This window comes from Rhodococcus sp. SBT000017 (assembly GCF_003688915.1).
In the GTDB taxonomy this organism is placed as follows: Bacteria; Actinomycetota; Actinomycetes; order Mycobacteriales; family Mycobacteriaceae; genus Rhodococcoides.
The window spans coordinates 4,112,938-4,169,430 of the sequence record NZ_REFU01000001.1 but is presented as its reverse complement, the minus strand read 5'-3'; the positions used below and the strand labels follow the sequence as shown (position 1 = coordinate 4,169,430).

Below are 56,493 nucleotides of genomic sequence, written 5' to 3'. Positions count from 1 at the left end.
GCGCCACCGCGAGCGCCGACCACCGCGATCACTCCACCGTCTCCCGACGGTGCCGACGCAGGTTCGCCGAGTATGCGCACGAGTGCGTCCTCGTCCCACGGCAGGGAGATCACATGCTCGGCACCGAGCGATGTGGCGATTCGCCAGTCGTCGAGTGTCGGCGGTGCATCCGTGACCAGAATGACGCCCGAGCGTCGCTGAAATCCAGTCGACAGGGCCGTCTCTGCGGACGCAAAATCGAGCAGAATAGTTCCGGCGCGGTCCCACATCGAACGTGTCGAACCGATACCGACCAGTAAGTTCTGCTCTTCCACAACACAATCCGCGGCTGCGGCGATTCGATAGACGTCCTCGCGGAGACCGCGAAGTTCGATCGACATCGTCACTGCCGGGTGCGCGATTCGCTGCCGCGAGTCCGTTTCCATGCGCCAAGCGTGCGTGAGAATCTGCTCGAGATGAGCGCGACTTGGGGAAATGTGGATAGATTCGGGCCTGTGGATGAATAACGGTACTTCTGTACCAGTTTTCGACCTACCCCGGAAAAGAGGACGACCCTCGCCAGGGGGGGAGGAGGCGAGGGTCGTCTGGTTCAGCCCCGGGGGGTCGGGCTGAACACCGCCCGGAATGAACCGGGCTCGTAGAAAATACTACACCCGTGGACGTCCTTGTTTGCAAGTTCAACCGTCGGTTTTTCTCGACCGCGTCGGACCGAGTCCGCCAGTGTCACCGCGCAACATCCACCGGTCACCACCGGCCACTATGGTGACAAACGTGACCCAGAGCGCGAGCACCGACGACGCCCCGGCCGGCCGACGCGCAGCGCGCGTCGCGGCATTCTTCGACCTCGACAAGACGATCATCGCCAAGTCCAGCACGTTGGCATTCAGCAAGCCCTTCTTCGACCAAGGACTCATCAACCGGCGCGCCGTTCTCAAGAGCAGTTACGCGCAGTTCCTGTTCCTGCTCTCCGGAGCCGATCACGACCAGATGGAGCGCATGCGCGCGCACATAGCGAGCATGACCGCAGGCTGGGACGTCGAACAGGTGCGAGCGGTCGTCGCTGAAACGCTGCACGACATCGTCGACCCCCTCGTGTTCGCCGAAGCCGCCGATCTCATCGCCGACCACAAGCTCCGCGGACACGACGTCGTGATCGTGTCGGCGTCCGGCGACGAGATCGTGCACCCCATCGCAGAACTACTGGGTGCCGATCACAGCATGGCCACCACGATGGTGACCGTGGAGGGCAAGTACATCGGCGAGGTGGACTTCTACTGCTACGGCGAGGGCAAGGTCGACGCCATGAACTCCCTGGCCGCGCAACACGATTACGACCTGGCGTCGAGCTACGCATACTCGGACTCGATCACCGACGTGCCGATGCTGCGCGCCGTCGGCCATCCCACGGCCGTCAACCCCGATCGCGCGCTACGCAAGGAAGCGGCCTCCCGCGGCTGGCCGATTCTCACCTTCTCCAACCCGGTCTCGTTGCGATCACGAATCCAGACCCCGTCCGGCAAGACCGTAGCGGCAAGTGCCGCAGCAGGTTTCAGCGCCCTTGCGGCCGGCGCAATCACCTACGGACTGCTCCGAAGAAAAAGATGACGCCCAACCCCTTGATGTGAGGAGCGTCACGGGGTACAAATGACGTACGGAAGAACGGAAGGCCAAGGACGAATCGGAAGAGAAGATTCGCTCTCCCGACCGGGATTCCCAGCACGGACACCGGCACCCACGCGGAGCTTGCCACCTAATGGCAGAAGCGCTGTGGGCCTGCGACATTCGCCAGTGATCAGCAAGAACCCTGCACCGGTTGCAGGGATGACCTCATCACCGTCGAATTCTCGCCGAGGCCACGTGGTAGTCCATCACAGCCCACCTGTGCACGCTTGGTAACCAGGCGCTCCGTGCTAACGGGCGGCGACGTCGACGCAAGTCGACATCGCCGCCCTTTTATGTGCTCACATCATCTACTGCGCAGCTTCGGCAATCGAAGTCGCTTCTGCCGCACCGGCTTCGAATGCTCCGCAGCACAGAATCACCCAACTCCCGACGCCGGTTGCCGTGCCCTCGGCGAATCCCGTCGCGCCGTCTCGGTAGGCATTTGCCCGACGCATCCAGCTCACCTCCGGCACCCCGAGGTTGTGGGGGTCGAATCCCGACGACGCTGCCACCAGTCGCGATGCAGCCCGCGCAACGATGCCGTCGGCCGATCCGAAAGCTTTGAGCGTCAACAGTTCACCGTGGACCACCGCAGCGATCACCGGGGCCGGTGCGGACGTTCCACCGGTCACCAACTGAGCGAGCAGGTCGAGTCGCTCGCCGACACCGGCATCGCTGCGGGGCCGGCCGAGCTCGGAGGCGTCGTCGACGAGATCGGCAGCGGCCAACAGGTGCAATCGTGCCAGGGTCTGCAGTGGAGCGCGCTTCCACGTCGAGAGCGTGTTCTGCAGCGCATCGCCGTCGAGGGCGGCTGCGACTCGCAGCGCACCCGCCAGAATGGGGTCGCCGTCTTCGCCTTCGCGGGGGAAGTCCATGGACCCGCCCTCGAGAGTCGACGACGAGCGGGCCGCACGCACCGCGGCCTCGGCGGCGGTGGCCGGCCAGCCTCGACGGTTGGCCTTGTGCCGATGCACCGCGCCCAGAGCGTCGCGAGCACGTTCGGCGGAGTCGAGAACTCCGGGCAGTTCCAGCAGCGGGGCGAGGGGGTCCGTCACGACAGACGACGGTACCCCCTCCCCTCACTCCCTACTTCGCTCCGGCCGCCAACAGCTCGGCGCGCGCCTGACGACGCTTGGCCTGTTCGGCCGGGTCGGGCACCGGGACAGCCGCGAGCAACCGCTTGGTGTACTCGTTGGTCGGACGACGCAGAATCTGATCCGTCGTACCGAACTCGGCCAACTTGCCCTTGTTCAGCACCGCGATGCGCTTGGCCAGCACCTCCACCACAGCGAGGTCGTGACTGATGAACAAGCACGCGAAACCGTACTCACGCTGCAGTTCCTTGAACAGCTCGAGCACCTTGGCCTGTACCGACACGTCGAGTGCTGACGTCGGTTCGTCGGCCACCAACAGCGTCGGCTCCAGCGCCAATGCACGAGCGATACCGACGCGCTGACGCTGCCCACCGGACAACTGGTGCGGGTAGCGGTTACGCATGGTCCGCGACAGGTGGACGCGGTCGAGCAATTCCTCGACCTTTCGATTTCGGTCTGCAGCACTGTGCTCGGTGTGCAACAGCATCGGCTCGGCAATCGACTGTCCGATCGGCCAGCGCGGGTTCAGCGACGAACCCGGATCCTGGAACACGATGCCGACCTTGCTTCGCACCGAACGCAGTTCGCGATTAGACAGGTTGGTGATATCGACACCCGCGATCGACAACGAGCCGCCGGTCAGCTTGTTCAGCCCCACCACGGCCTTGCCGATCGTGGACTTGCCCGAGCCGGACTCACCGACGAGACCGACCACCTCACCCATCTCGATATCGAGGCTGACCCCGTCGACGGCCCGGAACACGGTGCGGCCCGGGTACTCGATGACACCGTCGACGATGCTCAGGGCCCGGGTCTCCTCGACGGCACTTGGCTCGGCGATCTTCCCGGCGGTCACGGCCTCGATGCTGCTGCCCAGGTGCGGAACCGAGGCGAGCAACTGCTGCGTGTACGGATGCGATGCATTCTTGAATATGGTTCGCGCAGCGTCTGTTTCGACGATGACGCCGTCCTTCATCACCGCGATGCGGTCGGCCATGTCTGCCACCACACCCATGTCGTGGGTGATCAGCACGATGGAGGCGTCGATGCGATTTCGCAGATCGCGCATCAGGTCGAGAATCTCGGCCTGCACCGTCACGTCCAGGGCGGTGGTCGGCTCGTCCGCGATCAGCAGTGACGGGTCCGAGGACAGCGCCTGGGCGATCATGGCGCGCTGACGCTGACCACCGGAGAGCTGGTGCGGGTAGAAGTTCACCCGCGTTTCCGGATCCGGCATCTCGACGAGCTTGAGGAGCTCGACGGCCCGCGCCTTCGCTTCCTTCTTCGACAGCGAGGTGTGCGCCCGGATGGCCTCGGTGATCTGCCAGCCGATCGAATACACCGGATTGAGCGCCGTCATGGGCTCCTGGAAGATCACCGCGACGTTCTTGCCACGAATGGGTGCGAGCTGCTTCTCGGGCAGCCCGACCAGTTCCTTCTCGCCGAGCTTGATGCTGCCCGACACCCGCGAATTATCGGCCAGCAGACCGGGAATGGCCATCGCGGTGGTCGACTTACCGGATCCGGATTCGCCGACGATGGCCAACACCTCGCCGGAGGCGACAGTGAACGAGACGCTGTCGACGGCCTTGCGCCATACCTTCTCGACCTCGAACTCGACCGTCAGATCGGTGACGGTCAGGACCTTGTCCTTCTGGATGCCCATGTCAGTTCCGTTTCGGATCGAGTGCGTCACGGAGTGCGTCACCGAGCATGATGAACGCGAGCACCGTGACGGAGAGGAACGCGGCCGGGAACAGCACCAGGTGCGGTGCCGTGAGGAACCTGGCCTGACCGAGGTTGATCTGTAGGCCCCAGGAGATCTCGGGCGCCTGCAATCCGATTCCGAGGAACGTCAGCGTCGCCTCGGCCGCGATGAACGTACCCACCGAGATGGTGGCGTAGATGATCACCGGAGCCAGCGCGTTGGGAAGGATGTGTCGCACCAGAATGCGGTAGGTCGACGCTCCCAATGCCTGTGCCGCCTGGACGTATTCACTGTTCTTGATCGAGATCACCGACGATCGCACCAGGCGCATCGCCGTCATCCAGCCGAAGGCCACCAGGGCCAACGACACGGTGAAGATGGTGCGCTGGGCGGTGACGGTGAGCAGGATCAGGGCACCGAGCAGCAGCGGAATTCCGAAGAACACGTCGGTGAAGCGCGCCAGGACGCTGTCGATCGCACCGCCGAAGTAGCCGGCGAGAGCACCGATCAGAACGCCGATGATCAGTACGCCGATCACCGAGAGCACACCGATGGACAGCGAGATGCGCGCACCGTAGATGACGTTGGCGTAGTAGTCGCAGCCCTGGATGTCGGTACCGAACCAGTGTGCTGCACTGGGTTTCTGACCGGAATTCGACAGAGAGCACACTCGCGGGTCGATGCCGCGGGCGAACAGTTGCGGGAACACCGCCATCACCAGCAGCACCAGCAGCAGGAACGTGCCGATGATGAAGAACGGGCTCTTGCGCAGAAACTTCCACGCGTTGCCCCACAGGCTGGCCTGACCGACCAGCTCGACGGCCTCACCGGTGGCGACGTTGCCGGGCTGGCCCTCGTCTGCGGCGTGCTGAGCTGCGCTCGAATCTTCTTTATTCATAGCGAATCCTAGGATCGAGTACCGCGTAGAGAACGTCCACCACGAGGTTGAAGAAGATGTAGAAGAACACGAAGAGCGTCACGATGCCGACGACGACGGCACCTTCCTGGCGGGCCAGGCCGTCGTAGATCGCGCGGCCGAGACCGGGCAGGTTGAACACCGTCTCGGTCACGATGGCCCCGCCGAGCAGGCCACCGACATCGGCACCGATGAAGGTGACGACAGGAATCAGCGAGTTGCGCAACGCATGGCGAACGATGATGCGCCGGTTGCTGATTCCCTTCGACTTCGCGGTGCGGATGTAGTCCGCGGCCATCGATTCGGCCACCGAGGTGCGCGTCAGACGAGCCACGTACGCCATCGACAGCGATGCGAGCACCAATCCGGGAAGCAGGTAACTCGACCAGCCGTCGTTGATGCCGGAGATCGGGAAGAGCCCCAACTTGAGACCGAGGGTGAACTGGGCGATGAAGCCGAGAACGAACACCGGCACCGACACCAGCAGCGTCGTCGAGATGAGCACCAGGTTGTCGAAGAAGGATCCGCGCTTGAGGGCGGCGAGCACGCCTGCGGCGATACCCATGATGGTCTCGATGACGACGGCCACGATGGTCAATCGGACCGTGACCGGAAGTGCCCGCTCGATGGTGTCGAGGACGGGGCGTCCGGAGAAGTCGGTACCGAAGTCGCCTTGGAAGAAGCCACCGATGTACTTGAAGTACTGCACGAAGAGGTTGTCGTCGAGGTTGAACTCGTCGCGCAGCTGGGCGACGACGCCGGGGGCGAGGGGGCGATCTCCAGCGAGGGCGCGGATGGGATCACCCGGCAGCGCGTAGACCATCGCGAAGATCAAGAACGAGGAGCCGATCAGGACGGGAATCGTCAGCAGTAATCGGCGAGTGATGTAGCGACCCACTGTGTGTCTTCTCCTTGAACAAGGGACGAACCTGCGCCTCGGGTCTTGCCGGCGCAGGTCGGTGTGGGACGGTTACGACCCACGGTTGAACGGGACCCGGTGGGTGACAACCGATCACGCTTGGCTGCCACCCACCTGGGTGCATCGTCAGCTGACTACGACGTCCTCGAGGATGATGTTGCCTCGGTTGTCGATCTTGACGTCGGAGACGCGGTCGGACCACACGGCCTGGTTCAGGCCGTAGAACAGCGGGGTCGCGGGCATCTGATCGATCAGGATGTCCTCGGCCTTCTGGTAGTCCTCGGTAGCAGCGTCGATGTCCTCGGCGTTGTTGCCTTCTACCAGAGCGGCGTCGAATGCCGGGTCGTTGAAGAAGGTGGCGTTGCTGCCGGCCGGCGGCAAGGCCGACACCGAGTACAGCGGGCTGAGGAAGTTGTAGATCGACGGGTAGTCCATGATCCAACCCGAGCGGAAGGGTCCGGTCATGCCCTGAGCGTCCTGCAGCGGCAGGTACTGCGCGAACTGGAGGTCGCCACGCAGCGCGTAGTTCACGCCCAGGTTGTCGCGCAACTGGTTGCCCACCGCGGTCATCCACGGATCGTGGCCCGCACCGGCGTTGAACCACAGGTCCACCGGCTGGCTGCGGTCGAATCCGGCCTCGTCGAGCAGACGGTTGGCCTCGTCCGGGTTGAGCTCGCAGTTGGCTCCACAAGCGTCCTCGCGGTAGCCCTCGACCACGGGAGAGGCGAAAGAGTCTGCCGGAGTACGGGTATCGGTGAAGATCGCGGTCGCGATGGCCTGGCGATCGATGGCCATCGAGAATGCCTTGCGCACGTTCGGATCCTGGAAGCGCGGATCGTACGTCGGGAAGCCGAGTGAGGTGATGTCCGGGCGAGCGCGCTCGCCGTACCGGTCACCGAACGTATCGCGAGCGGTGGCCCACGCGTCCTCGGGGAGGTCGAGCATGACGTCGAGTCCGCCACCCTGAACGTCGTTGTAGCCGGTGCTCACCTCGGTGTAGACCTTGAAGTTGACGCCTGCGGACTGTGCCGCATTGTCGCCTGCGTAATCGTCGTACTTGGTGACGGTGAATCCCTGTCCGGGAACGAAGTCCTCGTCGGCCTTGAACGGGCCGTTACCGATCGGGCGAGCGCCGAAAGCGTCGGGGTCGGCGTAGAACGCCTCGGGCAGCGGATCGAACGCGGTGTAGCCGAGCGTCAGCGGGAAGATGGCGAACGGTCCGGTGAGCTGGACGGTGAAGGTCGTGTCGTCGACGACGTTCAGGCCACTCAGGTCGGTCGCGGTGGGCTCGGCGGTCTCGCTGCCCTGCAGATCTGCGTAGCCTTCGATGTTCTCGAAGAAGTAGGACGCACCGAATGCGTTGGTGCTCAACGCGTTGTAGCTCCACGCCTTGGTGTAGGACTCGGCGGTGACGGGCGTGCCGTCGTGGAACGTCCAGCCGTCCTTGAGCTTGACGGTCCAGGTGGTGTTGTCCTCGGATTCGACGGACTCGGCAACGCCGTTGTACTCGACGCTGTTGTCCTCGTCGTTGAACGTGACCAGCGGAGTGAAGAGCGCCTCGAGGACCTGGCTGCCTTCGCTCTCGGTAGTGTTACCGGGAACCAGCGGGTTCTCCGGCTCGGCGATGTAGATGCTGTAGATCCCGTCTCCACTGCCACCGGAGCTCGAGCCTCCGCCACCACAGGCGGCGAGCAGGCTCGCACTCATCAGCACAGCCGTGGTGACGACCGCGGCACGTTTGATACGCAAGAAAATCCTCCATCCAGATGTGAACACGGGGTCATCCGTGCTCAGTTCCTCGGGCGCGACGCCCGGGGATTCGTGGGCGACCGCATGGCACGGCAGGTGGGCCGTTCCAACGATCTGATGGGATGGACTTTAGACACATCCTGAAACGAACATGTGAACTCCCCCAGATTTTGCTGACCCGTGAGTAAGCCGGAAACATGATCGAAACGTTTCGGCAAGTCGATTTCTCACAGTTCGGACATCGGTGTCGCCACGGGCTCACACCGATGGCCCCGATTACCGCCCAGCGTGCAGAAACTACCGATCACCGCAGATCAGGGGGTTGCAGGCGATTGCAACGGTGCGATTGCCATCACATGTGACTACCCTCACAAGGGGCTCGAGACCGGCACGGAAGTGCAGTTTCATGAGCGAAATGCACCGGACGAAAGTGAGCTATTCGAGATGACGACCAGTACCTCTGGAACCGACGAGACCGTGGTTGCCTCCTACGCACCCTCGGCCGAGTTCACGGCTGCGGCGAACGCCGGAGCCGACCTCTACGCCTCCGCGGAAAAGGATCGACTCGGGTTCTGGGCCGAGCAGGCTCGCCGGCTCCACTGGCACACCCCGTTCACCGAGGTGCTCGACTGGTCCGACGCCCCCGTGGCCAAGTGGTTCGCCGACGGAGAGCTCAACGTCGCCTACAACTGCGTCGACCGCCACGTCATCGACGGACACGGCGACCAGGTGGCAATCCACTGGGAAGGCGAGCCCGGCGACAGCCGCGACGTCACCTACGCCGATCTGCTCGCCGACGTCAGCCAGGCCGCCAACACCCTGACCGAACTCGGCCTCGTCTCCGGCGACCGTGTCGCGATCTACATGCCCATGATCCCCGAGGCCATCGTCTCGATGCTCGCCTGCGCTCGCCTCGGACTGACCCACTCGGTCGTCTTCGCCGGCTTCTCCGCCACCGCACTGCGCTCACGCATCGACGACGCCGAAGCCAAACTCGTCATCACCACCGACGGCCAGTGGCGACGCGGCAAGCCCGCCCCCATCAAGGACACCGTCGACGAGGCCGTCGACGGAGCCGCCTCGATCGAACACGTCCTCGTCGTCAAGCGCACCGACTCCGACGTCGCGTGGACCGAGGGACGCGACCTGTGGTGGCACGAGACCGTCGCGAAGGCGTCGAAAGACCATGAAGCGCAGCCGTTCCCGGCCGAGCATCCCCTCTTCATCCTGTACACCTCCGGTACGACGGGTAAGCCCAAGGGCATCATCCACACCTCCGGCGGCTACCTGACGCAGACCTCGTACACCCACCACAACGTCTTCGACCACAAGGCAGGCAAAGACGTCTACTGGTGCACCGCCGACATCGGCTGGGTCACCGGGCACTCCTACATCGTCTACGGTCCGCTCTCGAATCGCGCGACGCAGGTCGTCTACGAGGGAACGCCCAATTCGCCCGACGAGCACCGGCATTGGAACGTCATCGAGAAGTACAAGGTCTCGATCTACTACACCTCCCCCACCCTCGTTCGTACGTTCATGAAGTGGGGCAAGGACATTCCGGAGGCGCACGATCTGACCTCGATCCGTCTGCTCGGCTCCGTCGGCGAGCCGATCAACCCCGAGGCGTGGCGCTGGTTCCGCGACGTCGTCGGCGGCGGAACCGCCCCGATCGTCGACACCTGGTGGCAGACCGAGACCGGCGCGATCATGATCTCCCCGCTGCCCGGCGTCACCGCCACCAAGCCCGGCTCCGCGATGGCCCCGCTGCCCGGTATCTCCGCCAAGATCGTCGACGACGACGCCAAGCCACTGGGCAACGGCGGCAACGGATATCTCGTGCTCGACGAGCCGTGGCCGTCGATGCTGCGCGGCATCTGGGGCGACATGGACCGCTACAAGGACACCTACTGGTCGCGTTACGCCGAGGAAGGCTGGTACTTCGCCGGTGACGGTGCCAAGTACGACGAGGACGGTGCCCTGTGGGTCCTCGGCCGCGTCGACGACGTCATGAACGTCTCCGGCCACCGCATCTCCACCTCCGAGGTGGAATCGGCACTGGTCACCCATCATAGTGTCGCCGAGGCCGCGGTGGTCGGTGCCGCCGACGACACCACCGGTCAGGGCATCGTCGCGTTCGTCATCCTGCGGGCCGGCGAGGAGAACACCGGCGACGCGTTGATCGCGGAACTCAAAGCACAGGTCTCCAAAGAGATTTCGCCGATCGCCAAGCCACGCGAGATCTCCATCGTGCCGGAGTTGCCGAAAACGCGTTCGGGCAAGATCATGCGCCGCCTGCTGCGCGACGTGGCCGAGGGCCGCGAACTCGGCGACGTTTCCACCCTCGTCGACCCGAAGGTATTCGAGGCGATCAAGAAGGGTCGCTGAGTGCCTGCGGCAGTGGTGTGAACAAGTGCCCCCTGAGGCACTTATTCACACCACTGCGCGCCGCGCACTACACGCTGTCGAGCGACTGATCCCGTGTTTCCTTCATGATCAGCAGGGCGATCAGCGTCAACGTCGCAGCGATGGCGAGGTACACGCCCACCCAGCCGACGCCGTAGGAACTCACCAGCCAGGTGGCGATGAACGGTGCCACTGCGGCACCGAGGATCGACGCGGTGTTGTACGAGATTCCCGAGCCCGTGTAGCGCACGTTCGTCGGAAACAGTTCGGGCAGAACGGCACTCATCGGGCCGAAGGTCAGGCCCATCAGTCCGAGGCCGACGCACATGAACACCAGCATCTTGCCCGCCGAGGCGGACGCCGGATCTGCGAACCAGTGGAACGACAGACCGAACAGCACGATCGCCGTGGTGATGACGATCAGCGTGGGACGACGGCCGTACTTGTCGGCCAGCAGCCCGGCCACCGGAATCAGCGCCGCGAAGAACAGCACCGCGATGAGCTGCAGCTCCAGGAAGTCGGTGTACGGAATGGCGAGCTTCGGGCCGTTGACGTCGGACACCTGGCCCGTTCCGTAGCTGACCACCCACGTGGTCATGATGTAGAACAGCGTGTAGGTGGCGAGCATGACGAACGTTCCGATGATCAGCTGACGCCAACTGGTCTTGAACACCTGCGCGAGCGGAGTCTTGACCTTCTGGCCGCGCTCGACGGCCAGCTTGAACACCGGCGTCTCCTCTAGCTTGAGCCGGACGTACAGGCCGATGATGACCATGACGGCGCTGAGCAGGAACGGAATTCGCCAGCCCCAGGTGAGGAACGCATGGTCGGCGCCGGAGTTGACCGAGTCGTAGCCCGTCGCGATGACGATGAGCAGGAAGATGCCGTTGGCGAAGAAGAACCCGATGGGTGCGCCCAGCTGCGGGTACATCGCCGCCCAGGCCCGCTTGCCCGGCTTGGCGGTTTCGGTGGCCAGCAGAGCCGCACCGCTCCACTCGCCGCCGAGGCCGACGCCCTGGGTGAAGCGCATGATCGCCAGCAGCGCCGGAGCCCACAGGCCCACCGCGGCGTACGTCGGCAACAGTCCGATCGCGAACGTCGCGACACCCATCGTGAGCAGGGACCCGACGAGGGTCGCCTTGCGGCCGATGCGATCGCCGAAGTGGCCGAACAGAATCGACCCGATGGGTCGCGCTACGAAGGCGAGGCCGAAGGTCGCGAACGACGCCAGCAGCGCGGTGGTGTCGTTGCCCGCCGGGAAGAACAGACGGGGGAAGACGAGCACTGCGGCGGTGGCATAGATGTAGAAGTCGAAGAACTCGATGGACGTGCCGACCATCGAGGCGATCACGATGCGTGACCGCGGCACCTGGGGTGCGGGAATTGCGCCGTCGGGGGCGACGGCGTGTGCTGAACTCACGAATGCTCCTGAAGGGGGAAGTTCCCTGCAAATTACCTGATGAACACCTGAGAATTTCACGGCCCGGGGCTGTTCGTTGCCGGTTCGTGCAACATTCTCGTGTTTGCCCGCGCGGACGCGGAGGTACCCGTCCACGACAGCCGGGCGTCGCTCGGCATACAGGAAACAGTTAATCTGCTACCTAGGCACTACTGTCGATACGATCTTCCGCACAACACCGAGCAGAGCGATTACAAGGGGTCGAGAGTTGAGCGTCAGCAATGACAAGGGATACGGAAACGGCGTCCCGAACACGATTTCGTCGATACCTCTGACCGATGTCGATGCCCGCACCCCTGGTAGCGCCAGCATCGGAAATCTCGTCAAGGACGCCACCACTCAGGTCTCGACGCTCGTGCGCGCCGAAGTCGCCCTCGCCAAGGCCGAGGTCACCGGCGAGGTCAAGAAGGGTCTGCAGGGCAGCGTCTTCTTCATCATCGCGTTGACGGTGCTGCTGTTCAGCTCCTTCTTCTTCTTCTTCTTCGCCGCAGAGCTGCTCGATGTGTGGCTCTACCGTTGGGCCGCCTTCCTCATCGTGTTCGTATTCATGGTGTTGGCCGCGGCGCTGTTCGGATTCCTGGGCTACCGCAGGGTCAAGAAGCTGCGCAAGCCCGAGAAGACCATCGACTCGCTCAAGCAGGCGTCGACGGTGCTGCCGAACCAGCACGATTCCATCCCCGGAGTTCCCGGCTACAAGAAGTAGTAGCCCGGCGAATCGAGCAGTATGAATCAGCCCGATCCGTCCACGGTCCGATATCCGGGACAGTGGATCCATCGCGACATCCACGCCAACGGAATCCGGTTCCACATCGTGGAGGTCGGCGAACACGCTCCGGACGCACCGCTGGTGGTTCTGCTGCACGGCTTCGCCGACTTCTGGTACTCGTGGCGACACCAACTCGAGGCGCTTACGCGCTCGGGTGTCCGCGCCATCGCCGTCGACCTGCGCGGATACGGTGACTCCGACAAGCCTCCACGCGGATACGACGGGTGGACCCTCGCCGGCGACATCGTCGGACTGGTTCGCGCCCTGGGTTATCCGCACGCCACGTTCGTCGGCCATGCAGACGGCGGTCTCGTCTGCTGGGCCAGTGTTGCGCTCCACCCCCGCCTGGTGCGTTCGATGGTGCTGATCAACGCCCCGCATCCCATCTCGCTACGTCGCTCCGTGTTGAAGGACTCCGCGCAGCGCGCTGCCCTGCTGCCACACTTCGTTCGCTACCAGGTTCCGTTGCGCCCCGAGAGACTGCTGACGCGTCGAGGCGGCATCGCGGTGGAAGAGCTGATGAGCAGCCGCGCCGGGTCCGCGTGGCAGGGCACCGAGGATTTCTCGGACACCACGGCAAAGATGCGGTCGGCCATCCGAATTCCGGGTGCCGCGCACTGCGCACTCGAATATCAGCGCTGGGCGTTCCGCAGCCAGTTCCGTGCCGAGGGCCGCCGCTTCATGGACGCCGTGGACGTACGCACCTCGATCCCCGTCGCGCAGATCAGCGGCGACCTCGACCCGTATGTGCTGCCCACCACCCTCGACAGAGATCGACACTGGGCACCGGGGCTGACGCGTCGAACGGTGCGGGACGTGGGGCATTACGTGCACCAGGAAGCACCCGACGTGGTGTCCGAGGAGATTCTGCGGGTCGTGCGCGAGAGCTAGACGATGCAGTCGCCCGTGGCGACCGGCACCGGGGCATCGAAACTCTGCGCAAGTTCGTCCGCGATCTCCGTCGCCGTCAGCACGAATCCGGTGTCGGGGTCGTCGACGGCGGCACCGAACACGACTCCGAGTACCTCTCCGGACGAGTTGACCAGCGGTCCACCGGAGTTGCCCTGCCGCACCGATCCGCGGACGGTGTACACCTCGCGTTGGACGGTGCCCGTGCGGTAGATGTCCGGTCCGCTCAGGTTGATGATCTCGCGGATGCGCGCCGGGCTCGCCGTGTACGGTCCGCCGCCGGGATAGCCGAGCACGATGGCGTCCGTTCCGGATTCGGCCGGTGCAGGCGCAAACGGCAGCACCGGGGCCTGGAGCTGCGAAACCCGAAGCACGGCAACATCTTCTTCGGGGTCGAACAACACGACGTCGGCCGCCAGAGGTCCGTTCGGCGAATCGACGGTCACCTCGGACGTGCCTGCGACGACGTGCGCGTTGGTCATCACCAGATCCGATCCGACGACGAAGCCCGAACCTTCCAGCGCCTTCTGGCAGCTCGGCGCGATGCCGTTGATCTTGATGACGCTCGATTGCAGTTGCACCGGAATCGGTCCCGCTGCGATCCCGGAATCGGGTGCGGCGACGTTCGCGACCGGGGTGCGTCCGAACGGTCCGATGACGTCGGGGAGCCCGGACGTATCGAGCAACGCCGAGAATTCCTCGGGTACCTGCCGCAACCAGTCGGGTGCCACCTCGTCGACTTTGCCCAGGACCGTCGAGCCGCGGACCGCACTGGCGACCTCGGGCTGCGAGGACGACGTCAGTGGGATGGCGAGCAGCCACGCGGCCGCGAGAACGGCTGCGGCCTGCAACCCGGCACCGATGGTGCTGTCGACGGATCGTGCTCCGCGCGAATGGATTCCGCTACGCAGTGCCCGCCCGAGAACCATGCCGGCCACCTCACCGACGATCACCAACACCACGATCAGTGCGATTCCGACGAACACCCGCGTTCGCGAACCGTCGACGTGTTCGAGCACGTGCGGCGCCACCAGAATTCCGGCGACGGCACCGAGAACGACACCGAGAAACGCCAGCGCCGACGCCACCGCCCCCTGCCGCCATCCCGACGACGCCGCCAGCAGTGCGATGGCAACCACCGCGATATCGACCCACCCTGAACCTGTCACCGATCGAGCCTCGCTCCTACCGCAGTCAAGCTGGCCTCCAGATCGCGTACGTCCCCCGAGTCCCACTCGGGCTCCCAGCCCGATACAGCCAGCAGACCCGCCAGGATACCGCCCGTGAAGCCCCACACCAGCATTCCCTGCACAGCGAACGCCGGCCCCCGGTAGCCCGCCGGGTGGCGCACCTGGAAGCGATTGTCCGGATCGAGCAACTCGCGCAACGGAACTCGCACCACTCGCTCGGTCTCGCCTGGATCGACGACGCGCACCGGGGTCGGCTGCTTCCAGTACGAGAGCACCGGAACCACGTCGAAGCGCGACGGCGGAACGTAGATGCCGGGCATCGTCGCCAGTGGCACGACGCCCGCCGGATCGAGTCCGGTTTCCTCCTGCGCCTCGCGCAGTGCCGTACCGATCGGGCCGTCGTCGCCCGGGTCGGTCGCCCCACCGGGGAACGCGATTTGTCCGCTGTGATCTCGCAGAGTCGACGCACGCTGGGTCAGCAGGACGTCGGCGTCGGCGGGCAGTCCGCCGGGCGCACCGGGATCGGCGTCGGCAGGTCCGCCGAACAACACCAACACAGCGGCGGATCGCGGCCGGTCGGACGGCGGCGCTTGACGCTGTAGCACCGGGTTGATGCCGGTGGTGTCGGTCAGTCCGCCCGCCCTGCCTGCGACGTCGAGCATCCGCCCGAGCCAGTCGGGTGCACTCACGAATCGACCCCGAGGTTCACGCGAACGGCGTCGGCGATGTCGTCGACGCTCCGGAAGGGTTGTGGCAGCACCTTGGCGACAGTGCCATCCGCAGATATCAAAACGGAAACGGGAAGCACGTTCGGTGCTCCCACGGCGGCGACGACGCGGCCTGCGCCGTCCTGAACTCCAGGCAGAGTGATGCCGTAGTCGGTGAGCCGCGTCAGACCGTTGGCCTCGTTGGCGTCGTTGTGGACCGTCAAGACCTCGATCTTCTCGCCGGCTCGTTCGGCGTATTGCTGCAGGTAGGGCAGCTCTTCGGCACACGGCCCGCACCAGTACGCCCAGATGTTGAGCAGGGCCGGGCGGCCCGCGAGTGCCTGGCCGAGGTCGACGTACGAACCGTCGCCGATGCATTCGAGTGTGATGCCCGTCAGCGGGCCGGCTGACGTTCCCGACGGCGTCGGACATCCCGCGAGACCGGCGTCCTGCCTCAGTGGTGCGAGGGCCTCGAGCGTGTCGACTGCGCGACGTTCGTCCGTCCCCGGCGCTCGTTGCCCGAGGCCGGGAGAGTCCATGGGCTGGGCGGTGGGTGCGGCGTCGTTGCGGGGCCACAGCGCGTAGACCATCCCGACCACCAGGATCAGAGCGACCAGTGACCACCGCAGAGCAGACTTGTTCACGACACGATTCCGGCGAGGGCGAGGAGGTGATCGGTTTCCGGGCCCTTCACCAGCGCGGCCGCGGCGGCGGGGTCGGTCGGACCGGCCCCGAAGGAGGGGCAGTCCTTGGCGAGGACGCACACCCCACATGCGGGCGTACGAGCGTGGCAGACGCGTCGACCGTGAAAGATGACTCGATGCGAGAGCAGCGTCCACTCCTTGCGTTCGATGAGTGCGCCGACGGCGTGCTCGACCTTGACCGGGTCCTGCTCTTCGGTCCACTGCCAGCGCCGAACGAGCCGTCCGAAGTGCGTGTCGACGGTGATTCCCGGAACGTCGAAGGCATTACCGAGCACCACGTTGGCAGTCTTGCGGCCGATCCCGGGAAGCGTGACGAGATCCTTCAGCGTCGCCGGCACCTCGCCGTCGAAATTCTCAACCAACTTCTGTCCGAGGCCGATCAGCGAGTTCGCCTTGTTGCGGTAGAACCCCGTGGTGCGGATGTACTCCTCGAGCTCGGCGCGGTCGGCCTCTGCGTAGTCGCGGGCTGTGCGGTATTTCACGAACAGTGCCGGGGTGACCATGTTGACGCGCTTGTCGGTGCACTGCGCGGACAGGATGGTCGCAACGGCGAGTTCGAGGGGCGTGGTGAAGTCCAGTTCGCAGTACACATGCGGGAAGGCAGTGCTCAACGTCCGGTTCATCCGCCGAGCCCGGCGCACGAGCCCGAGGTGAGTCTCCTCGCGTTTGCGCACGTCGGGGCGTTTCGGAGCTGTCGAATCCACTCCACAACTGTACGGACAAGAATGAGTAACGTTCCTCGCGGCAGCAGTGGGCTGTGTTTGTATCGAGACCTTTTCGGTGTTAACTGGCCGGTATGCAAGGACTCGCCGTGGTGCTCTTTCCGGTACTACTCATGCTCTTCGCACTCGCGATGGAACGCGTCGAGTTCCGGCTCAGCAAGCTCGGCGTCCGGGAGCAGGAAGTGCAGGAGTTCCTGGATCAGGCGAGCAAGTCCGAGGTCGCCACTCTGGCGAACGAGGGCTTCCCGCATGCATTGGCCCGATTCAACACCCGCAAGCGCCGCCAGACCCCGCCGCGGACCGTCGACACGCGCGACGGCATGGTCGACCAACGCGCCAGCTGAACGCACGTTTTGTCCCATTGGTCGTAATTTCGGTGAATTTCGGGTGAACGGGAACACACGCCCGAGACCTCTGGCAACCTGTGGTGGCGTCGATCACTCGGTTTCCACCGACTCGAAGTAGACTCCCCTGAGGTAATTGTTGTGTTTGATCATCGGATCGACGTCGACGCCTGAACTGCACCGCAGTTCGGTGCATGGCACGAACTGTGTACAAACGCGTTCGGTGGTGCGGGTTGCCGCGTCACCGACATCCCAAAAGGAGCGCAAGTGGACGACGTCCTGGCACGGGCCGGCATCTTCCAAGGAGTCGAACCCTCTGCGGTTGCGGCACTGACGAAGCAGCTGCAGCCTGTCGATTTCCCCCGTGGACACGTGGTGTTCAACGAGGGTGAGCCCGGAGACCGGCTCTACATCATCGTTTCCGGCAAGATCAAGCTCGGGCGACGCTCCCCCGACGGCCGCGAGAACCTGCTGACGATCATGGGACCGTCGGACATGTTCGGCGAGCTGTCGATCTTCGACCCCGGCCCCCGTACGTCCTCGGCCACCACGGTCACCGAGGTGCGCGCGGTCAGCATGGACCGAGCGGCACTCAAGGACTGGATAGACCAGCGCCCCGAGATCGCCGAGCAGTTGCTGCGCGTACTGGCCCGCCGGTTGCGTCGCACCAACAACAACCTGGCCGACCTCATCTTCACCGACGTCCCCGGACGCGTGGCGAAGGCGCTGCTGCAGCTGGCACAGCGCTTCGGCACCCAGGAAGCGGGCTCGCTGCGCGTCACCCACGACCTGACGCAGGAAGAGATCGCTCAGCTCGTCGGTGCCTCTCGTGAGACCGTCAACAAGGCACTGGCCGACTTCGCACACCGCGGATGGCTGCGCCTCGAAGGCAAGTCCGTGCTGATCTCGGACTCCGAGCGTCTGGCACGCCGAGCTCGCTAGGCCGAGTTCCGTCGAGACAGCAGCTCGCTAGCTCTCGCGGAGGTAGGCCAGCTGCGTCTTGACCGACATCCGCGCAGCCGGCCACAACTTCTTGTCCACGTCCGCATAGACGTGCCGTACCACCTGCATCGGTTTCGCGTTCTCGCCGAGCTCGGCGAGCGCCGAGCGAACCTGATCCAGCCGCTGCCGACGGTGGGCGCGATACGCTCGCGCCACCTCGGCGGTGTCCGGCAACTCCGGCCCGTGACCGGGAAGCACGGTCTTCCCTGCTCCGGCTGCTTCGAGCCGGTCCAACGACTGCAGATAATCCGCGAGCGAGCCGTCCTTCGGGTCCAGGACCGTGGTGCCGCGGCCGAGGATCGTGTCTCCCGTCAGGATCGCGTCGTCCAGCACGAAACTCACCGAATCCGCGGTGTGACCGGGCGTGTGCAGAACTTCGATCCGAAGCCCGGCGGCCTCGATGACCTCTCCGTGGGCCAGGCTCACGCCGTCCCCGTGCAGGAACTTCTCCCCGACCGCGCGCACCGGGGCCGCCGTCTTTCGGTGAAAACGCTTCAGCCCACCGGTGTGATCGGCGTGGCGATGCGTCACCAGGGTCAGCACCACCGTGCCCGACGCGGCGACGGCGTCGAGATGGGCTCGGTCCTTCGGCCCCGGATCGACGACGATGCACTCCTCGGACCCCGGTGCCTGCAGAATCCAGGTGTTCGTTCCGTCGAGCGTCATCTTGCCCGGGTTGTCGGCGAGCAGAACCGACGCAGTGGGCGTCACCTGCCGGAGTAATCCGTACGCGGGATGCTGGGGGTTAGAAACGGCCATTGAAATACTGTAGGTCGCCGGCCCCAGGCGCTGTCCATGCGGACTACCGTCGACACCTATGAAGATCGGACTCGTCGGAGCGGGCCCCTGGGCTCACAAGACTCAAGCCCCCTCGTTGCTCGCTCATCCCGGCGTCGACTTCGCCGGAGTGTGGGCCCGACGGCCCGAGGCGGCGGCCGAGATGGGGGCACCGGTCTTCGAATCGTTCGATGCCCTGCTGGGTGCGGTCGACGCGGTTGCCTTCGCGGTACCACCGGCCGTGCAGGCCGGGTACGCGCTCCGCGCGGTGCAGGCGGGCAAACATGTGTTGTTGGACAAGCCGATTGCCGCAACGGTGGCCGAGGCCGAGGAACTCGCCTCGGCAGTGACGGCTGCAGGCGTGCGCTCGATGGTGACGCTGACTCTCCGGTTCGCCCCAGAGACAAGGCAATTCCTCGACGCGGTCGCCGGGCGACCGTGGGCAGCGGGCTCGGGAACCTGGTTCTCCGGTGCCGTCCTCGGCGGGGCGTACGCGAACTCGCAGTGGCGACACGACGACGGGGCGATCCTCGACATCGGGCCACACGTGTTCGACCTGCTCGACGCCGCACTGGGAACCATTGCACACGTTGCCTATTCACACCGCGAGGTGGCGGCGGACAGTTGGACCGTGGTGCTCGAGCACGAGGGCGGAGCCCGCAGCACGGTGCACTTGTCGGTGCGGACGCCGATCATGCCGTCCCTGATGCGAATCGAACTCAGCGGCACCGACGGCGTCGCCACTCTCACCGACCGATCGACCTCGTCGACCGACTGCTTCGCCGTCCTGCTGGACGAATTCCTCGAGTCGGTCGACAAGGGTGTCGATCACGAATGCTCGGTACACCGAGGACTGCACCTGCAGAAGGTGATTGACGGGGCGCGTAAGTGGGCACCCCGATTCGATGACCACGATTGACGTCAAAGACGCGATGTTCCACTACGTCTCCGCGCCGCATCGTTCGATGGACCAGTACATGACGATCGTGTTCGACTCGGACGCTGCGGAAGCGCCGAGCTTCGAGGACGTCGTGGCGCATCTCGAACGACGTGCGCGACGCGTTCCGAGATTGAAGATCCGCATCTGCGAGGCGCTCGGCCAGCTCGAGCACCCCCGGTGGGTGAACGATCCGCTGCCCGTTCGCGACCACGTGGTCGATCATGATCTGGCGGACGGCCGGCACACGTTGGAATCCTTTCTGGCCGAGCTGTCCACCGTTCCGATCGATGCAACCGACCGCGCGTGGACCGTCCACGTCGGCCGTGGGGCACCGTCGATCGAGGGCGTGCGCGGCGTGGCCACGGTGGTGGTCGTTCAGATCAGTCACGCCCTGTCCGATGGGTCCGTCGGCACGGGCATCGCGCGAGCTCTGTTCGGGCCGGACGAGTTGACGGAGAACGTGCATTTCGCCGACGACCCTGCGGTGTCACGTCCGCGCCCGATACGCGATGCACTCCGAGGTCTGCTGCTTCTTCCGGTCCGCTGGCTGCGCTCGCAGAAGACGATGCGTCGGTCGCAGCGTGGATACTCGGCCGCCGTCGCCACGGGTGAGATTTTCGCGCCGCAGCCGGTGCAGACCACTTACCTCAATGCACACCCGGACGGCACCCGAGCCGTACACATATTGCAATTCCCGAAAGATCGATGGACCAGCGGCACCGCGACCGTCACGGTCACCGCACTCACCGCAGTGGGTGCAGCCTTGCGTGAACACCTCGGGATGCACGGAGAGGAAGCTGTGGAGCATCTCCGTGCGCTGGTTCCCGCCGCACTGGATACGTCGGTGGAGTGGCCGGCCATCAATCGCACGATTCCCACTGCCGTCGCTCTGCACCCGCAGCTGACCGACGCGACGGAGCGGGCATACGCCGTCTCGCGCGCAATGACACCCCAACGGGCTCACGTGAACGATCGCCGTCACGTCGACGCCACCCGCTCCGCCGAGGGCTACCCAGCCGCTCTGCTGATCGGTTTCGGGCGCCGAACCCGGCTCGCTGCTCAGCGCACCGGAATGCCCGAACGCACGACCACACACACCACGGTGTCCAGCGTGAACCGGACGAGCTTGACCCTCGAACTGGGGTCGAATCGGGCGAGACTGTTCGCAGGAACGGCCTCACTCGGTCCCGGCTGCAGCCTGAGCCACGCAGTCTACGGGTACGGCGATGTCGTGACGGTCTGCGTAACAGCCTGCCCTACAACGGTTCCCGACCACGCCGGCTATGTCGAGACTCTACGAACGGCGATCGAGGAGACCTGCTCAGCGCTGCACGACCGTTAACTCGACTACTGCAGTTCGACGATGAGCTCCACTTCCACCGAAGCACCGAGGGGCAATTCGGCGACACCCACGGCCGAGCGCGCATGCTTGCCTGCATCGCCGAAGATCTCACCGATGACGTTCGACGCCCCGTTGATCACCCCGGGCTGACCGGTGAATCCCGGTGCGGAGGCGACGAAGCCGACCGCCTTGATCACCCGGGCCACCGAATCGATGCCGACGAGCGCGTGCACGGCGGCGAGCGCGTTCAGGGCGCAGATGCGTGCCGCTGCGGTGGCGTCCTCAGCGGTGACGTCGCCGCCGACCTTGCCCGCGGACGTGAGGTTTCCGTCCACGATCGGCAACTGGCCGGAGGTGTGGACGAGCGAGCCCACCTGCACCGCCGGGACGTAGGCCGCCAGCGGCGGTACGACGTCGGGCAGCTCGATGCCCAGCTCGGACAGTCGTTCGCTCCACTTCGCCACGGCCGCTCAGGCCTTCGGGCGCTTGAAGTACGCGACCAACGTGTCGCCGCCGTTGGGTCCCGCCATGATTGTGACGAGCTCCCAACCCTCGGAGCCGTAGTTGTCGAGGATCTGCTTGGTGGCGTGAATCAGAACAGGTGCGGTGAAGTATTCCCAGATGGTCTTTTCGCTCATGACTGATGAGCCTATCGTTCGGTTCCGCCCCCGCGGTGCCGGAACTACAGTCGTTGCATGGATCGGCTCGATATCAAGGACGCCATCTATCACTTCGCGCGCGACCGCGGTGATTCTCGAGACCAGTTCTCCCTGACTGCGTTCGACTCGGTCGATCGCGCCGCGCCCTCGTTCGACGAGATCGTCGCGCACATGGAGGCCCGTGCGCCCCTCGTTCCCGGCCTGAGACTGCGGCTTCGGGAGGCACCGCTGAATCTGGACTATCCGCGATGGGTACCCGATACCTCCCCGCTGGCCGAACGGATGTCCGATCACGATCTCGGCGGTGCGTCCTGGGCCGATTTCGAGACCTTGATGGGCGACCTGCTCCGCACCCGTCTCGATCTCCGAGAACACTCCTGGCACCTGTACGTGGTGCGTGGAATCGGTTCTGCTCCGTTGATGCAGGGTCCGGTCACGGTGGTGATACTGCAGGTCGGGCATGCTCTGACCGATGGGCTGGGCGTGTCGAAGATGGTTCGCGCACTTGTTCGAGCCGTCGTCCGCGACAGGTGCGGCAGCGTCTTCGGAGACCGATCCCGAGCGGGAGAACCCCGTCGTCGGCGTTCTCGGTGCTGTGGTTCGGGCACCGGTGGATCTCGTGCGATCGCGGTGGGAGGCCCGCCGAGCGATTCGCGCCTACCGGGGGACGCCGCCCGGCCCGCCGTCGGTGCCCGCCACGTCGCTGAACAGCGCCGTGGGCCCGTATCGAGTCGTCCGCATCGTGCCGATGCGGATGACGGAAGTCCGCGCGGGTGCCGCGTCGGTGACGGTGTCCGCTCTCTGCGCCATCGGCCCGTGTCTCGATCGGTATCTCGGCGACGGTCTCGAGCCACTGTCCGAGACCGGAGGCACCGTTGCGGCGTTCGTACCGATGGCCCTACCTCGCGACGTGGAGTGGCCCGCAGCGAATCGAGCGGTGGTCGGAACGGTCGATCTCCACGTCGGCGAACCCGATCTCGAGAAGCGGGCCGAGCTGATCAGTGCGTCGCTGGCAGTCGAACGAGCCAGAGTGGACGGCCGCACCACTGCTTCGCGTCGCGCGTGCGGACGAGCGGGTGCCCGCTCCGATCGTCCGATTCGTGCAAGGACGTCGATTCCGCAGACACGACCGCTCTCCGTCGCGCGTCGGCGCTCAGACAACCGTGGTCAGTGTCGACCGTGGCCGCGCGGACCTCGAGCTGTGTGGTGCCGTCGCGCGTTTCTCGGCAGGCTTTCCGTTCCTCGAAGACGGCCGGTGTCTCAATCACGGAATCTTCGGTCTCGGCACGGTGGCGACGATCGCGATGGTCGCCTGTCCCGACGCAGTTCCGGATCTCGACGCGTACACACAGAGTTTGGTCGACCGACTCCGCCGACACTCCGGGCAGAGTTAGACACTTCGGTCGGACTCCCGAGGACGACCTCTATATGGTCGGGGTGTGGGTATAGCGAACGAAGAGGGATGGCCGGCGAAGGCAGATGCAGCGCGGCTGCATTTCGTATCCGGTAAGGGCGGGACCGGCAAGACGACCGTCGCTGCCGCATTGGCGTTGGCGCTCGCGGCGGGCGGTCGACGGGTGTTGCTGGTCGAGGTCGAGGGCAGACAGGGCATCGCGCAGCTCTTCGACGTGCCGCAGCTTCCGCCGCAGGAGACGCGCGTCGCCTCGGCGGACGGCGGCGGCGAGGTCTACGCACTGGCCATCGACATCGAGACCGCGTTCCTCGAATACCTCGAGATGTTCTACAACCTCGGCTTCGCCGGCCGCGCGATGCGCAAGATCGGTGCCATCGAGTTCGCGACGACCATCGCACCCGGCCTGCGCGATGTGCTGCTGACCGGCAAGGTCAAGGAATGTGTGGTGCGGACCGACAAGAAGGGCAACCGCATCTACGACGAGATCGTCGTCGACTCGCCGCCGACCGGCCGCATCGGAAACTTCCTGGACGTCACCAAGGCGATGGCCGACCTGGCCAAGGGCGGACCGGTTCGTTCACAGAGCGAGGGCGTGGTGCGGTTGCTGCACTCGGCCGACACCGTCGTGCACCTGGTGACGCTGCTCGAGGCGCTGCCGGTCCAGGAGACGGCGGACGCAGTGCGTGAGCTCGAGGCGGCTGATCTTCGGCTCGGCACGGTCATCGTCAATCGCACCGAACCGACGTACCTGCCGGCGGAGTCCCTCGAAGCCATCGCCGAGGGCGAGATCGATGCCGTCGCCATTGCGGACGGTCTCGCCAAGACCGGAATCACGTTGTCCGAGGCGGACTTCGCCGGGCTGCTCACCGAATCGATCGAGCATGCGGCGACGCTCTCGGCTCAGGTGGAGAGCGCAACCACGCTCGACGAACTCGACGTCGCGCGGATGTCGCTGCCGATGTTGGCCGACGGTGTCGATCTCGGCGGCTTGTACGAGCTCGCCGCCAAGCTTGCAGAACAGGGTGTCCGATGACTCGACCAGCAGCAACCGAACTCGATGTCGACCGCATTCTGACCGATCCCACGTCGCGGATCGTCGTCGTCTGCGGGGCGGGCGGCGTCGGTAAGACGACCACCGCAGCAGCGATGGCGCTGCGCGCTGCCGAGCAAGGCAGGCGCGTGGTGGTGCTGACGATCGATCCGGCCCGCCGCCTGGCTCAGGCTCTCGGTCTCGGCGATCTGGACAACAGCCCGCAGCCGGTGAAGTTGGGTGCCGGTGCCAAGGGCGAACTGCACGCGATGATGCTGAACATGCGACGCACGTTCGACGAGATGGTCATCGAGCACTCGACGCCGGAGAAGGCCGAGCAGGTGCTGGCCAATCCGTTCTATCAGACTGTGGCGTCGTCGTTCTCGGGCACGCAGGAGTACATGGCGATGGAGAAGCTGGGGCAGTTGTCCCTGGACTCGTCGTGGGATCTGATCGTGGTGGACACTCCGCCGTCGCGCAATGCACTGGACTTCCTCGATGCCCCGCAGCGACTCGGCTCGTTCCTCGACGGCCGCTTCATCCGGCTGCTCACCGCTCCCGGTCGCGGCATCACCCGCGTGGTCACCAGCGCGATGAGCTTGGCCATGCGCGGCGTCTCCACGGTGATCGGAAGCCAAATGCTCTCCGACGCATCGGCTTTCGTTCAATCGCTGGACTCGATGTTCGGCGGTTTCCGCGAGCGGGCGACGCGTACCTACCAGTTGCTGCGCGAGGACGGCACCAGCTTCCTCGTCGTCGCTGCAGCAGAACCCGACGCGCTGCGCGAGGCAGCGTTCTTCGTGGAGCGATTGTCCGCAGAGAAGATGCCGCTGGCCGGCTTGGTGGTGAACCGGACGCACCCGACGCTGTCGACGGTGCAAGCCGATCACGCCGCGACGGCAGCCGATCTGCTCGATCGAATCGAAGACCCCGGCGCGGATCTGACCGCCGCAGTCCTGCGGATCCACGCCCAGCGTGCAGTCACGGCAGCGCGGGAGGTGCGGTTGCTTCGACGCTTCACCGGTGCGCACCCCCGGGTACCCATCGTCGGTGTGCCGTCGCTGCCGTTCGAGGTCTCCGACCTCGCCGCGCTACGTGCAGTGGCAGATCAGCTGACCCGCAAGGGCTAGATCGGCCGTACCTGGCAGGGCTGATCCAGCCCTGCCAGAAAAGGGTGCTAGATAGCTGCTTGCTGCTGGCGCTGGGTCTCGAAGAACTCGGACCAGGAGTCGACCTCGGGGTGCTGCTTGAGCAGCGCCCGGCGCTGGCGTTCCGTCATGCCGCCCCAGACACCGAACTCGACACGGTTGTCGAGTGCATCCGCACCGCACTGCATCAGCACCGGGCAGTGCCTGCAGATGGTTGCAGCCTTGCGCTGTGCTGCACCCCGGACGAACAGCTGGTCCGGGTCAGTGCCCTTGCAACGGGCGTGCGACACCCAGGCGATGCGTGCTTCTGCTTCTTCTACATCGAGTCGCGTCGGCGCGGTTGTCGTGTGCATGCGGATACCCCTTTGCGTTGCGGACGTCCTCGCTGGACGTCCCGGAGGCTCGAAGCGGTTTGTACCTCGTCGGCCGAAGCACAAATTCTAGGAGCTGCCCCACATTCATTATCAAGTGTTATGCGAATCACACCGTGCTCATAATTTAGGTAAAGCGAGCCCCGAATGCAAGACGGCGGGGTCACATTTCTGGTACGGCCGTCCCGAGCAGGGGCGCAGCACACAGCGCATGCATGCCTCTGCCGGTCCGAGCCGCACCCACGTACGCTGTGCTCTGTGTCAGTTGGAAAAACCGTGGCGAAGCTCGCCGGATGTTCAGCACTCGCCGGTGCATTGCTCGCCGGCGTGATGTTCCCCTTGGCCGGTGGGTTCGGATACGCGTCCAACCGCGCCGCCGATACCGTCGACAACGTCTCGGCCGAGCTGGTCGAAGGCGCAGTGCCTGCCGTCTCGACGATGACGGACGTAGACGGGAATCCCATCGCCTGGCTGTACGAGCAGCGTCGATTCGAAGTGCCGAGCGACCAGATCTCCAACGAGATGAAGCTCGCCATCGTCTCGATCGAGGATCGCCGCTTCGCCGAGCACCAGGGTGTGGACTGGCAGGGCACGCTCCGAGCGTTCCTGACCAACACGACCAGCGGGCAGGTGGAGCAGGGCGCGTCCACGATCGATCAGCAGTACGTGAAGAACTATCAGCTGCTCGTGGTGGCCAAGACCGACGCCGAACGCCGCGCGGCCATCGAGACGACGCCCGCTCGCAAGATCCGTGAGATCCGGATGGCGTTGACGCTCGACAAGGAACTGACCAAGGACGAGATCCTCACCAGGTACCTCAATCTGGTGCCGTTCGGCAACGCGTCCTTCGGCATCCAGGACGCGGCCCAGACGTACTTCGGCATCGACGCCAGCCAGCTCAGCGCCGTCCAGGCAGCGATGCTCGCGGGCATGGTGCAGTCCAGCTCGGCGCTCAACCCGTACACCAACGAGGAGGGAGTGATCGAGCGCCGGAACACCGTGCTCGACACGATGATCCAGAACCTCCCCGAACGCGCTTCGGAGCTGGAGGCACTCAAGTCCGAGCCGCTCGGCGTGCTGCCGGTCCCGCAGACCCTGCCCCGCGGATGCATCGCGGCAGGTGACCGCGGGTTCTTCTGCGACTACGCGTTGGAATACCTCGCCGAGGCCGGAATCAGCCAGGAGCAGATCGACAAGGGCGGATACCTCATCCGTACGACGCTCGACCCCGCGGTGCAGAATTCCACCAAGGCCGCTCTGGTCAGCAACACCAGTCCCTCACTCGACGGTGTCGCCACCGTCATGAACGTCGTCGCACCGGGCCAGGACCAGCACCGGGTGCTCGCGATGGGCAGCAGCCGCACGTACGGCCTCAACGCCGACGACGACGAGACCGTGCAGCCGCAACCGCACTCCCTCGTGGGCAACGGAGCGGGCTCCATCTTCAAGATCTTCACGACGGCCGCCGCCATGGAGCGCGGACTGGGCACCAGCGCAACGCTGCAGGTTCCCAAACGCGTGGAGGTCAAGGGCGTCGGCGACGGCGGTGCACGAAACTGCCCGGCAGCGACCTACTGCGTGGAGAACGCGGGCAATTACCCACCATCGCTGTCCATCACCGACGCGCTGGCTCAGTCCCCCAACACCGCGTTCGTCAAGCTGATCGAATCGGTGGGAGTCACCCCGACGGTCGATATGGCCGTTCGCCTCGGGCTGCGCTCGTACAACGACCCGGGTTCGTCGGGCACCGAGCAGTCGATGGCCGATTTCCAGAAGAGCCAGAACCTCGGCTCGTTCACACTCGGACCCGCCTGGGTGAACCCGCTGGAGTTGTCCAACGTGGCTGCCACCCTGGCGTCCGGTGGCAAATGGTGCCCGCCCACCCCGATCGACTCGATCTTCGACCGCGACGGTAAGCCCGTTCCGGTCGCTCACCAGGCGTGTGAGCAGGTCGTCGAGCCCGGTCTGGCGAACACCCTCGCCAACGCGATGAGCAAGGACGATCAGGCAGGCGGCACGTCCGCCGCCGCGGCCGGGTCGGTCGGCTGGACGCTGCCGATGGCGGGCAAGACCGGCACCACCGAGTCGAACCGTTCCTCGGGCTTCCTCGGCTTCACCAACAACTACGCCGCCGCCGTATACACCTACGGCGACTCGCCGACGCCCAGCGAGATCTGCTCGTTCCCGCTGCGACCCTGCGGGTCCGGCAACCTCTTCGGCGGTAACGAGCCGGCCAGGACGTGGTTCGACGCCATGAGCCCGATCGCCACCAACTTCGGACCCGTCACGTTGCCACCCGTCGACCAGAAGTACGTCCGCGGCTCGGCCAACGGCCAGGTACCCGACGTCACCGGTCAGAGCCAGTCGTCTGCGACGTCCACGCTGCAGGGTGCGGGCTTCCAGGTGACCGCAGTCACGACGGCCGATCAGGCAGCACGCGGCACCGTGGTGTCCACGTCGCCGTCGGGCTCGGCGGTCCCCGGATCCAACATCACGATCTACGTCAGTGACGGTTCGGTTCGACCGGCTCCGGCTCCGACGCCCGCGCTGCCGAACATCCAGATTCCGGACCTACCGCCGGGGATTCAGATCCCGGCGATCCCGGGTATCACCGTTCCTCGCTAGTGCCTGCGGCAGTGGTGCGGTTATGTGCCCCAGGGGGGACGTAACCGCACCACTGCGCGCAGCGCACTACAGGCGGTCTTTGACAGCCTTCGACAGTCGCGATCCGTCGGCCTTGCCTGCGGCGAGTCCCGACGCGATCTTCATGACCTGACCCATCTGCTTCATCGCCGGCCGCTCACCGAGGTCCTCGGCGACCTGGGCGATAGCGGTATCCACGATGGTGGCCAGCTCCTCGTCCGTGAGCGGAGTGGGCAGATACTCGTTGATGATCTGCGCTTCTGCATGCTCGTTGGCGGCGAGCTCGCCGCGTCCGTTCTGGGTGTAGATCTCGGCCGACTCGCCGCGCTTCTTGGCTTCCTTGGCAAGCACTTTGAGCACGTCGTCGTCGGTCAGATCGTGGGCCTCCTTGCCGGAGACCTCCTCGGTCTGGATGGCGGCGAGAATCATGCGCAGCGTTGCCAGGCGGAGTTTGTCCTTCGCCTTCATCGCTGCGGTGAGGTCGGTACGGAGGCGGGCCTTGAGTTCGGACATGGCGGAAACGCTACGCGGCGCAGTCGTCGGCTCGCACGTCCATATCCGGTTGCTGACGTATCGTGGATGAGGTGTCCGCACAATTCAGTCACCCGTTACTCCCTACCTCGACCCAGCTGCGCAGTGCCTCGACGCAACTGCGCTCGGTTGCCGAGCACGCTCGAGATGCCGTCAGGGCGTCCCCATTGAGAAGTTCCGTGATCGGGACTGCGGGTGCCGCGGCGCTGGGCGTCGGATACGCCACACTCATCGAGCGCAACGCGTTCACGCTGCGCGAGACGTCCATGGCGGTGCTCGAGCCGGGTTCGGCGACGCTGCGCGTGCTGCACATCAGCGACCTGCACATGATGCCCGGCCAGCGAATGAAGCAGAACTGGTTGCGTGAACTGGACCGCCTCGACCCCGATCTGGTCGTCAACACCGGCGACAATCTTTCCCACCAGCGTGCCGTCCCCAGCGTCGTGCAGGCTCTGGGGCCGCTGCTGGCTCGGCCTGGTCTGTTCGTGTTCGGTAGCAACGACTACTTCGCGCCCAAGCCGAAGAACCCGTTCAAGTACTTCGACAAGAACCACAAGCGCACCACCGGCGACTCGTTGCCGTGGCGCGACCTGCGGGCCGCGTTCTCCGAGCGGGGCTGGCTCGACGTGACGCACGTGCGCCGCGAGCTCGAGGTGGCCGGGGTGCGGATCGCGTCGGCGGGCGTCGACGACCCGCATCTGAAGCGCGATCGCTACGACACCATCGCCGGTCAGCCCAATCCGTTGGCAGACCTGCGACTTGGCATCACCCATTCGCCCGAGCCCCGAGTACTGGACAAGTTCGCCCAGGACGGATACGACCTCGTCCTCGCCGGACACACCCACGGCGGCCAGCTGTGCCTGCCGTTCTACGGCGCTCTCGTGACCAACTGCGAGATCGACCGCTCGCGCGTCAAAGGGCCGTCCAAGTGGGGTGCGCACACCCAGCTGCACGTCTCCGCTGGTCTCGGTACCTCGCCGTACGCGCCTGCGCGGTTCTGCTGCCGGCCCGAAGCCACCCTGATCACGCTGACTCCGGCCCCGAGAATGGGTCCGAAAAACGTCTCCGACGAGGGCGTTTCGCGTTCCGAGGCAGTCGTGAGTTAGACTTCTCCAGCGGTACACGGGGTGTGGCGCAGCTTGGTAGCGCGCTTCGTTCGGGACGAAGAGGTCGTGGGTTCGAATCCCGCCACCCCGACAGTTGGACAGAGAAAAGGACCCACTCGAGTGGGTCCTTTTTCTTTGCCTGATCGACGCTACTGTGAGTCATGCCGACACCCACCCGCGTTCATGTCACCCACCAGTTCTCCTCGCCGCCTGAGGTCGTGTTCGAGGCGCTGTCCGAGCACGAGAACTTGGCTCGCCTGTTCGGGGCGAAGGTCACCCGGCTTCGAGACGGCGACACCTCACGCAACGGGGTCGGCTCCGTGCGCAGCGTTGCGGTCGGGCCGCTGCCCGCGTTCGAGGAAACCACCGTGGTCTCCGATCCGAATTCACTGATCGAGTACCGCATCACCAAGGGCAGCCCGCTACGCGGACACTGGGGCGTCCAGAAGTTGACCCCCACATCCGACGGTGGCACCGAGCTCGCCTACACGATCGGGTTCGATTCGCCGATCCCCGGCCTCGCTCCTATCGTCGGCAAGGTATTGGGTTCGAGAATCTCGAGGAACTTGCCGCGCCTGGCACGCTGAGTCTTCGAGAAATCCTCATACTCGAGTATGACGACAGCACTACCCGGGACTGATGTATCCATGTCGCCGACGCGACAGAGTCGACGACATGGACATCGTCAGAACTCACAGCCTCGGCAAGCGCTATGACACGCATACCGTCGTCGACGACGTGAACCTTCGCATCCCTGAGGGCTGCGTCTACGGCTTTCTCGGTCCCAACGGATCGGGTAAGTCGACGACCATGAAGATGCTGCTGTCCCTGATTCGACCGACCTCGGGTGAGGTAGAGATCCTCGGCAAGCCGATGAATCACGGCACTCGCCGCGAATTGCTTTCACACATCGGATCACTCATCGAAGCTCCACCCGGATACGGCCACCTCACGGGTGCGGAGAACCTCCGTATCGTGCAACGCTCGCTCGGATTGCACGCCGAAAAGATCGAGCGGGCAGTGGCCACCGTCCGTCTACAGGAACACCTCGACAAGAAGGTGAAGAACTACTCGCTGGGAATGAAACAGCGCCTGGGCATCGCGATGGCACTCGCACGTGAACCGCGACTGCTGATCCTGGACGAACCCACCAACGGATTGGACCCGGCGGGCATAGAAGAGATCCGCGGCCTGCTCCGCCATCTCGCCGACCACGGTGTGACAGTCATGGTTTCGAGCCATCTGCTAGGTGAGATCGACAAGACGGCCAACATGCTGGGAATCCTGAGCCACGGTCGCCTGATCTTCCAGGGCACCCGCGACGAGCTGTTCGCCGCCTCCACGCCCGACGTGCTCATCGATGTCATCGACGCTGAACGCGCCAGTTCGGTTCTACAACAGCCAATTCCAAGATACGGCAATACATTGAGACTGCCCGGCCTCGACGATCGAGGTACCGCACTGGTGGTGGCGGAACTCGTCGGCGCGAACGCAGGCGTCTACGGCGTTCGGCGCGAAAATCAGTCGCTCGAAGACGTATTCATGAATCTGACGAAGGGGGGCCGATTGTGACGACGGTACGCAACGAGTTCGCCAAACTCCGGCACCTGCACATCGGCGCGATCGGCGCAGTGCTGGTCTCCGCAATCGTAGGTTTGACCTTCGTCGGCGCTCTCACCGCGGCGACGTCGAACGATTCGCCCACGGTCTCCTGGGCACTACCACTGGCCGGCCTGTCCCTTGCCGTCCCCATCGCCTCACCCCTGCTGATCGCAGTGATGGCGAGCCGCACAGTGGAAGTCGAGCACCAGTCGAACGGCTGGCTGCTGAACCAGACCAATGGTGCCGACCGCGGAGACCTCGTTCGCGCGAAGCTCGTCTCGACGGGCCTCGTCGTCGTTATTGCGACGGTGGTGGCCAGCGCGGCAGGTCTATTTTTGGGAACTGCCATCGGAGTGACCCAGCCGTTGCCTGCCGGCCTGTGGTTCGGCTACACGGCGGCGGTGGTCACGGCGAACCTCGTGATACTCGGTCTTCACCTGCTGATCTCAGCGCGAGTGGACAACCAACTGGTCGCGCTGGGAGTCGGCATCGTGGGTACCGTCATCGCGATCTGCGCCTCCGGATTCCCCTCCTGGGCAGCGCACCTGACGCCCTGGGGCTACTACTCGTTGGCATCGGCGGCGGACTACCAGGGCGAGCAGGTGGTGACGCTGGACCCGTCCTACGCCAGTATCGCTGCCCTCGGAGTTGTCGGCGCAGTGTTGTTCTGGCTCATGACCGTTCGACTGGATCGACAGGAGGCACGAGCATGAATGCGTTCTCGGCCGAAATGATCAAGCTCAGACGCTCGCAGGCCTGGGCGGTCGTCGTTCTGCTGCCACTGATCATCGCGGGGGTCGGAACGTTCAACACGATCGCCTCGGGCGCAGAGTTGGCAGAGGGATGGCGCACATTGTGGTTGCGCACAGTCGTGTTCTACGGACTGTTCCCACTCGCGCTCGGCATTGCCGTGCTGGCCTCCCTGGCGTGGAAAGCCGAACACCGAGGAGGGAATTGGAATGCCCTGATGAGCGGGCCGGTCTCGTCGGTGCGCATCGTGTTCGCCAAGACGGCTGTAGTGGCAACGCTGACCGCGGCCATGAACATCGTCATGCTGGCAGCCGTCGTAATTCTCGGCAAGGTGGTCTTCTCGCTCGACGGCATGCTCCCTTCCGAGCTCTTCGCGACCAGTGCACTCGTCGTGGTGGGCTCGCTACCGGTGGCGGCTCTGCAATCCGGTCTGTCGATGGCGATCAGATCGTTCGCGGTGCCGATCGCCATCGCTCTCGTCGGGGCCGGGATATCGGTGTTCCTCCTCACCGCCGAGGTGACCGGGGCAATTTTCGTGCTGCCCTATGCACTGGCGACTCGCGCAACCCAACTGGCCACCGGAACCTTCGGTGACTCGGGTTCGCTCACCACCGGGGCCGCGCTATCGGTCCTGACGGCCACGACGCTGCTCACTGTCGCAGTCGTCGCACTGACCGGCAGGGCACTCGACCGCAAGGACATTCACGTTCAGTGATATCGCAGCGAAAGGAGAATCGACCATGACCGACAATCGAACGATCGCTCACACCGAGTACACCGAACCGGGGCGCGCGCATCAGCGCCCCGACGGGCGCGGTGCCGCTTCGCTCACCGCAGCAGTGCTCGCACTCCTTCTCACACCCGTGCTCGTGATCTTTCCGTTCGCCGGCTTCGTCCCGGTCGCGCTCGCCGCGACCGGCGTCGTGCTGGGGTGGCGGGCGACGCGACGCACTGCAACCGGGGTAGCGCGCACGGGATTCGTCCTGTCGATGATCGTGTTGTGCGCATCCGTGGCGGCGGCCGCCCTGTGGATCTTTTTCGTGGTGAATCCGTCGATTGCTCAGTACGGTGAGCTGCACGACGCAGTGAGCAACATCTTCTCCAGTTGATTCGACAACGTCTCGGCGATCGATCCGTGGGGCCTGTTCGTAACACTACGGACCATCTGGTCCCATTATCATCGCCGCATGATGCTCACCACTGGATCCGAGCAACACCGCGTCCGAGCCATCGGACGCGGTGTTCTCTGCTTCGGCATCCTTTCCTACACGGGAGCGGTCTCGGTAGGCATGTACTGGCGCGGTACGACGACCGTGCTCTTGATGGCCATTGCACTTGGCCTGTGTCTGCCATGGTTGTTCGCGCATCGCTATCCGCTGCGGTCCTTCGCCGTGATGTCGGCTGCCGGCACCGTCCAGTTGATCGAAGGTTTCGGCCCGATCCCGGCGAATCTCATGTTGCTGGCCGGGGTGTACGCGGTGGCAGCACACGCCCCACGCCGTGCGGCACTGCTTTGCGCGACAGCCGTCGTGGCGGGCGCGGTAATTGCCGCGATCCGGTGGGGTGAGACGTTCGCGGCATCTGCAGTGCCGCTTTCGGCCATAGGGACGACGACCGTCGCGGTGTGGCTGTGGGGCACCCATACCGCCTTACGTCGTGTGCACGACGAAACTCTGCGTACCCGTGCCGACCAACTCGAACGCGAGCAGGACCATTTGGCGCAGATAGCCGCAGCAGAAGAACGTGCCCGCATCGCGCGCGACCTTCATGACGTGATCTCGCACAGTCTGGCGGGCATCCTCACCATGTCCGAGGGAACGTTGCGGTCCTCACCCGAACTGGCGGAAAAACACAAGAATTCGCTCCGCATGATCAACACCCATTGTCGTGATTCGCTTTCCGAGTTTCGAAAGTTGCTCAAGCTGCTCCGAGACGAACCAGCGGACATGACGCGCACCTCGCCCGTCGTGTCGAATCTCGAGTTCCTGGTCGAATCGGCCGCGTCCGATACCGTCGCCACGGATTCGACTGTGGAGGGCCGTCATTGCGAGCTGCCACCAACGGTGCAGGAAGCCGTCTACAGAATCGTGCAGGAGTCGTTGACCAACGTTCGCAAACATGCCGGCACCTCGGTGACCAAGGTGACTGCATCGGTCGACGTCACCGCTGAGAACGTGAAAGTCGAAGTCAGTGACGACGGTGACGGGTCGGCTGCCGAAGTGGGTGCCACAGAGTGCACTACGGACGGCTTCGGGCTACTCGGTATGCGCGAGCGCGTCGATTCCCTGCGCGGAACGCTGTTCGCCGGGTCGCCGCCCGACGGCGGATTCGTCGTTCGGGCCACGATTCCTCTCAGCTCCGACGATCGCAGCTCGAACAACCGGTATGTTCGCACCAGAAACAACTGATCGCCATCAGCTGACTCGATCTTTCGGGGGGACAATGATTCGCACTGTCATCGTCGACGACAGTGAGCTGTTCCGAGCTGGGCTGCGAATGATCGTCGAGTCCGGAAGCGGAACCACCGTCGTCGGCGAAGCAACCAACGGGATCGACGCAGTTTCCTTGGTCGAGAGCTTGCCGGGTGAGATCGACGTGGTCTTGATGGACATCGACATGCCCGGACTGAACGGAGTGGACGCCACTGCGCGGATCCTCGATCTCGACGCGCCTCCCAAGATCCTCATTGTCACGACATACGCGGTGGACAACCTGGCGTACAACGCCATCATGGCGGGGGCGAGCGGATTCTTGCTCAAGGACACTCCGCCCGACGCGCTTCTGTCCGCCATCGAGGCCACTCACCGCGGCACTGCGGTCGTCTCGCCGCAAATGACCCGGCAACTGCTGTGCTCGGTATCCCCGCAACGTGCCGCTATTCCCGCCGACGATTCCGTTCGGCGCCGCTGGGAGTCGCTGACGGACCGCGAACGTGACGTACTCGAGGCAATCGCACAGGGACTGAACAATTCGGAAATCGCGGACAAGCTGTTCATCGCGGAGGTTACCGTCAAGACACACGTGGGGCGGGTACTGCGCAAGCTCGATGTTCGCGACCGGATTCAATGCGTGGTGTTCGCCCACACTGCGGGTTTGGTCGCGGACTGACGGAGTGTGATCACTCGGCACGCGAGGAGACGGCTCCGGATATCTTGGCACCAGCATCGCGCCGTGCCGCGCGCCGGAGCACGAACACCGCCGCAATGCATCCGACGACGCTCCAAGCACCGAGAACCAATGCGGTCTCGGCCAGGTGCCACCGCCCACCGATCTCCGAAGCGGCTGCGGCATCACCGAGGAGAGCAGCGCGCAGGGCCTGGCCCAGCCAGTAGAGCGGAGTCGCCTGTCCGATCGCCTGCATCCAGGACGCCTGGTTCGCCAGCGGGTACAACACACCGGACACGCTCACCAGCGCCATGAGCAGAAGCGATACGAAACTCAGGTTCCGCGGGTTCTTGACGAGCGAACCCAGGATCGCTCCGAACGGCAGAGTAGCCGTCATGCCGAGGGGCAGAATCCATACAAGGTTTGCGAGTTCGATCGTATCGGCCGAGACGAACTGCCCGAACAGCACACTCGCTCCGATCAGTACGACACAGAAGGTGATGAACGTCAGGGCCACCTGGCTGCTGATCTTGCCGACGAGATAGGTGTGAATACCGTAGGGCAAAGATTTCACGCGCAGCAGACTTCCGTCCTCCCGCTCGGCGATGAGGTTGGTGGCCAACCCCATCAGTCCGCTGAACAGCACGTTGATCGCGAGCACTCCGGGGATGGCGAAACTACCGAGCGAGGCTCCGGAGCCCGACACCTCCACTCCTCGAAGAAAATACATGACGATCAGAGCGATGCACGGAAAGAAGATGTAGTTGAGGACGAGGGTAAGGCTCTGTCTGAATTCGATCAGCCCGCGGCCGAGTCCGAGACGGACGGTATCAATGAGCATGGAAGAGCACCTTTCCTTCATCTGGACTCGGATCGAGCTCCGCGGCAACGGGATCGGCACTTCGAATCATGTGCAGGTAGGCGTCCTGCAAATTCAGTGGCCGGACGACGAGATCGGTCACTTCGGAGCCCCCGAGGCCAACAGTTCACGGACGAACTCGGTGGCGTTGTCGACCGTCGCCGTCTGGGAACGTCCACGGAGCCGATACGAAACCGCGGTACCCCAGGCGTACCGGCGGGCGAGCTGCTCGGTGGTTCCACGCGCGACGACACGTCCATCTACCAGAATCGCCACCGAATCTGCGAGAAGCTCGGCCTCGACCAGATCGTGGGTGGTCAGTACGACGGCCGTTCGCCGCGTGCGGGTGATCGACCCGATGAGTTCGTGAAAGTCCTGGCGCGCTTCGGGATCGAACCCGACTGTCGGTTCGTCCAAGAACAACAGTTCGGGATTTCCGACGAGTCCGATCGCGACGTCGAGACGACGCCGTTGGCCTCCGGAGAGTCGACCGACCTTGGTCTGTGCTCGGTCGGTCAGACCGACAGCATCCAGTAACTCGTCCGTATCGTATGGCAGTCGGCCACCCGACGGCCCGAGTACTCGATAATGCTGTGCGAAGTGCAGCAACAACTCTCGAACTTTCCACCGACGATGATCACGCCATGACTGCAACACGACACCGATGCGCGACTGCCATTCTTCGTCGCCGTGGGCGGGATCGACTCCCAAAACACGCACGTACCCACTCGACCGGCGGCGAATTCCCTCGAGAATCTCGATGGTGGTCGTCTTACCCGCGCCGTTCGGCCCGAGCAATGCAACCACTTCGCCCGCCTCGACACGCAGATCGACCCCGGTCAACACATCGATCGACCCGTAGCGCATCCGAACGTCCCTGGCCTCGAGGGCCGGTACGTCGGATTGGTTCGGGTAGACGGATGTGTCAACGGAGTCGTTCGACTGCCCGTGCAGTGCCATCGTCATCGACGCTCCTTCTAGTTTGCTGCCACAAGAGTTCGGTACGAAACGGAATCGGATCCCGGACCGGCGACCCGGCACATGATCGTGCCGGGTCGCCGTACCGGGTGCAGTCTCACTCCTTGGAGTGATCCTCGAACGGCAGGATCGCTTCGGTGTGCGGACCGATGAACTCTCCGGTCTCGTCCTGGAAACGGCCCAGATCTGCAACAGCAGGTGTTTCGTATGCCTTGTTCACGATGCAACTCCTCGCTGAATTGTAGAGATGTTTCGAATTGTCATATCCGACTGACGAATTCACTCCTTGGAGTGATCCTCGAACGGCAGGATCGCTTCGGTGTGCGGACCGATGAACTCTCCGGTCTCGTCCTGGAAACGGCCCAGATCTGCAACAGCAGGTGTTTCGTATGGCTTCGACATGCGCGTTACACCTCCGTTCCGTGGTTGATCAGGCGGCGATGTTCGCGGCGGCGACGGTCAGTTCTTGCGATCGGCGATGGGGTTCCAGCCCTCGGCCTGGCCACCGATGCCGAAACCTGTCTCGTCCTGGAAGCTGCCCAGGTCGACGACAGCAGGAGACTCGTAATCTTTGATCATTTCGGTGCTTCCTTTCGGTTCTGTCTCGGTCGAGCTTGTTGGATCCGGTGTCAGTTCTTGCGATCGGCGATCGGGTTCCAACCCTCGGCCTGGCCACCGATGCCGAAACCTGTCTCGTCCTGGAAGCTACCCAGGTCGACGATGGTCGGGGTTTGGTAATCCTCGGTCATGTGTCACACCTCCTTTCGCATACTCAGGGGATCGATCGATTCACTCCGGGGCCCGTATCGGGTCCCCCGGTACGGGATCGACGGCGGTCGACGCCACGGTCGACATCCGACGTCCCGAGTTCATGGGGCACCGCCTGGAGTTGCAGCTCACAAAGACTGCGGCAGTGCCGATTTCGAGGAGACCGAGAAGAACGTCGAGAAATCGGACTTGGCCATCGGTTCATCGACGATCACTCCGTCGACCTCGATCCACGCATGGGCCGTGAACGGCGGCGATGAGAGCACGCCCACACACCATTGCGGCCACGTGCCCCGCGCACGGCACACCAACGCTGTCGCGAGGGATCGAGGCAGACAGGCTGATCCACCTCTGCTGTAGGGGCTGGCGGTCAGGACCGCGTCGCGAGCCAGACGCGCCTCCTCGTACGTCGCCGGCCGAGCGCCGGCTGCGATTCGTTCGAGGACCGAACGCAGGGAATTCGGAGGCATTCTGCTCAGGCCCTTGGCAATTCCGACGCTCGCCTTGATGCCGAGAGTGGGGAGCGGACCGAGGGTCGACGGAATGTGTGGCAGTACGTCACTCACAGCAGACCGACTCCTTCGAGTTGGCGGTAGGCAGCATCGACGTCGCGTCTCGCCAGTGCCGGGTCGATGGCGAACGTGTCGACCAACGCCGCGGCCGCGTCCTCGCGACTGCCACCCTCCCGCAGGCAACGTGACACGATCAGCGCACTGTCGTTGAGGTGCCAGTACCGGCCGGCTGCACCGTCGAGAACGACGTGACCGTACTCGGTTGCCACCGTGTCGAGGTGCCTCGTCCTGCTGGAACGACCCGAGTTTCGCTGCGCAGCAGTGTCCTTGGTCCTCCAGAACATAGGTTTCTCCTTTGTCGATAGAGCCGGGATGGATCGATCACACTGTTACGTCGGTCCGATTTCGCTGAGCCGCAAGGAACACCGAGGCATTGATGGCCTGGTGAACATGTCCGACCGGTACCTCACGAGCTCGAGGCGACGTCGATGCAACAAATTCTGTTCGGTCGACCAGTCCGGTATCGAACAGTCGTGCGTCGTCCATCAGCTCCAGCAGTCGTCCGTAGTGGCGGGCGTACCCGCGTACGGACTGCGGTCCGCCGCCGATCTTGTTCGTTCGCATCAGATAGTCGTTCGGTAGCAATCCGCGCATCGCGTCCTTCATGAGGGGCTTCCATTCGAGTGGGGTATCGCGTTCGTCGCGTCGAACTGCAAGGGCAGCTTCCACCACTCGATCGTCGAGCAGAGGCGAGTCGTAGGACACTCCGAACGGCTGCCCCAGTTGTGCTGTGCCGCGGATCAGTCGCGCAGCGTCGCGAGCGAAGTACAGATCGATGTGCCCGGCCACGGTTCGGTCGAGCGGCTCTGCTGCATCGAGCGCGGAATCGATCTTGCTCCGGAGCAGTTCGCGAGCATGCGGCGTAAGCCAGGGTGGCACAGCGGGCGGACTGGACCAATCGTTCATCCGCGGTATCTCGGGGTGAGGAGCTCCGGCCAGTGCTGCACTCATCGTGTCGGCGAACCATTGTCGGTACGTGCGTCGATCGGCCAACTCTCGCACCGTCGTCAGCACTCCGATTCCCGCCGGAATGTGCTGCGCCCTGGCTCTGTTCCACCCGACCCACGGACGTGCCCGTACGATCGTGTGCTCCCACGCATTGACGCCGCGCAAAATGTGATCCCCTCCGAGACCGGTGATATGCGTCCGGATTCCCTTGCGGCGATCGTCGGCCAACATTCGTACGATCCGCGGCCCGGCGGTCGCGGCCTGCGTCGGCTCGTCGAGTCGAACATCCAGGCTGTCGACACCCTCGTAGAAATCCTGCATGTCGTCCGTGGAGGTGACCTCATGGGTGTGCACTCCGGGCATGCTCTTGATCGCCCGGCGAGCCCAGTGGAGATCCTCGCGTCCACCCGGGTCGTCGTTGAAGAGAGTGCGAGCGAGCACACCCTGCTGCGCTTGTGCTGCGAAGTAGCACAGAGGAGTGGAATCCAGCCCCCCGGACAGGTCGCAGGCCACCGGATCTCCGGGCGCGGTGCGAGCTCGAACCGAACCCTCCACCGCCGATCTGAACAGAACGGCACCATCGGACCTCGAGGTGTCGGCCTGCGGCGCGTACCACCACGTTCCGGTCCGGCTTCGCTCGCCGTTTCTGTCGACGGTGATGTATCGATCTCCGGCAAGTGGTTCGACCTCTGCCCACAACGGGACGCGATCGAGTGGGTGCGGCATGGTGCCGAGTAGTCGTATGGTGACGGCCGCTGGGTCGACGTCGAACTCGCCCAGATCGGCCAGAACATCGGCGCGGTCGCTCAGTACCAGCACACCGTCGATGCGCGCAGACCAGATTCTGCGGGTCTCCATTGCCGCGGCGCTGGCATAGATCTGTCCATCGACCGACACGATCGTCGTGTAACTTCCGTGAAAGTTCGACGCTGCCGCTGCCGCCTGTGCCGGTACCGAAATGTCATCGGCAAGTCTCCGCAGCCGGGACTCCGTCGCATCGGACCTGCCGACGATTGCGGCCGTCGTACGTCCAACCTGTGCGGTGACGAGTCGGTCGGTCGTGAGATGCCCGAGAAGCCATGGACGCCCCGAGTGGTGAGTGATCCGAGTGGTCGACACCTGCGCCAACCGGGCCGCCAACGCGCTTGCGCGGGGCGTATCGGGTAGCGCGACGAAAAATGAGCGGCCACCCGCCTCGACAGCATCTCGCGTGTTCATCGTCCGCCTCCCTGCGGTGAGTGTTCGGCTCGTTCGATGTGAACCACTCTGCCGCGTGGGAACTCTCGTGGCGTCCTGCCTGCCGACGATTTCAGTCCTGCGACGGACGGACGCGGAGTCATACCGTGGGAGGACCGCCCGACGCGAACAACCCCGGCCGAATGAATCGGTCGGGGTTGTTCAGCTACCGGAGCAGCTCAGCTGGACGCAGCGCGCAGCTTCTCCAACAGCGGGCCTGCGGCCTCGGCCAGGAAGCGTTCCTGAGTTTCGTCGCCCACCTGGACCAGGGCGATGTCGGTGTATCCGGCCTCCCAATAGGGCTTCACGGCCTCGACGATGGCGTCGAGATCCGGTCCGCACGGAATCGTTTCGGCCACATCCTCTTTGCGCACGAACTTCGTGGCCCCGGCGAAGCCGGCCGTGGTCGGCAAATCGGCGTTGACCGCCCAGCCACCGGCGAACCAGCGGAATCGATCGTGTGCGCGATCGATGGCGGCATCCTTGTCCGGATCCGAGGAGATGGGGATCTGTCCGATGGAACGCGCCGGTCCCTCATGGTTGTCCGACCACGCCTTGACGAGATCGGCGTTCGGCTCGGTAGCGATGAGGTGATCGCCGTATTCGGCGAACCGAGCGACGGCCTTCTCACCGCCTGCCGCGATACCGATCGGCACGCCGCCCTCCGGCAGGTCCCAGATCCGAGCGGAGTCGACGCGAAAGTGCTTGCCCTCGTACGTGACCAAACCACCGGCGTGCAGTGCGCGAATGATCTCGAGTGCCTCGACGAACATGTCCTGCCGCTTGTCGATGGACGGCCATCCCTCGCCGACGACGTGCTCGTTGAGGTTCTCACCGCTGCCGAGGCCGAGTGTGAAGCGCCCGTCGGCCAGGATCTGCAGCGTGGCTGCCTTCTGCGCGACGACGGCCGGGTGGTAGCGAATGATCGGGCACGTCACGTACGTCATCAGCTCGACGCGTTCGGTGGCCTGAGCCACCGCACCCAGCGTCGTCCAGGCATAGGGGGAATGCCCCATGGACGAGAGCCACGGCGAGTAGTGGTCGCTGCTGACCTCGAAGTCGAAGCCGACCTTCTCGGCTCCGACGGCGTGCTGCACCAGCTCTTTCGGCCCGCTCTGCTCGGTCATCAAGGTGTATCCGAAATTGGTCATGAAGTGTCTCCTGGATTGTTGCGACTAGATTGTTGCGACGGAACCGGCGTCGACTCGGTAGTTGGATCCATTGACGAAGCTGGCCCGGTCCGAACACAGGAAGGTGATCACCGAGGCGACCTCCTCGGGTTCGCCCCGGCGTCCGAGCTCCATGTGCGGACGCTCCTCGTCGAGGAAGCTCTCGATGGCCCCGTCGCGGTCGGTGTTCTTCTCCTCGGCCCGCTTGTCCATCATCGCGTCGGTCATCGGGGTGTGAATGAATGCGGGAGAGACCGCATTGACCAGCAGCCCCTCCGATGCATAGCTGCGAGAAAGCCCCTTGGCGAGCGCCAGCACGCCGGCTTTGGCTGCGCAGTAGGGCAATTCGTCGTCGTAGGGCTGCACGGCATCCTCGGAGGTGAGCAGCACGATACGTCCCCAGCCGCCGCGGCGAAGCGCAGGCAGAAACGCCCGCAGTAGCCGGACAGGGCCCATCAGATCGATGTCGAGGGTGGACCTCCACCCTTCCTCGTCGATCTCGTGGAACAGTCCCTGCGCTCCGGTCACGCCCGAGGACTGAACGAGAATATCGATGTCTCCCAGGGCTTTTTGCGTCTGCACCGCCAACTGTTCGACGGCTCCGGTATCGGTCACGTCCGCAGCGAAGGCGAACAATTGGCCCTCCGCTGCGTCGAGCTTCGCTGCAGCGTCGTCGAGCGAGGACTGCTCCTTGTCGCTGATCACGACGCGAACGCCCTCGGCCAACAACATCTTTGCCGTGTGCCAGCCGATGCCGGAGTCTGCTCCGGTGACCAGCGCTGTTCTACCGTCGATTCCCAGATCCATGCGATCCCACTTTGCGCTCGATGTTCGGGTCAGGTTGTGGCGTCGTGCGAGCGCGCGATGGTCAGCGCCGCATTCACCAGGGCCAGGTGGCTCAAGCCCTGCGGGAAGTTACCCAGAAACGACCCATCCGAAGCATCGATCATCTCGCTGTACAGCCCGACGTCGTTGGAAAGCTCCACCAGCTGGTCCATCAGCGCGATGGCTTCGTCGTCACGGCCGACGCACGACAGCGCCGACACTCGCCAGAACGCGCAGGCCACGAAGGTGGCCTCTTCCTCGTGCACGCCGCTGTAGCGGTACAGCAACGGCCCAGCACCGAGTTCTGCACCGAGGGCATCGATGGTGGACGAAAGACGTTCTCCGCGATCGAAATCCATCTCCGCCGCCAACAGCACCGAGGCGTCGAGACCATCGGCCCCGGGATACGCCAGATATGCCTGCCGCTCCTCGGACCAACACTGCGTCTCGATGTAGTCCCTGATGCGGCCCTTCTCCGCCTTCCACCGGTCCGGGATTCCGGGGATCTCGCCGGCCTCGGCCAAGTGAACGGCGCAGTCGAGCGCCTGCCAGCAACCGAGCTTCGAGCTGGTGTAGTGACGCTCTTCCTCGAGTTCCCAGATGCCTGCGTCCTTGCGCTGCCATGAGTCGCAGGCTTCGTCGGCGATGGTGGCCAACAGTCGACCGGTCTCCGCGTCGAGGATGTTGCCGGCGTCTACGTACTGCCGAATGATCGAGAACAGATCCCCGAATATCATCAGCTGCAACTGATCTGCCGCGGCGTTGCCGTTGACGACCGGTCCGATGCCGCGCCAGCCCGGCACATCCGGTTGTTCGGTTCCCCCGGGCAACTTTCCCTGAAGCGTGTAGAACACGTTGACCAGAGGATCGTTGACCCTGATGACCTTCAGCAACCAGGCGACGGCCGCGTGTACTTCCTCACGAAGTCCGAACCGCTGCATCGCTCTGATCGTGTAGGCGGCGTCTCTGACCCAGGCGTACCGGTAGTCCCAGTTCTTCCCTCCGGTCCGGTTCTCCGGCAATGATGTGGTGGCAGCAGCAGCGATGGCACCGGACGGGCTGTGCAACAACAGCTTCAACGCCAGAGCACTACGTGCTACATGTTCCGCCCACGGTCCCTCGTACTTACACTCGTCCGACCACATCCGCCAGTTGAGGACGGTCCGGTCGATGCCCTCGTCCAATTTCTGCGGATAGGGCAGATGCAATGGTTCGTTCTCGGTACCGACGACTCCGAGAGAATGTCTCGAGCCAGGCTCGGTGGAGAACGCCCCATGAATGTTCTGCGTCTCCACCTGGGGATCGTCGATGCCCAGGGTTCTCACGGCGAGGGTCAGCCCGTCCACCCGCAGGACTGTGCCGTGCTCGGTGGCGTAGGCCCACGGTGAGGCCTTACCGAGCATGGTTCCGGGTGCCACCTTCCAGCCCATCTCGACGGTCCCGTCGAGGCCGTCGATTCGGCGCGCCAGTTCCATCCACGGCAGCCGCCCCGCCACACCGGTGTTCAGCGAGTCGGTGACCCGCACCGTGCCGCCGGAGGTCTTGAAAGTGGTGGCGAGAACGTTTGTACCCGAGATGAATTCGCGGTGGACGGTGAATTCGGCCACCGGCGCCAGCTCGATCCATCCACCGTGCTCGTAATCCAACAGTGCGGCGAAAGGTGGTGGTGAATCCAGATTCGGGACCGGAAGCCAGTCGATGCGACCGTCGTCGGCGATCATTGCCACGGTTCTACCGTCACCGATCGCTCCGTAGCTCTCGATAGGAACATAGCCGTCGACCCGAGGGTGCGGCTTTCGAAACTCGCTCAAGCACTTGCCTTTCCGGCGAAAATTGGGCTGTTCTCGATGTTCGCCAGCAGATCGGCCGGGTCCTCGAACACCGCTACCGCACCCGCGTCGAGCAACTCGGCGCGCGAGATACCTCCGCTCAACACGCCGATGGCGCGTACTCCGGCGCGCCCGGCGGCCTCGATATCCCACACACTGTCGCCGACCATCACCGCGCGCGTTGCCTCGACTCCGGCGCGCTCGAGCGCGACCGCGATGATGTCGGGCTCGGGCTTGGCGACGTCGGCGTCGTCGCCGGACGTCACGACCGCAACAGAATCCTCCACGTCGAGCAGATCACGCAGAGTCGACAGTTCACCTTCGGGCGCAGATGTGGCCAGAACCACGTTGATTCCACGAGACTCCATGTCTGCCAGGAGTTCCCGCGCACCAGGCAACACTTCCAGATCCGCGGATGCTGCGGCGTAATTTTCACCGTGCAGCTTCTTCGCCTCCGCGGCCAGCGCGCTGTCGGGTGACCCGACGAGGAACTCGAGCAACTTCGACCCATCCATCCCGATACAACGGTGGATGCGCCAGGCCGAGACTTCTCGGCCGGCATCGCGAAACGCACGGGACCACGCGGATACGTGAACGAAATTGGAATCGACGAGCGTGCCGTCGATGTCGAACAGAACAGCGTCGACGGTCGGAACACTCACAGGCATGACCGTCGGATACCCATGGTCGATACAGGCAAACAGTCGATTCGAAAAACAGCAGGCCCCCCGCTGTGCGCGAGGGGCCCGTCGTGCGTGAACGGAACTAGCTGGCCTGCGCCTGCCACATCCAGTGCAGCTGCTCGAGTCGCGCCGTGATGGCGATGAGCAGGTCCTGAGTGACCGGATCGGCCTCTCCCGTGTCGGCGATACGTCCACGCAGTCGCTCGACGACGGCAGCAATGTTGTCGACGACTGCCGGTACGACCTCGCTGTCCTGAGTCCAACCGGCTCCGAAGCCCTTGGTGCCCGCGGTCGAGGAGACGGTGGCTGCGCGGCCGTCGGGGCTGACGCCGATGGCCGTCGCGCGCTCTGCTGCCTGATCGGTGAATTCGCGGGCGGCCGTGACCAATTCGTCGAGCTCGAGGTGCACGGAGCGGAAGTTCTTACCGATCACGTTCCAGTGGGCCTGCTTCGCGATGAGCGAGAGGTCGATGAGATCGACCACGGTTCCCTGAAGCGCGTCGCCCGCGATCTTCTGCTGGCCTGCGTCGAGGGTGCTGGTGATGGGGTTCGTCATGATGTGGCCTCCCTGCCGTTGGACGACGGTATGCATCGCACACCATTATTGTTCTTCCGTCTGTACTACACAACGGCATGTAGCCACGCGTTGTTCCGGATCGACGCCATCTTCGCTGTGACGCCGATCCCAGGATCGATCGGATCAGACCTTCGCGGCCTCGTCGGAAGGATCGTCGATCGCTCCTGCACCGGTGGTCGGTGCGGTCTCGTCCTGCTGCGACCGAACGCCTTCCTCGACCTTCTTGCCGAGCTCGGCATCGACGTTGGTCCAGTACTCGAACACCCGGCTCAGGACCGGCTCACTCACGCCGTTGAGGACGTGTCCGACGATGTTTCCGACGAGACGCTCACGCTGCGCGTCGTCCATGACCTCACGGACCAGGGCTCCAGCCTGGACGAAGTCGCCGTCTTCTGGGTGCTCGACATACCCGGTGCGTACGAACCGTGGCTCGAAGTCCCACGCTCCGTCGTCGCCGTACTTGTTCGTGTCCGCTGACGGGCCGCCGAACGAGTTGGGTGCGTACACGGGCGTTTCCGGAGAATTGAACGAGTACCGCATGGACCCGTCCTTGGAGTACGAGTTGACCGGCGACTTCGGCGCGTTGACCGGCAGCTGCGCGTAGTTGGCTCCGATGCGGTACCGGTGGGCGTCGGCGTAGGAAAAGACGCGGCCGAGCAGCATCTTGTCGGGGCTGAAACCGATGCCGGGCACGGTGTTGGACGGCTCGAACGAGCTCTGCTCGATCTGAGCGAAGAAGTTCTCCGGGTTGCGGTTCAAGGTCATCTTGCCGACCTCGATCAGCGGGTAGTCCTTCTGCGACCAGACCTTGGTGAGGTCGAACGGGTTGTACTTGTAGTTCTCGGCCTCGTCGTAGGGCATGAGCTGCACCTTGAGGGTCCAGCTGGGAAAGTCGCCGTTCTTGATGGACCCGAAGAGGTCCTGACGGTGGTGATCGGGGGACGTGCCCGCGACCTCGTCGGCCTTGTCCTGCGTCAGGTAGTCGATGCCCTGGTCGGTCTTGAAGTGGAACTTCACCCAGGTCTTCGTGCCGTCCTCGGCGATGAGCTGGTACGTGTGCGAACCGAATCCGTCCATGTGACGGAACGACTTGGGGATTCCGCGGTCACCCATGAGCCACGTCACCTGGTGTGCCGACTCGGGCGAGAGGGTCCAGAAGTCCCACTGCATGTTGTTGTCGCGCAGGCCAGAGTCGGGCATGCGCTTCTGGCTACGGATGAAGTCCTGGAACTTGATCGGGTCCTTGACGAAGAAGATCGGGGTGTTGTTGCCGACGAGGTCCCAGTTGCCTTCCTCGGTGTAGAACTTCAGCGAGAAGCCGCGCGGGTCGCGCCAGGTGTCGGGGCTACCCTGCTCGCCCGCGACGGTGGAGAAGCGCGCCAGCATCTCGGTCTTGGCACCGGGCTGCAACGCCTTCGCCTTGGTGTACTTGCTGATGTCTCCGGTGATCTCGAGTTCACCGAACGCGCCTGCGCCCTTGGCGTGCACGACGCGCTCCGGGACCCGCTCCCGGTTGAACTGCGCCATCTTCTCGATGAGGTAGTGGTCGTGCAGAAGAATCGGTCCCTGCGTTCCGGCGGTCAGCGACTGGTCGTCGCTGGGGACGGGGATTCCCGAGTTGCTGGTGGTCGGCTTGTTGGTGATCGGCTTGGTCATACGAAGCCTCCTGAAGGGCTGAATCGAGTTCGAAGAGGGCTGCTCTCCGAAAGATCTGTGAAACCGAGCGGCCGTACGCTGGACCGCAATGTCAGACGGAATGCCTCATGCAGCCGTCGCACAAACCCCAGAACACGATCCCGTCTTCGTCGACGACAAATCCGTGGGCTGTCCGCGATGTCGTCGGCGTCCGAATGCGGTCGGGCTGTGACCGCATTCAGAGCTGCATGCGCTCCAGTATGCCCCTAATCTGGACTAAGTCAAGAAAAGCGGCTCGTGGCTATCCGACCAGGCGCGCTTCACCCGTCCGCATCGACCCCGACACGATCTGCAACCCCAAATACGTGCCCGACGGCATCCAGCGACTGAGCGTCGGCCCCTTGGCGTCCACCTCGACGCGGGCCACCCTGGCCTTGCCCTTCAGACTCGCGGTGGCCACGGCCGAGCCGCCGGACACCGGCTGGGCGAAACCGAGGGAGCCGAGCATCGGGAACTGCGGTCCCACGGCGCGAGACGTCGTTCGCACCGACCATTCGTCGCCGTTCGCCCCGGCCTCGCCCAGCACGTCACCCTCGAATTCGGCCAACACCTTGGGCAGGTGCCAGTTGGTCCGGCCACCGTGCACCGACGTCGCGGAATCGACGGCGATGAACGGCACCGCCATGCGAGGCACGCGTCCGACGTCCCGGCGCAGCGCCGGGCTCGCCAGTATTTCGCGGTACGGGCCGACCGGTGAGGTGGTGTAGTCGACGACCATGCACATCGTGATCGGCAGCGTCTTGGCACCGGCCGGCGCGAAATCCGACGAGCGGGCCCGATGCCACCAGATCGTGGCACGGACATTCGCCGGCCACGGCGCTGCCGGGCTGACCGGCCAGTCGGTGCGCTCGGTCTCGGATTCGGTGACACTCCACATCAGGAATCCCTCCCCACCACGGTCAGAGGGAGCCGCAGGGCACCCGGGGCCGACACCGGCACCACCGGGTGCACCGGCTGAGTAGGAGTGATCTCCTGATACTCCGAGCCCACCGCGGGTCGCCGATCGGGGTCACCCTTGTTGGGCCACAACGCCATTGCCCGCTCGGCCTGGGCCGTGATCGTCAAGGACGGATTGACACCGAGGTTGGCACTGACGGCAGAGCCGTCGAGCACGTGCAGTCCCTCGTAGCCGTACACGCGCTGGTACCCGTCGATCACGCCGGTCTCCGGCGAGTCGCCGATCGCGCAGCCACCGAGGAAGTGCGCGGTCATCGGAATGTTGACGATCTCGGCGATCGATCCGCCCGGGTCGCCGCCGATCTTGTCCGCGAGCAGACGAATGGCTTCGTGACCCTGCGGAATCCACTGCGGCGGTGGATCACCCGCGCCGGGCCTGCTGGTGAGGCGACGCCCGAACGGTCCCTTCTTCGATCCGAGCTCGAGCGAGTTGTCGTCGGTCTGCATCACCAATGCGATGACGGTGCGCTCCGACCAGCGATGCACCGACAGGCTCCGCGCCGCAGCGCCGGGATGACGCAGCGCGACGCCGAGGGTCTTGAGGATGCGCGGCATCTTGCCGCCGCCGTCGCTGAGCACGGTCTGCAACAGGCCGATGGCGTTGCTGCCCTTGCCGTATCGCACCGGCTCGATGTGCGTGTGATCGTCCGGATGGAACGACGACGTGATCGCCACGCCCTCGTGGTAGTCGACCTCACGGCCGCGGGCGGTCGCCGCGAGCACGGCCTCGGAGTTGGTGCGCACGAGCGAACCGATCCGCTCGGACAGCCGCGGCAGCGAGCCCTTCTCCTTGGCCGCGAGCATCAGCTTCTGGGTGCCGTAGGTGCCGGCCGAGAAGATCACCTGATCGGCGGTGATCGTCTTCTCCTTGCGACGCAGCTTCCCGCCCGTCCGACGCGTCACCACGTCGTAGCCTGCGCCGTTCGGGCGCACGTCCACCACGGTGGTCAACGGAAGAACATGCGCGCCAGCGTGTTCGGCGAGGTACAGGTAGTTCTTGACGAGGGTGTTCTTCGCGCCGACGCGGCAGCCGGTCATGCAGGCTCCGCATTCGGTGCAGCCGGTCCGCTCGGGGCCGGCACCGCCGAAGAACGGGTCGGGCGCAGTGCGGCCGCGATCGCCGAAGTAGACGCCAACCGGGGTCGAGGTGAATGTGTCCCCCACACCCATGTCCTCGGCCACCTCTTTCATCACCTTGTCCGAGGCAGTGATGGTCGGGTTGGTCTCGACGCCGAGCATTCGGCGGGCCTGGTCGTAGTACGGATTCAGCTCGCGCTGCCAATCGGTGATCGAGCGCCACTGCGGGTCCTCGAAGAACTTGGCCGGGGGCTGGTACAGCGTGTTCGCATAGTTCAGCGAACCTCCGCCGACGCCAGCGCCGGCCATCACCAGCACATCGGGAAGCAGGTGAATACGTTGCACCCCATAGCAACCCAGCGCCGGAGCCCACAGGTACTTGCGCAGACGCCAGCTGGTCTTCGGCAGCTCGTCGTCCTCGAATCGGCGGCCGGACTCGAGAACCGCCACCCGGTAGCCCTTCTCGACGGCCCGCAATGCGGCAACGCTGCCGCCGAAACCGGAGCCGATGATCAATACGTCGTAGTCGCTCATGCTGATACCACCTCGTGGTCTGATTCGAGAGTGTCGGACGCGAGCCGATAGTTCGCGACGTCGAACTCGCGCGTCTTGTTGCGGAACCGGAATGTGTAGGTGGGCCACATCGTGGAGTTGCGGCCGTTGGCGTCGAGGTACCAACTCGAGCAGCCGCCGGCATTCCAGACGGTGCCGTCGAGCTCGGAATCTACCCACGAATTGTGCTGCCGCTGAGCGGATTCGTTGACCTCGACGGCCGCGACCCTGCGATCCTTCATCTCGTTCAGCGCGGATACCACGTAGTTGGCCTGCGACTCGAGCATGTAGACGATGGAACTGTGCCCGAGGTTGGTGTTGGGGCCGTACATCAGGAACAGGTTCGGGAAGCCGGCGACAGTGGTCCCGAGATGCGCCTGCGGGCTGCCGCCCCAATGCTCCGCGAGCGTCCGACCGTCGTTGCCGCGCAACAGATGCGACACGGGTGGCTCGGTGGGGGTGAACCCCGTCGCGAAGATGATCGTGTCCACCTCGTGGTTGCGGCCCGAGGCGTCGACAACGCCGTTCTCGGTGACCGACGTCAGCCCCGACGTCACGAGATCGACGTCCGACCGGTCGAGTGTCGGCAGCCAATCGTTGGACAGCAGAAGCCTTTTGCAGCCCGGTGCGTAGTCAGGAGTCAGCGACGCACGCTTCACTGGGTTCTTGACCTGACGCTTCAGATTCGACTTCGCGAACATCTTCACCGCGGGAAGCATCCACGGGTTGTCCGCCAGCACGGTCACGTAGGCCTCGCGGTAGCCGTAGATGACACCGCGAACCGCGCGGTGTGCCAACGGGATCCGCTCGTAGAGCGTGCGCTCGAGGCGGCCGATGGTGCGGTCCAGGCGCGGAATCACCCATGCGGGAGTGCGCTGGAAGACGGTGAGCCGCTCGGCGCGGTCGACGATCTCGGGGACGAACTGCACCGCCGAGGCCCCGGTGCCGATCACGGCGACCCGCTCTCCGGTGAGGTCGTGCTCGTGATTCCAGGTGGCGGAGTGGAACACCGTGCCGGTGAACGAGTCGATGCCGGGGACGTCCGGGATCTTCGGAGTGGACAGCGCCCCGGTGGCAGCGACCAGCACCCGGACGCTCGCCGACCCCTGCGACGTCTGCACCGACCATCGCTTGCTCACCTCGTCCCAGGTGGCGGACCGAAGTTCACAGTTCGTGACGATGCGATTCTTCAAGTCCAGGCGATCCACCACCGAACGCAGGTAGTCGAACAGCTCCGGCTGGCGCGCGAAGGTGTGGCTCCACTTGGGACTCGGGGCGAACGAGAACGAGTACAGCGAGGTCGGCACATCGCACGCACACCCCGGGTAGGTGTTGTCTCGCCACGTGCCACCGACGTCGGACGCGCGTTCGATGACGGTCACGTCGGCGCTCGGGTCGGCTGCGAGAATCTTCGCCACCGCGGCCAGGCCTGCGAAACCGGCTCCGACCACCAACACGTCGAGTTGTTCGGGCAGTGTTGCGTTCACGCGTCCATCACCTTTTCGGACCAGATCGGAAGGAGCCGCCCGCGCAGTTGCGCGTCGGCTTCGGGACTGCGGAACAGCGCCGAGACGGCCAGTCCGCGGGCTAGTTCGACACTGAGCTCGATGGACTCCGGGGACATCCGGCTACCCATGACGATCTGGGCACCGCCCTGAATGGCCTCGGCGACGCGTCGCTCCAGGGGGATCATCGCCTCGTGCAGCGCCGGGTCGGTACGGGCCGCCACCCAGAGCTCGAGCGCGGCGTGGAAGAGGGGACCGGAGAATGCGTCGGCGAGGATCTCGGGACCTCGCTCGGGGTCGGGTTCGGCTTCGAGTATTTCCGAGAGACGACGATCGACGAGGTGCTCGACGGCCGCGGTCAGCAGAGATTCCTTGGTCGGGAAGTGGTGCAGCTGCGCTCCGCGAGAGACACCGGCACGCCGCGCGATCTCCTGGGTGCTGGTCTTGGCGAAGCCCAGCTCGACCAGGCAGTCGATCGCGGCGTCGAGCAGCTTCGCCCGAGTGCCCGCGGTGCGTTCGGCCTGCGTCCGGCGCTCGGTGGGCGCCGTGTCGTCGAGCCCTGTGTCGGTAGTCACACTTCGCACAGTAGCGCCAAAACAACAAACAGTCCAGCCTGACTTTAAGTTGGCTCGGAACGCTGGATGCAGGCCTGCGCCCCGTCCATCACTCCGTGCCGGAACGCCTCCACCCGCAGGAACCCGCTGCCCTGACGGGACTGATCACCCTCGCCGCGGAAGAGCAGCAACGCCGCGATCGCCTCGTCGAGATCCCCCGGCGAGAGGGTGTACCCACTGGTAGGGCGGTTCTGCAGCAGTACGCTCGCGGCCCAACTCCCGGCGAAGCAGTCGCCCTGCAGGGACGCATCCTGGTCGTCGGCATCGATGCCGGCCTGCGCCATCCCCGCCAACCCGTACTGCGTCGCGATCAGCGCCGCGACGGCAAAATCCCCACCCTGCTCGTAGAACCGCAGCATCGCGTCGACCGCATCGAACCCCACGTGGCCGTCGGGCACGCAGTAGAACAACACGTAGCCGGTCGCGGATCGGCCGCCGCAATCGGGAGCGTCGGACGGGTCGAACGCAACCACCGGATTCAGCGGCTGCCACGGCCGGCCGGTCAACTCAGGAAAGAGCAGACTCCAGTAGTCCTCCAAGTCTTCCGGAACGCCGTCGATGATCTGCGCCAGCGGAGCGTCGCCGCCGCGGTCCGCGTAGGACCGGCTGGTGAACGGCAACCGCAGGACGGGAGGCGAACCGTCGACGTACGGTTTGCACTCCATCGGGCCGCCGTCGAACCCGGTCCGGAACGAACTGACGCGATCGAAGCCGCTACCGTGCGCCGACGCGCTTTCGGCCGAGGTCCCCGGCTCGTCGCGTAGATACAGGAAACCGGCCAGGGCACTGTCGAGTTCGGCCTCGGACGGATCGAACACGGTGCTGTCGGACACTGCGTGCGCCGCCCACGCCCCGGCGAAACAGTCCGCCTGGATCTCACTGGTGACCGTCATGCCCTCGAAGTTCACACGCGCCTGGATGGCGTGCCCCCACTCGTGCGCCATCACGACGGGAATCACGAAGTCGCCGAACCGTTGTCGGAGATCAGGACGCAATCCCTCACTGTCCCAGGCAACTACGTCCGCACCTGGACAATAGAAGGCATTGCCCGCGATGTCATCGGCAGAGGATGCGCACGGCGGCAATTCGCCGGACGACGGCACCACGGCGTGGAAACCGCCACTGACGGGCGTGTATTCGCTGCCGTAGACCGCGGGAAACTGCTCGGCCCAGTACGACTGCAGATCGTCGATCGCCGCGGCGGCGATCTCGTTCACCGGATCGGACGCATCGCCCACGATCCCATCCGTTGAGGTACCCTCCGCCGCGACCGCCTGGGGTGTCGATTCCGTTGCGCTGCTGGCGGATTGCACTGGAGAGCCACACGCGGACAGTACCAACGCAGCCGCCACGACCACCTTCACTGCTGACCTCATGACCGCAGACGCCAGCCAGCGAGGATTGGACATCGATTGGACGGTGCGCACCACTTTCCAATCCATTTCCAATGTCGCGGTTCTACGATCCGATCGGTTCGATCCCTGCTGTAGCCGCATCGAAGCCGTATCCGAACAGACGAAAGAGGACCGATGAAGATCTCCACTATTGGCGTCCGTGGGGCAGTATGCGCAGCCGTGGTGATTCTCGCGTTCACCGCCGCCGGATGCAGCAGCGACTCCGGCACGCCGACCGCCGCCACCTCGACAGCCGAAACGACGACTACAGAGGCCGCCGCGACCACAACGGTCAAAAAGCTGGCACCCGCCACCACCACCGAGGCACCCACCGGCCCCAACCCCACCATCGCCGACTACATCGTCGACGCGGGCCTGACCGAAACCCCGATCTTCCGCGGCGACGCGAACGCACCCACCATCAACCTGGCCATCCCGGACGGCTGGGTGGACGCGGCCGAGGACACCCCCGACTGGGCCTACGGAGCGATCATCTACCCGGACGTCGCCGCCGGCGAACGCACCCCGAGCATGATCGCCATCGTCTCCAAGCTCGAAGGCGACGTCGATCCGCAGGCCATCATCGACTACGGCCCAGGCGAATTGATGAACCTGCCAGAGTTCACCCCGTCCGGAGAGGGCGCAGTGTCGACACTGTCGGGCTTCCCCGCATACCAGATCGCAGGCACGTACACGGACGACGAGACGGGTGAGGAGCTGGTGTCGGCGCAGAAGACGACGATCATCACAGGGCAGGACGGCTACTACATCCTGCAGATCAACGTCGACGGCAGCATCGACCAATTCGACTTGCTGGTCGACGCCACCACCCAGGTGGACGAGCAGACCGTCATCACGCCGTGACTCTGCTCATGGCGTAGCGGCCTATGAGTTGCGTCCATCCGCACCCAGGCGCGTGTACTTCACCGAGGTCGACCGGTCCGTTCACTCGACCCTTGGATACTGACCTGCATGTCCCTGGAAACTTGCCTGTGAAGAGTCTGTTCGATCTACCGATGACCGCGTGGCCGCACGAGCGCAATTCCCTCCATGTCTATGCACTTCCGCAGATCGACAGCAGCGTTCTCGTCCCGATTCAGGACGCAATTCGCTCGACCGGTGTGTGTTCTGTACAGCCGACGGAGTTCCTGCACGCCACCGTCACTCGAATCCCGGCCTTCCTCGATACGGTCCCCGCTGACACCGTTCTCACGCTGCGCGGACTCCTCGACGACGCGACGGCAGCACTGGAGCCTTTCACCGTCGACATGACCGGCCCCCACATATTCGAGCATTCGGTCGGATACGAAGGAAACCGAAGCCCGCAGTGGGACAGCCTGGTTCGGTCCGTACGTGCCGGTGCGACAACAGTTCTCGGTGACCCGGCAATGCCGCCCGCGCCGCACGCACCCCATATCTCACTGGGTTACGGCACAGCCGACGTCGATTCGGAACCGTTGACAGCCGAGCTCGCCAGGCTCGGCGCGAGGCGGGGTCGCCAGCAGTCGGTGCGGATGCACGTCGCAGAGGTGCAACTCCTCTCGGTCCATCAGGACTCCGCCGCCGGGATATACACGTGGGACACCATCTGCACCGCACATTTTGGGCGAGTAATGTACCGCCCATCGTGAACGGGGAGGCAGCGATGATGGCGGACGCGAGCACTGTGCCTACTGCGCAGCAGTGGATAGCACAGTGCGACAGCTTCGAGACCGACGACGGATTTCGGATCACGTACCGCCGCCGCGGCGCGGGCAGCACAGTGGTGATGCTGCACGGGTTTCCTACCTGGTCCTACGACTGGGCCCCGGTGGCCGAGGACCTCGGGTCCGATCATGACGTCGTGACGCTGGACTTCTTGGGCTACGGGTCGTCGGACAAACCACGTGGCCACAACTTCACCGTCGCTCGGTCCGCGGACGTCGTCGAACAGCTACTGCGCCACCTCTCGATTTCGAGCGCGCAGTTGGTCGTTCACGACTACGGCGGCATCGTCGGTCAGGAGTTGCTCGACCGTCGACGCCGCGCAAACCTGTCCTTCGATATCTCTGTCGTGCACGTACTCAACTCCGGGGTCGTCTACAGCGAGTACCGCCCGACTGTTTTGCAGCGTCTACTCGCCCAACCGGTGGTGGGACCCGTTCTCGCTCGACTGTCCAACAAGACCGCCCTACGCAAGACCATCGATGCCGTGCGCGGAGACACGAAAGCGTCCGACGAAGAATTCGACAACCTCTGGTATGGAATCGCGCTGCACGACGGACACAAACTGTCGCACAGACTCATTCGCTACAACGACGAGCGGGCGGTGCATCACGAGCGGTGGCTTTCGGCGCTCGTCGAATACGACGGCCCACTTGGACTCATATGGGGGCTGGCGGATCCGGTCTCTGGTCAGCGAGTGCTCGACGCCATCCGCGCACTGCGACCGGATGCCTGGGTCACGGCGCTCGGTGGCGTCGGACACTTTCCGCAATCGGAAGCACCGAAAGACGTGGCGCGGGCTATCCGCGAACACCCGACGAACTGAATCGTTGCCACAGCCTTCGCACCACCGAGCTGGGTATTCACGTTCTACGC

The 56,493-nt window shown here is 64.6% G+C and carries 61 protein-coding genes, 1 tRNA gene and 1 pseudogene (2 of these 63 cut by a window edge); 25 read left to right on the top strand and 38 right to left on the bottom strand.

The genetic code is table 11. From position 1 onward, the window contains the following. A protein-coding gene (ssd, locus tag AYK61_RS19670; RefSeq protein ID WP_121872056.1) for a septum site-determining protein Ssd crosses the window boundary here: on the bottom strand, positions 1-425 show its start. It extends 691 nt beyond the left edge of the window; only the first 425 of its 1,116 coding nucleotides appear in the window; the start codon lies at positions 423-425; its stop codon lies beyond the left edge, outside the window. A gap of 334 nt (positions 426-759) precedes the next feature. Here ssd and AYK61_RS19665 point away from each other — a divergent pair, with 334 nt between their 5' ends. After that, on the top strand, positions 760-1,605 hold the full coding sequence (locus AYK61_RS19665) for an HAD family hydrolase (RefSeq protein WP_374700662.1): 846 nt from the start codon (positions 760-762) through the stop codon (positions 1,603-1,605). Positions 1,606-1,970: 365 nt separating this feature from the next. On the opposite strand, the gene AYK61_RS19660 is transcribed toward AYK61_RS19665, so the two are convergent. From AYK61_RS19660 to AYK61_RS19640, 5 genes are all read right to left on the bottom strand, one after another. After that, positions 1,971-2,717 carry an oxidoreductase gene (locus AYK61_RS19660; RefSeq protein WP_121872055.1) on the bottom strand — a complete coding sequence of 249 codons (747 nt, stop codon included), beginning with the start codon at positions 2,715-2,717 and terminating at the stop codon, positions 1,971-1,973. Between the two features lie 31 nt (positions 2,718-2,748). Continuing rightward, the gene (locus AYK61_RS19655; protein WP_121872054.1) at positions 2,749-4,422 is read right to left on the bottom strand and encodes an ABC transporter ATP-binding protein; all 1,674 of its coding nucleotides are present in this window, start codon (positions 4,420-4,422) and stop codon (positions 2,749-2,751) included. Position 4,423: 1 nt separating this feature from the next. Beyond that, a complete protein-coding gene (locus AYK61_RS19650; protein WP_121872053.1) occupies positions 4,424-5,362 on the bottom strand; it encodes an ABC transporter permease in 939 nt (312 codons plus the stop codon). Beyond that, entirely contained in the window at positions 5,355-6,278 is a 924-nt protein-coding gene (locus AYK61_RS19645; RefSeq protein WP_121872052.1) for an ABC transporter permease, read from the bottom strand. The genes AYK61_RS19650 and AYK61_RS19645 overlap by 8 nt, the downstream gene beginning before the upstream one ends. Positions 6,279-6,425: 147 nt before the next feature. Further along, positions 6,426-8,048, bottom strand: coding sequence for an ABC transporter substrate-binding protein (locus AYK61_RS19640; protein ID WP_237669150.1), 1,623 nt, complete (start codon positions 8,046-8,048; stop codon positions 6,426-6,428). Between the two features lie 444 nt (positions 8,049-8,492). Between AYK61_RS19640 and acs the strand changes: the two genes are divergently transcribed. Further along, positions 8,493-10,436 carry an acetate--CoA ligase gene (gene acs / locus AYK61_RS19635; protein ID WP_121872923.1) on the top strand — a complete coding sequence of 648 codons (1,944 nt, stop codon included), beginning with the start codon at positions 8,493-8,495 and terminating at the stop codon, positions 10,434-10,436. Between the two features lie 67 nt (positions 10,437-10,503). Here acs and AYK61_RS19630 read toward each other — a convergent pair whose 3' ends face one another. Further along, positions 10,504-11,874 carry an MFS transporter gene (locus AYK61_RS19630; RefSeq protein ID WP_183130363.1) on the bottom strand — a complete coding sequence of 457 codons (1,371 nt, stop codon included), beginning with the start codon at positions 11,872-11,874 and terminating at the stop codon, positions 10,504-10,506. Between the two features lie 247 nt (positions 11,875-12,121). Here AYK61_RS19630 and AYK61_RS19625 point away from each other — a divergent pair, with 247 nt between their 5' ends. Both AYK61_RS19625 and AYK61_RS19620 read left to right on the top strand, forming a co-directional pair. After that, the gene (locus AYK61_RS19625) at positions 12,122-12,616 is read left to right on the top strand and encodes a phage holin family protein (protein WP_121872051.1); all 495 of its coding nucleotides are present in this window, start codon (positions 12,122-12,124) and stop codon (positions 12,614-12,616) included. Between the two features lie 21 nt (positions 12,617-12,637). Next, entirely contained in the window at positions 12,638-13,570 is a 933-nt protein-coding gene (locus AYK61_RS19620; protein WP_121872050.1) for an alpha/beta fold hydrolase, read from the top strand. On the opposite strand, the gene marP is transcribed toward AYK61_RS19620, so the two are convergent. The 4 genes from marP to nth are packed head-to-tail and all read right to left on the bottom strand — an operon-like array spanning position 13,567 to position 16,812. Then, entirely contained in the window at positions 13,567-14,757 is a 1,191-nt protein-coding gene (gene marP, locus AYK61_RS19615; protein WP_121872049.1) for an acid resistance serine protease MarP, read from the bottom strand. The genes AYK61_RS19620 and marP overlap by 4 nt on opposite strands. After that, on the bottom strand, positions 14,754-15,440 hold the full coding sequence (locus AYK61_RS19610; RefSeq protein ID WP_121872921.1) for a CoA pyrophosphatase: 687 nt from the start codon (positions 15,438-15,440) through the stop codon (positions 14,754-14,756). The genes marP and AYK61_RS19610 overlap by 4 nt, the downstream gene beginning before the upstream one ends. 23 nt (positions 15,441-15,463) lie before the next feature. Beyond that, the gene (locus AYK61_RS19605) at positions 15,464-16,129 is read right to left on the bottom strand and encodes a TlpA family protein disulfide reductase (protein ID WP_374700573.1); all 666 of its coding nucleotides are present in this window, start codon (positions 16,127-16,129) and stop codon (positions 15,464-15,466) included. Beyond that, the gene (nth, locus tag AYK61_RS19600; protein WP_237669152.1) at positions 16,126-16,812 is read right to left on the bottom strand and encodes an endonuclease III; all 687 of its coding nucleotides are present in this window, start codon (positions 16,810-16,812) and stop codon (positions 16,126-16,128) included. Before nth ends, AYK61_RS19605 begins: the two co-directional genes overlap by 4 nt. A gap of 173 nt (positions 16,813-16,985) precedes the next feature. Here nth and AYK61_RS19595 point away from each other — a divergent pair, with 173 nt between their 5' ends. Both AYK61_RS19595 and AYK61_RS19590 read left to right on the top strand, forming a co-directional pair. Continuing rightward, positions 16,986-17,255 (top strand): hypothetical protein, encoded by a 270-nt coding sequence (locus AYK61_RS19595; protein ID WP_121872047.1) that lies wholly within the window; start codon positions 16,986-16,988, stop codon positions 17,253-17,255. A gap of 267 nt (positions 17,256-17,522) precedes the next feature. Further along, positions 17,523-18,197, top strand: a complete 675-nt coding sequence (locus AYK61_RS19590) for a Crp/Fnr family transcriptional regulator (protein WP_027494494.1) — start codon at positions 17,523-17,525, stop codon at positions 18,195-18,197. 27 nt (positions 18,198-18,224) lie between these two features. Here the strand turns inward: AYK61_RS19590 and AYK61_RS19585 are convergent, their stop codons facing one another. Then, positions 18,225-19,016 (bottom strand): MBL fold metallo-hydrolase, encoded by a 792-nt coding sequence (locus AYK61_RS19585; RefSeq protein WP_121872046.1) that lies wholly within the window; start codon positions 19,014-19,016, stop codon positions 18,225-18,227. Between the two features lie 58 nt (positions 19,017-19,074). Between AYK61_RS19585 and AYK61_RS19580 the strand changes: the two genes are divergently transcribed. After that, the gene (locus AYK61_RS19580; protein WP_121872045.1) at positions 19,075-19,953 is read left to right on the top strand and encodes a Gfo/Idh/MocA family protein; all 879 of its coding nucleotides are present in this window, start codon (positions 19,075-19,077) and stop codon (positions 19,951-19,953) included. Continuing rightward, a complete protein-coding gene (locus AYK61_RS19575; protein ID WP_121872044.1) occupies positions 19,940-21,316 on the top strand; it encodes a wax ester/triacylglycerol synthase domain-containing protein in 1,377 nt (458 codons plus the stop codon). The genes AYK61_RS19580 and AYK61_RS19575 overlap by 14 nt, the downstream gene beginning before the upstream one ends. Positions 21,317-21,321: 5 nt before the next feature. Here the strand turns inward: AYK61_RS19575 and AYK61_RS19570 are convergent, their stop codons facing one another. Then, positions 21,322-21,780, bottom strand: coding sequence for a RidA family protein (locus AYK61_RS19570; RefSeq protein WP_121872043.1), 459 nt, complete (start codon positions 21,778-21,780; stop codon positions 21,322-21,324). 6 nt (positions 21,781-21,786) lie between these two features. Next, positions 21,787-21,954 (bottom strand): DUF4177 domain-containing protein, encoded by a 168-nt coding sequence (locus AYK61_RS19565; RefSeq protein ID WP_121872042.1) that lies wholly within the window; start codon positions 21,952-21,954, stop codon positions 21,787-21,789. A 57-nt stretch (positions 21,955-22,011) separates the two neighbouring features. Between AYK61_RS19565 and AYK61_RS28295 the strand changes: the two are divergent. Beyond that, positions 22,012-22,491 (top strand): annotated as a pseudogene (locus AYK61_RS28295) (wax ester/triacylglycerol synthase domain-containing protein); the annotation flags it as partial. Between the two features lie 141 nt (positions 22,492-22,632). On the opposite strand, the gene AYK61_RS27980 reads toward AYK61_RS28295, so the two are convergent. Then, positions 22,633-22,785: a hypothetical protein gene (locus AYK61_RS27980; protein WP_259468127.1), complete on the bottom strand. Its 153-nt coding sequence runs from the start codon at positions 22,783-22,785 to the stop codon at positions 22,633-22,635. Positions 22,786-22,976: 191 nt separating this feature from the next. Between AYK61_RS27980 and AYK61_RS27975 the strand changes: the two genes are divergently transcribed. The 3 genes from AYK61_RS27975 to AYK61_RS19550 are packed head-to-tail and all read left to right on the top strand — an operon-like array spanning position 22,977 to position 25,549. Next, positions 22,977-23,369 carry a hypothetical protein gene (locus AYK61_RS27975; RefSeq protein ID WP_259468126.1) on the top strand — a complete coding sequence of 131 codons (393 nt, stop codon included), beginning with the start codon at positions 22,977-22,979 and terminating at the stop codon, positions 23,367-23,369. A 45-nt stretch (positions 23,370-23,414) separates the two neighbouring features. Continuing rightward, positions 23,415-24,422, top strand: coding sequence for an ArsA-related P-loop ATPase (locus tag AYK61_RS19555; RefSeq protein WP_121872040.1), 1,008 nt, complete (start codon positions 23,415-23,417; stop codon positions 24,420-24,422). Beyond that, positions 24,419-25,549 carry an ArsA family ATPase gene (locus tag AYK61_RS19550; protein WP_121872039.1) on the top strand — a complete coding sequence of 377 codons (1,131 nt, stop codon included), beginning with the start codon at positions 24,419-24,421 and terminating at the stop codon, positions 25,547-25,549. Before AYK61_RS19555 ends, AYK61_RS19550 begins: the two co-directional genes overlap by 4 nt. A 47-nt stretch (positions 25,550-25,596) precedes the next feature. On the opposite strand, the gene AYK61_RS19545 is transcribed toward AYK61_RS19550, so the two are convergent. After that, entirely contained in the window at positions 25,597-25,920 is a 324-nt protein-coding gene (locus AYK61_RS19545; RefSeq protein ID WP_008712729.1) for a WhiB family transcriptional regulator, read from the bottom strand. Positions 25,921-26,214: 294 nt separating this feature from the next. On the opposite strand from AYK61_RS19545, the gene AYK61_RS19540 reads away from it, so the two are divergent. After that, positions 26,215-28,563: a penicillin-binding protein gene (locus AYK61_RS19540; RefSeq protein ID WP_121872038.1), complete on the top strand. Its 2,349-nt coding sequence runs from the start codon at positions 26,215-26,217 to the stop codon at positions 28,561-28,563. Positions 28,564-28,629: 66 nt separating this feature from the next. On the opposite strand, the gene AYK61_RS19535 is transcribed toward AYK61_RS19540, so the two are convergent. Then, positions 28,630-29,094: a GatB/YqeY domain-containing protein gene (locus AYK61_RS19535; protein WP_037187848.1), complete on the bottom strand. Its 465-nt coding sequence runs from the start codon at positions 29,092-29,094 to the stop codon at positions 28,630-28,632. 185 nt (positions 29,095-29,279) lie between these two features. On the opposite strand from AYK61_RS19535, the gene AYK61_RS19530 reads away from it, so the two are divergent. The 9 genes from AYK61_RS19530 (at position 29,280) to AYK61_RS19490 (ending at position 35,678) form a co-directional block, all read left to right on the top strand. Next, the gene (locus AYK61_RS19530; RefSeq protein ID WP_259468205.1) at positions 29,280-30,218 is read left to right on the top strand and encodes a metallophosphoesterase; all 939 of its coding nucleotides are present in this window, start codon (positions 29,280-29,282) and stop codon (positions 30,216-30,218) included. Positions 30,219-30,235: 17 nt separating this feature from the next. Then, positions 30,236-30,309: transfer RNA gene (locus AYK61_RS19525), tRNA-Pro, on the top strand. Positions 30,310-30,379: 70 nt separating this feature from the next. After that, on the top strand, positions 30,380-30,805 hold the full coding sequence (locus AYK61_RS19520) for an SRPBCC family protein (protein WP_121872037.1): 426 nt from the start codon (positions 30,380-30,382) through the stop codon (positions 30,803-30,805). Between the two features lie 88 nt (positions 30,806-30,893). After that, positions 30,894-31,790 (top strand): ABC transporter ATP-binding protein, encoded by an 897-nt coding sequence (locus tag AYK61_RS19515; RefSeq protein ID WP_121872036.1) that lies wholly within the window; start codon positions 30,894-30,896, stop codon positions 31,788-31,790. Then, entirely contained in the window at positions 31,787-32,533 is a 747-nt protein-coding gene (locus tag AYK61_RS19510) for an ABC transporter permease (RefSeq protein WP_121872035.1), read from the top strand. Before AYK61_RS19515 ends, AYK61_RS19510 begins: the two co-directional genes overlap by 4 nt. Next, the gene (locus tag AYK61_RS19505; RefSeq protein WP_121872034.1) at positions 32,530-33,285 is read left to right on the top strand and encodes an ABC transporter permease; all 756 of its coding nucleotides are present in this window, start codon (positions 32,530-32,532) and stop codon (positions 33,283-33,285) included. Before AYK61_RS19510 ends, AYK61_RS19505 begins: the two co-directional genes overlap by 4 nt. A 25-nt stretch (positions 33,286-33,310) precedes the next feature. Further along, a complete protein-coding gene (locus AYK61_RS19500) occupies positions 33,311-33,679 on the top strand; it encodes a hypothetical protein (protein ID WP_121872033.1) in 369 nt (122 codons plus the stop codon). A 78-nt stretch (positions 33,680-33,757) separates the two neighbouring features. Then, on the top strand, positions 33,758-34,978 hold the full coding sequence (locus AYK61_RS19495; RefSeq protein WP_121872032.1) for a sensor histidine kinase: 1,221 nt from the start codon (positions 33,758-33,760) through the stop codon (positions 34,976-34,978). Between the two features lie 34 nt (positions 34,979-35,012). Next, the gene (locus tag AYK61_RS19490; RefSeq protein WP_121872031.1) at positions 35,013-35,678 is read left to right on the top strand and encodes a response regulator transcription factor; all 666 of its coding nucleotides are present in this window, start codon (positions 35,013-35,015) and stop codon (positions 35,676-35,678) included. Between the two features lie 10 nt (positions 35,679-35,688). On the opposite strand, the gene AYK61_RS19485 is transcribed toward AYK61_RS19490, so the two are convergent. From AYK61_RS19485 to AYK61_RS19395, 20 genes are all read right to left on the bottom strand, one after another. Next, the gene (locus AYK61_RS19485) at positions 35,689-36,516 is read right to left on the bottom strand and encodes an ABC transporter permease (RefSeq protein WP_183130361.1); all 828 of its coding nucleotides are present in this window, start codon (positions 36,514-36,516) and stop codon (positions 35,689-35,691) included. Positions 36,517-36,633: 117 nt separating this feature from the next. Beyond that, positions 36,634-37,500: an ABC transporter ATP-binding protein gene (locus AYK61_RS19480; RefSeq protein WP_259468125.1), complete on the bottom strand. Its 867-nt coding sequence runs from the start codon at positions 37,498-37,500 to the stop codon at positions 36,634-36,636. Between the two features lie 109 nt (positions 37,501-37,609). Further along, positions 37,610-37,732, bottom strand: a complete 123-nt coding sequence (locus AYK61_RS27970; protein ID WP_254925625.1) for a hypothetical protein — start codon at positions 37,730-37,732, stop codon at positions 37,610-37,612. A 59-nt stretch (positions 37,733-37,791) separates the two neighbouring features. After that, positions 37,792-37,914, bottom strand: a complete 123-nt coding sequence (locus AYK61_RS27965) for a hypothetical protein (RefSeq protein ID WP_254925626.1) — start codon at positions 37,912-37,914, stop codon at positions 37,792-37,794. Positions 37,915-37,971: 57 nt separating this feature from the next. Beyond that, positions 37,972-38,091, bottom strand: coding sequence for a lasso RiPP family leader peptide-containing protein (locus tag AYK61_RS19470; RefSeq protein ID WP_121872028.1), 120 nt, complete (start codon positions 38,089-38,091; stop codon positions 37,972-37,974). A 50-nt stretch (positions 38,092-38,141) separates the two neighbouring features. After that, positions 38,142-38,261: a keywimysin-related RiPP gene (locus AYK61_RS19465; RefSeq protein ID WP_121872027.1), complete on the bottom strand. Its 120-nt coding sequence runs from the start codon at positions 38,259-38,261 to the stop codon at positions 38,142-38,144. Positions 38,262-38,408: 147 nt separating this feature from the next. Then, positions 38,409-38,846 carry a lasso peptide biosynthesis B2 protein gene (locus tag AYK61_RS19460; RefSeq protein ID WP_220709132.1) on the bottom strand — a complete coding sequence of 146 codons (438 nt, stop codon included), beginning with the start codon at positions 38,844-38,846 and terminating at the stop codon, positions 38,409-38,411. Continuing rightward, complete coding sequence (locus AYK61_RS19455; protein WP_080730710.1) at positions 38,843-39,136, bottom strand: lasso peptide biosynthesis PqqD family chaperone; 294 nt, start codon at positions 39,134-39,136, stop codon at positions 38,843-38,845. Before AYK61_RS19455 ends, AYK61_RS19460 begins: the two co-directional genes overlap by 4 nt. Before the next feature lie 37 nt (positions 39,137-39,173). Next, positions 39,174-41,018 (bottom strand): asparagine synthase-related protein, encoded by a 1,845-nt coding sequence (locus AYK61_RS19450; protein WP_121872026.1) that lies wholly within the window; start codon positions 41,016-41,018, stop codon positions 39,174-39,176. A gap of 197 nt (positions 41,019-41,215) precedes the next feature. Continuing rightward, complete coding sequence (locus AYK61_RS19445; protein WP_121872025.1) at positions 41,216-42,187, bottom strand: LLM class F420-dependent oxidoreductase; 972 nt, start codon at positions 42,185-42,187, stop codon at positions 41,216-41,218. 24 nt (positions 42,188-42,211) lie between these two features. Continuing rightward, positions 42,212-43,012: an SDR family NAD(P)-dependent oxidoreductase gene (locus AYK61_RS19440; protein WP_121872024.1), complete on the bottom strand. Its 801-nt coding sequence runs from the start codon at positions 43,010-43,012 to the stop codon at positions 42,212-42,214. Between the two features lie 29 nt (positions 43,013-43,041). Next, on the bottom strand, positions 43,042-44,841 hold the full coding sequence (locus AYK61_RS19435; protein WP_121872023.1) for a glycoside hydrolase family 15 protein: 1,800 nt from the start codon (positions 44,839-44,841) through the stop codon (positions 43,042-43,044). Then, the gene (locus AYK61_RS19430; protein WP_121872022.1) at positions 44,838-45,527 is read right to left on the bottom strand and encodes an HAD family hydrolase; all 690 of its coding nucleotides are present in this window, start codon (positions 45,525-45,527) and stop codon (positions 44,838-44,840) included. The genes AYK61_RS19435 and AYK61_RS19430 overlap by 4 nt, the downstream gene beginning before the upstream one ends. A gap of 97 nt (positions 45,528-45,624) precedes the next feature. Beyond that, positions 45,625-46,098, bottom strand: coding sequence for a Dps family protein (locus AYK61_RS19425; RefSeq protein WP_121872021.1), 474 nt, complete (start codon positions 46,096-46,098; stop codon positions 45,625-45,627). A 144-nt stretch (positions 46,099-46,242) separates the two neighbouring features. Continuing rightward, a complete protein-coding gene (locus AYK61_RS19420; RefSeq protein WP_374700536.1) occupies positions 46,243-47,775 on the bottom strand; it encodes a catalase in 1,533 nt (510 codons plus the stop codon). A 280-nt stretch (positions 47,776-48,055) separates the two neighbouring features. Then, positions 48,056-48,691, bottom strand: coding sequence for an acetoacetate decarboxylase family protein (locus AYK61_RS19415; protein WP_121872020.1), 636 nt, complete (start codon positions 48,689-48,691; stop codon positions 48,056-48,058). Continuing rightward, entirely contained in the window at positions 48,691-50,382 is a 1,692-nt protein-coding gene (locus tag AYK61_RS19410; RefSeq protein ID WP_121872019.1) for a GMC oxidoreductase, read from the bottom strand. Before AYK61_RS19410 ends, AYK61_RS19415 begins: the two co-directional genes overlap by 1 nt. Further along, on the bottom strand, positions 50,379-51,887 hold the full coding sequence (locus AYK61_RS19405; RefSeq protein WP_237669031.1) for an NAD(P)/FAD-dependent oxidoreductase: 1,509 nt from the start codon (positions 51,885-51,887) through the stop codon (positions 50,379-50,381). Before AYK61_RS19405 ends, AYK61_RS19410 begins: the two co-directional genes overlap by 4 nt. Then, positions 51,884-52,489: a TetR/AcrR family transcriptional regulator gene (locus tag AYK61_RS19400; RefSeq protein WP_374700537.1), complete on the bottom strand. Its 606-nt coding sequence runs from the start codon at positions 52,487-52,489 to the stop codon at positions 51,884-51,886. Before AYK61_RS19400 ends, AYK61_RS19405 begins: the two co-directional genes overlap by 4 nt. Positions 52,490-52,524: 35 nt before the next feature. Then, positions 52,525-53,895 (bottom strand): neutral zinc metallopeptidase, encoded by a 1,371-nt coding sequence (locus tag AYK61_RS19395; protein WP_121872915.1) that lies wholly within the window; start codon positions 53,893-53,895, stop codon positions 52,525-52,527. Between the two features lie 153 nt (positions 53,896-54,048). On the opposite strand from AYK61_RS19395, the gene AYK61_RS19390 reads away from it, so the two are divergent. The 3 genes from AYK61_RS19390 (at position 54,049) to AYK61_RS19380 (ending at position 56,443) form a co-directional block, all read left to right on the top strand. Further along, on the top strand, positions 54,049-54,777 hold the full coding sequence (locus AYK61_RS19390; RefSeq protein WP_121872017.1) for an LpqN/LpqT family lipoprotein: 729 nt from the start codon (positions 54,049-54,051) through the stop codon (positions 54,775-54,777). A 128-nt stretch (positions 54,778-54,905) separates the two neighbouring features. Continuing rightward, positions 54,906-55,544 (top strand): 2'-5' RNA ligase family protein, encoded by a 639-nt coding sequence (locus AYK61_RS19385; RefSeq protein ID WP_183130360.1) that lies wholly within the window; start codon positions 54,906-54,908, stop codon positions 55,542-55,544. Beyond that, positions 55,541-56,443, top strand: coding sequence for an alpha/beta fold hydrolase (locus tag AYK61_RS19380; RefSeq protein WP_128645114.1), 903 nt, complete (start codon positions 55,541-55,543; stop codon positions 56,441-56,443). Before AYK61_RS19385 ends, AYK61_RS19380 begins: the two co-directional genes overlap by 4 nt. Positions 56,444-56,480: 37 nt before the next feature. Here AYK61_RS19380 and AYK61_RS19375 read toward each other — a convergent pair whose 3' ends face one another. Then, on the bottom strand, positions 56,481-56,493 hold the 3' portion of the coding sequence (locus AYK61_RS19375) for an epoxide hydrolase family protein (protein ID WP_121872014.1). 1,175 nt of this gene lie beyond the right edge of the window; 13 of the gene's 1,188 nt are visible here — the last part of the coding sequence; the start codon falls outside the window, past its right edge; it ends in the stop codon at positions 56,481-56,483.

Excerpts from the sequence above, each read along its gene's own strand:
- AYK61_RS19665 (WP_374700662.1), top strand. The coding sequence starts at position 760 with ATGGTGACAAACGTGACCCAGAGCGCGAGCACCGACGACGCCCCGGCC.
- AYK61_RS19655 (WP_121872054.1), bottom strand. The coding sequence starts at position 4,422 with ATGGGCATCCAGAAGGACAAGGTCCTGACCGTCACCGATCTGACGGTC.
- AYK61_RS19650 (WP_121872053.1), bottom strand. The coding sequence starts at position 5,362 with ATGAATAAAGAAGATTCGAGCGCAGCTCAGCACGCCGCAGACGAGGGC.
- acs (WP_121872923.1), top strand. The coding sequence starts at position 8,493 with ATGACGACCAGTACCTCTGGAACCGACGAGACCGTGGTTGCCTCCTAC.
- AYK61_RS19620 (WP_121872050.1), top strand. The coding sequence starts at position 12,638 with ATGAATCAGCCCGATCCGTCCACGGTCCGATATCCGGGACAGTGGATC.
- AYK61_RS19610 (WP_121872921.1), bottom strand. The coding sequence starts at position 15,440 with ATGCTCGACGTCGCAGGCAGGGCGGGCGGACTGACCGACACCACCGGC.
- nth (WP_237669152.1), bottom strand. The coding sequence starts at position 16,812 with ATGAACCGGACGTTGAGCACTGCCTTCCCGCATGTGTACTGCGAACTG.
- AYK61_RS19595 (WP_121872047.1), top strand. The coding sequence starts at position 16,986 with ATGCAAGGACTCGCCGTGGTGCTCTTTCCGGTACTACTCATGCTCTTC.
- AYK61_RS19585 (WP_121872046.1), bottom strand. The coding sequence starts at position 19,016 with ATGGCCGTTTCTAACCCCCAGCATCCCGCGTACGGATTACTCCGGCAG.
- AYK61_RS19580 (WP_121872045.1), top strand. The coding sequence starts at position 19,075 with ATGAAGATCGGACTCGTCGGAGCGGGCCCCTGGGCTCACAAGACTCAA.
- AYK61_RS19575 (WP_121872044.1), top strand. The coding sequence starts at position 19,940 with ATGACCACGATTGACGTCAAAGACGCGATGTTCCACTACGTCTCCGCG.
- AYK61_RS19565 (WP_121872042.1), bottom strand. The coding sequence starts at position 21,954 with ATGAGCGAAAAGACCATCTGGGAATACTTCACCGCACCTGTTCTGATT.
- AYK61_RS27980 (WP_259468127.1), bottom strand. The coding sequence starts at position 22,785 with ATGGCGCAGAGAGCGGACACCGTCACCGACGCGGCACCCGCGCGGACT.
- AYK61_RS19550 (WP_121872039.1), top strand. The coding sequence starts at position 24,419 with ATGACTCGACCAGCAGCAACCGAACTCGATGTCGACCGCATTCTGACC.
- AYK61_RS19545 (WP_008712729.1), bottom strand. The coding sequence starts at position 25,920 with ATGCACACGACAACCGCGCCGACGCGACTCGATGTAGAAGAAGCAGAA.
- AYK61_RS19535 (WP_037187848.1), bottom strand. The coding sequence starts at position 29,094 with ATGTCCGAACTCAAGGCCCGCCTCCGTACCGACCTCACCGCAGCGATG.
- AYK61_RS19520 (WP_121872037.1), top strand. The coding sequence starts at position 30,380 with ATGCCGACACCCACCCGCGTTCATGTCACCCACCAGTTCTCCTCGCCG.
- AYK61_RS19515 (WP_121872036.1), top strand. The coding sequence starts at position 30,894 with ATGGACATCGTCAGAACTCACAGCCTCGGCAAGCGCTATGACACGCAT.
- AYK61_RS19505 (WP_121872034.1), top strand. The coding sequence starts at position 32,530 with ATGAATGCGTTCTCGGCCGAAATGATCAAGCTCAGACGCTCGCAGGCC.
- AYK61_RS19500 (WP_121872033.1), top strand. The coding sequence starts at position 33,311 with ATGACCGACAATCGAACGATCGCTCACACCGAGTACACCGAACCGGGG.
- AYK61_RS19495 (WP_121872032.1), top strand. The coding sequence starts at position 33,758 with ATGATGCTCACCACTGGATCCGAGCAACACCGCGTCCGAGCCATCGGA.
- AYK61_RS19490 (WP_121872031.1), top strand. The coding sequence starts at position 35,013 with ATGATTCGCACTGTCATCGTCGACGACAGTGAGCTGTTCCGAGCTGGG.
- AYK61_RS19485 (WP_183130361.1), bottom strand. The coding sequence starts at position 36,516 with ATGCTCATTGATACCGTCCGTCTCGGACTCGGCCGCGGGCTGATCGAA.
- AYK61_RS19480 (WP_259468125.1), bottom strand. The coding sequence starts at position 37,500 with ATGACGATGGCACTGCACGGGCAGTCGAACGACTCCGTTGACACATCC.
- AYK61_RS27965 (WP_254925626.1), bottom strand. The coding sequence starts at position 37,914 with ATGTCGAAGCCATACGAAACACCTGCTGTTGCAGATCTGGGCCGTTTC.
- AYK61_RS19470 (WP_121872028.1), bottom strand. The coding sequence starts at position 38,091 with ATGATCAAAGATTACGAGTCTCCTGCTGTCGTCGACCTGGGCAGCTTC.
- AYK61_RS19465 (WP_121872027.1), bottom strand. The coding sequence starts at position 38,261 with ATGACCGAGGATTACCAAACCCCGACCATCGTCGACCTGGGTAGCTTC.
- AYK61_RS19455 (WP_080730710.1), bottom strand. The coding sequence starts at position 39,136 with ATGTTCTGGAGGACCAAGGACACTGCTGCGCAGCGAAACTCGGGTCGT.
- AYK61_RS19450 (WP_121872026.1), bottom strand. The coding sequence starts at position 41,018 with ATGAACACGCGAGATGCTGTCGAGGCGGGTGGCCGCTCATTTTTCGTC.
- AYK61_RS19445 (WP_121872025.1), bottom strand. The coding sequence starts at position 42,187 with ATGACCAATTTCGGATACACCTTGATGACCGAGCAGAGCGGGCCGAAA.
- AYK61_RS19440 (WP_121872024.1), bottom strand. The coding sequence starts at position 43,012 with ATGGATCTGGGAATCGACGGTAGAACAGCGCTGGTCACCGGAGCAGAC.
- AYK61_RS19430 (WP_121872022.1), bottom strand. The coding sequence starts at position 45,527 with ATGCCTGTGAGTGTTCCGACCGTCGACGCTGTTCTGTTCGACATCGAC.
- AYK61_RS19425 (WP_121872021.1), bottom strand. The coding sequence starts at position 46,098 with ATGACGAACCCCATCACCAGCACCCTCGACGCAGGCCAGCAGAAGATC.
- AYK61_RS19420 (WP_374700536.1), bottom strand. The coding sequence starts at position 47,775 with ATGACCAAGCCGATCACCAACAAGCCGACCACCAGCAACTCGGGAATC.
- AYK61_RS19415 (WP_121872020.1), bottom strand. The coding sequence starts at position 48,691 with ATGTGGAGTGTCACCGAATCCGAGACCGAGCGCACCGACTGGCCGGTC.
- AYK61_RS19410 (WP_121872019.1), bottom strand. The coding sequence starts at position 50,382 with ATGAGCGACTACGACGTATTGATCATCGGCTCCGGTTTCGGCGGCAGC.
- AYK61_RS19395 (WP_121872915.1), bottom strand. The coding sequence starts at position 53,895 with ATGAGGTCAGCAGTGAAGGTGGTCGTGGCGGCTGCGTTGGTACTGTCC.
- AYK61_RS19390 (WP_121872017.1), top strand. The coding sequence starts at position 54,049 with ATGAAGATCTCCACTATTGGCGTCCGTGGGGCAGTATGCGCAGCCGTG.